Annotated in this window: 53 protein-coding genes, 1 tRNA gene and 1 pseudogene (2 of these 55 running past the window's edge); 20 read left to right on the plus strand and 35 right to left on the minus strand. The window is 62.1% G+C overall.

Annotation, left to right across the window (positions count from 1 at the left end):
• Positions 1-107: the 3' end of a Crp/Fnr family transcriptional regulator gene (locus tag LVY71_RS02960; protein WP_235098031.1), read on the plus strand. It extends 661 nt beyond the left edge of the window; only the last 107 of its 768 coding nucleotides appear in the window; the start codon falls outside the window, past its left edge; the stop codon is at positions 105-107.
• A gap of 43 nt (positions 108-150) precedes the next feature.
• Here LVY71_RS02960 and LVY71_RS23025 read toward each other — a convergent pair whose 3' ends face one another.
• From LVY71_RS23025 to LVY71_RS02980, 4 genes are all read right to left on the minus strand, one after another.
• Positions 151-324, minus strand: coding sequence for a hypothetical protein (locus tag LVY71_RS23025; protein ID WP_235100099.1), 174 nt, complete (start codon positions 322-324; stop codon positions 151-153).
• Positions 243-458, minus strand: coding sequence for a GDCCVxC domain-containing (seleno)protein (locus LVY71_RS22840; RefSeq protein ID WP_235098033.1), 216 nt, complete (start codon positions 456-458; stop codon positions 243-245). The genes LVY71_RS23025 and LVY71_RS22840 overlap by 82 nt, the downstream gene beginning before the upstream one ends.
• Positions 459-641: 183 nt before the next feature.
• Positions 642-1715 (minus strand): NAD(P)-dependent alcohol dehydrogenase, encoded by a 1074-nt coding sequence (locus LVY71_RS02975; RefSeq protein WP_235098035.1) that lies wholly within the window; start codon positions 1713-1715, stop codon positions 642-644.
• A gap of 158 nt (positions 1716-1873) precedes the next feature.
• Entirely contained in the window at positions 1874-2344 is a 471-nt protein-coding gene (locus LVY71_RS02980; protein WP_235098037.1) for a hypothetical protein, read from the minus strand.
• Between the two features lie 521 nt (positions 2345-2865).
• On the opposite strand from LVY71_RS02980, the gene LVY71_RS02985 reads away from it, so the two are divergent.
• Both LVY71_RS02985 and LVY71_RS02990 read left to right on the plus strand, forming a co-directional pair.
• Positions 2866-4098 (plus strand): class I SAM-dependent methyltransferase, encoded by a 1233-nt coding sequence (locus LVY71_RS02985; RefSeq protein ID WP_349629875.1) that lies wholly within the window; start codon positions 2866-2868, stop codon positions 4096-4098.
• 414 nt (positions 4099-4512) lie between these two features.
• A tRNA-Ser gene (locus LVY71_RS02990) sits at positions 4513-4579 on the plus strand.
• Between the two features lie 150 nt (positions 4580-4729).
• Here LVY71_RS02990 and LVY71_RS02995 read toward each other — a convergent pair.
• The gene (locus LVY71_RS02995; RefSeq protein WP_235098039.1) at positions 4730-5638 is read right to left on the minus strand and encodes a hypothetical protein; all 909 of its coding nucleotides are present in this window, start codon (positions 5636-5638) and stop codon (positions 4730-4732) included.
• Between the two features lie 642 nt (positions 5639-6280).
• Positions 6281-7258, minus strand: coding sequence for a Bug family tripartite tricarboxylate transporter substrate binding protein (locus LVY71_RS03000; protein WP_235098041.1), 978 nt, complete (start codon positions 7256-7258; stop codon positions 6281-6283).
• Positions 7259-7606: 348 nt separating this feature from the next.
• On the opposite strand from LVY71_RS03000, the gene LVY71_RS03005 reads away from it, so the two are divergent.
• From LVY71_RS03005 to LVY71_RS03020, 4 genes are all read left to right on the plus strand, one after another.
• On the plus strand, positions 7607-9838 hold the full coding sequence (locus LVY71_RS03005; protein ID WP_249788449.1) for a TonB-dependent receptor: 2232 nt from the start codon (positions 7607-7609) through the stop codon (positions 9836-9838).
• Positions 9839-9901: 63 nt separating this feature from the next.
• Positions 9902-10597: a sulfite exporter TauE/SafE family protein gene (locus LVY71_RS03010; protein WP_235098045.1), complete on the plus strand. Its 696-nt coding sequence runs from the start codon at positions 9902-9904 to the stop codon at positions 10595-10597.
• Between the two features lie 126 nt (positions 10598-10723).
• Positions 10724-11596 (plus strand): patatin-like phospholipase family protein, encoded by an 873-nt coding sequence (locus LVY71_RS03015; RefSeq protein WP_235098047.1) that lies wholly within the window; start codon positions 10724-10726, stop codon positions 11594-11596.
• 269 nt (positions 11597-11865) lie between these two features.
• Positions 11866-13533, plus strand: coding sequence for an FMN-binding glutamate synthase family protein (locus LVY71_RS03020; RefSeq protein WP_235098049.1), 1668 nt, complete (start codon positions 11866-11868; stop codon positions 13531-13533).
• A 2-nt stretch (positions 13534-13535) separates the two neighbouring features.
• Here LVY71_RS03020 and LVY71_RS03025 read toward each other — a convergent pair whose 3' ends face one another.
• The 3 genes from LVY71_RS03025 to LVY71_RS03035 all read right to left on the minus strand — a co-directional run bounded on the left by LVY71_RS03025 (position 13536) and on the right by LVY71_RS03035 (position 17087).
• Entirely contained in the window at positions 13536-15548 is a 2013-nt protein-coding gene (locus LVY71_RS03025; RefSeq protein ID WP_235098052.1) for a carbohydrate porin, read from the minus strand.
• Between the two features lie 313 nt (positions 15549-15861).
• Positions 15862-16131: a hypothetical protein gene (locus tag LVY71_RS03030; protein WP_235098054.1), complete on the minus strand. Its 270-nt coding sequence runs from the start codon at positions 16129-16131 to the stop codon at positions 15862-15864.
• 137 nt (positions 16132-16268) lie between these two features.
• Positions 16269-17087: a creatininase family protein gene (locus LVY71_RS03035; RefSeq protein ID WP_235098056.1), complete on the minus strand. Its 819-nt coding sequence runs from the start codon at positions 17085-17087 to the stop codon at positions 16269-16271.
• A 163-nt stretch (positions 17088-17250) separates the two neighbouring features.
• On the opposite strand from LVY71_RS03035, the gene LVY71_RS03040 reads away from it, so the two are divergent.
• The 5 genes from LVY71_RS03040 to LVY71_RS03060 are packed head-to-tail and all read left to right on the plus strand — an operon-like array spanning position 17251 to position 21611.
• Positions 17251-18279 (plus strand): ABC transporter substrate-binding protein, encoded by a 1029-nt coding sequence (locus LVY71_RS03040; protein WP_235098058.1) that lies wholly within the window; start codon positions 17251-17253, stop codon positions 18277-18279.
• A gap of 8 nt (positions 18280-18287) precedes the next feature.
• On the plus strand, positions 18288-19103 hold the full coding sequence (locus LVY71_RS03045; RefSeq protein WP_235098060.1) for an ABC transporter ATP-binding protein: 816 nt from the start codon (positions 18288-18290) through the stop codon (positions 19101-19103).
• Positions 19100-19897, plus strand: a complete 798-nt coding sequence (locus LVY71_RS03050; protein ID WP_235098062.1) for an ABC transporter permease — start codon at positions 19100-19102, stop codon at positions 19895-19897. Before LVY71_RS03045 ends, LVY71_RS03050 begins: the two co-directional genes overlap by 4 nt.
• Positions 19897-20880 (plus strand): 2-hydroxyacid dehydrogenase, encoded by a 984-nt coding sequence (locus LVY71_RS03055; RefSeq protein ID WP_235098064.1) that lies wholly within the window; start codon positions 19897-19899, stop codon positions 20878-20880. The genes LVY71_RS03050 and LVY71_RS03055 overlap by 1 nt, the downstream gene beginning before the upstream one ends.
• Before the next feature lie 2 nt (positions 20881-20882).
• Positions 20883-21611 carry an AprI/Inh family metalloprotease inhibitor gene (locus LVY71_RS03060; RefSeq protein WP_235098065.1) on the plus strand — a complete coding sequence of 243 codons (729 nt, stop codon included), beginning with the start codon at positions 20883-20885 and terminating at the stop codon, positions 21609-21611.
• 143 nt (positions 21612-21754) lie between these two features.
• On the opposite strand, the gene LVY71_RS03065 is transcribed toward LVY71_RS03060, so the two are convergent.
• The 5 genes from LVY71_RS03065 to LVY71_RS03085 form a co-directional block, all read right to left on the minus strand.
• Positions 21755-22030 (minus strand): hypothetical protein, encoded by a 276-nt coding sequence (locus LVY71_RS03065; protein ID WP_235098067.1) that lies wholly within the window; start codon positions 22028-22030, stop codon positions 21755-21757.
• A 141-nt stretch (positions 22031-22171) separates the two neighbouring features.
• Positions 22172-22885 carry a RadC family protein gene (radC, locus tag LVY71_RS03070; RefSeq protein ID WP_235098070.1) on the minus strand — a complete coding sequence of 238 codons (714 nt, stop codon included), beginning with the start codon at positions 22883-22885 and terminating at the stop codon, positions 22172-22174.
• A gap of 138 nt (positions 22886-23023) precedes the next feature.
• The gene (gene map, locus LVY71_RS03075) at positions 23024-23851 is read right to left on the minus strand and encodes a type I methionyl aminopeptidase (protein ID WP_235098072.1); all 828 of its coding nucleotides are present in this window, start codon (positions 23849-23851) and stop codon (positions 23024-23026) included.
• Positions 23852-23978: 127 nt separating this feature from the next.
• A complete protein-coding gene (gene sfsA, locus LVY71_RS03080; RefSeq protein ID WP_235098074.1) occupies positions 23979-24707 on the minus strand; it encodes a DNA/RNA nuclease SfsA in 729 nt (242 codons plus the stop codon).
• 6 nt (positions 24708-24713) lie between these two features.
• On the minus strand, positions 24714-26027 hold the full coding sequence (locus tag LVY71_RS03085) for a mechanosensitive ion channel family protein (protein WP_235098076.1): 1314 nt from the start codon (positions 26025-26027) through the stop codon (positions 24714-24716).
• A gap of 266 nt (positions 26028-26293) precedes the next feature.
• On the opposite strand from LVY71_RS03085, the gene LVY71_RS03090 reads away from it, so the two are divergent.
• Entirely contained in the window at positions 26294-28090 is a 1797-nt protein-coding gene (locus LVY71_RS03090; protein WP_235098079.1) for a potassium/proton antiporter, read from the plus strand.
• Positions 28091-28093: 3 nt separating this feature from the next.
• Here LVY71_RS03090 and LVY71_RS03095 read toward each other — a convergent pair whose 3' ends face one another.
• A complete protein-coding gene (locus tag LVY71_RS03095; RefSeq protein WP_235098081.1) occupies positions 28094-28879 on the minus strand; it encodes an ABC transporter ATP-binding protein in 786 nt (261 codons plus the stop codon).
• Positions 28876-29898, minus strand: coding sequence for a FecCD family ABC transporter permease (locus LVY71_RS03100; RefSeq protein WP_235100000.1), 1023 nt, complete (start codon positions 29896-29898; stop codon positions 28876-28878). Before LVY71_RS03100 ends, LVY71_RS03095 begins: the two co-directional genes overlap by 4 nt.
• 79 nt (positions 29899-29977) lie before the next feature.
• Between LVY71_RS03100 and LVY71_RS03105 the strand changes: the two genes are divergently transcribed.
• Positions 29978-30850, plus strand: a complete 873-nt coding sequence (locus LVY71_RS03105) for an ABC transporter substrate-binding protein (protein ID WP_235098083.1) — start codon at positions 29978-29980, stop codon at positions 30848-30850.
• A gap of 52 nt (positions 30851-30902) precedes the next feature.
• Here LVY71_RS03105 and modC read toward each other — a convergent pair whose 3' ends face one another.
• The 5 genes from modC to mepA all read right to left on the minus strand — a co-directional run bounded on the left by modC (position 30903) and on the right by mepA (position 34914).
• Positions 30903-31574 (minus strand): molybdenum ABC transporter ATP-binding protein, encoded by a 672-nt coding sequence (gene modC, locus LVY71_RS03110; RefSeq protein ID WP_235098085.1) that lies wholly within the window; start codon positions 31572-31574, stop codon positions 30903-30905.
• A 2-nt stretch (positions 31575-31576) separates the two neighbouring features.
• Positions 31577-32272 carry a molybdate ABC transporter permease subunit gene (modB, locus tag LVY71_RS03115; protein ID WP_235098087.1) on the minus strand — a complete coding sequence of 232 codons (696 nt, stop codon included), beginning with the start codon at positions 32270-32272 and terminating at the stop codon, positions 31577-31579.
• A gap of 12 nt (positions 32273-32284) precedes the next feature.
• On the minus strand, positions 32285-33109 hold the full coding sequence (modA, locus tag LVY71_RS03120; RefSeq protein ID WP_235098088.1) for a molybdate ABC transporter substrate-binding protein: 825 nt from the start codon (positions 33107-33109) through the stop codon (positions 32285-32287).
• Positions 33110-33280: 171 nt separating this feature from the next.
• A complete protein-coding gene (locus LVY71_RS03125) occupies positions 33281-33955 on the minus strand; it encodes a hypothetical protein (RefSeq protein WP_349629876.1) in 675 nt (224 codons plus the stop codon).
• 56 nt (positions 33956-34011) lie between these two features.
• Positions 34012-34914 carry a penicillin-insensitive murein endopeptidase gene (mepA, locus tag LVY71_RS03130; protein WP_235098090.1) on the minus strand — a complete coding sequence of 301 codons (903 nt, stop codon included), beginning with the start codon at positions 34912-34914 and terminating at the stop codon, positions 34012-34014.
• Between the two features lie 431 nt (positions 34915-35345).
• Here mepA and LVY71_RS03135 point away from each other — a divergent pair, with 431 nt between their 5' ends.
• Entirely contained in the window at positions 35346-37565 is a 2220-nt protein-coding gene (locus tag LVY71_RS03135) for a sensor domain-containing protein (RefSeq protein ID WP_235098092.1), read from the plus strand.
• Positions 37566-37702: 137 nt separating this feature from the next.
• On the opposite strand, the pseudogene LVY71_RS03140 reads toward LVY71_RS03135, so the two are convergent.
• Positions 37703-37885 (minus strand): annotated as a pseudogene (locus LVY71_RS03140) (YegP family protein); the annotation flags it as partial.
• A gap of 906 nt (positions 37886-38791) precedes the next feature.
• Here LVY71_RS03140 and LVY71_RS03145 point away from each other — a divergent pair.
• Positions 38792-40033, plus strand: coding sequence for an alpha/beta fold hydrolase (locus LVY71_RS03145; protein ID WP_235098094.1), 1242 nt, complete (start codon positions 38792-38794; stop codon positions 40031-40033).
• Positions 40034-40055: 22 nt separating this feature from the next.
• Here LVY71_RS03145 and lepA read toward each other — a convergent pair whose 3' ends face one another.
• Entirely contained in the window at positions 40056-41861 is a 1806-nt protein-coding gene (lepA, locus tag LVY71_RS03150; protein WP_235098096.1) for a translation elongation factor 4, read from the minus strand.
• A gap of 152 nt (positions 41862-42013) precedes the next feature.
• Here lepA and LVY71_RS03155 point away from each other — a divergent pair, with 152 nt between their 5' ends.
• Positions 42014-43726 carry a glycosyltransferase family 39 protein gene (locus LVY71_RS03155; protein ID WP_235098098.1) on the plus strand — a complete coding sequence of 571 codons (1713 nt, stop codon included), beginning with the start codon at positions 42014-42016 and terminating at the stop codon, positions 43724-43726.
• Between the two features lie 110 nt (positions 43727-43836).
• Here the strand turns inward: LVY71_RS03155 and LVY71_RS03160 are convergent, their stop codons facing one another.
• From LVY71_RS03160 to LVY71_RS03180, 5 genes are all read right to left on the minus strand, one after another.
• Positions 43837-44151, minus strand: a complete 315-nt coding sequence (locus tag LVY71_RS03160) for an HPr family phosphocarrier protein (protein WP_235098100.1) — start codon at positions 44149-44151, stop codon at positions 43837-43839.
• Positions 44148-44549 (minus strand): PTS sugar transporter subunit IIA, encoded by a 402-nt coding sequence (locus LVY71_RS03165; protein WP_006022367.1) that lies wholly within the window; start codon positions 44547-44549, stop codon positions 44148-44150. Before LVY71_RS03165 ends, LVY71_RS03160 begins: the two co-directional genes overlap by 4 nt.
• A gap of 206 nt (positions 44550-44755) precedes the next feature.
• Positions 44756-45262 (minus strand): HPr kinase/phosphorylase, encoded by a 507-nt coding sequence (locus LVY71_RS03170; RefSeq protein WP_235098102.1) that lies wholly within the window; start codon positions 45260-45262, stop codon positions 44756-44758.
• Entirely contained in the window at positions 45213-47039 is a 1827-nt protein-coding gene (locus LVY71_RS03175) for a sensor histidine kinase (protein WP_283842499.1), read from the minus strand. Before LVY71_RS03175 ends, LVY71_RS03170 begins: the two co-directional genes overlap by 50 nt.
• Positions 47040-47183: 144 nt before the next feature.
• A complete protein-coding gene (locus LVY71_RS03180; protein ID WP_006022364.1) occupies positions 47184-47885 on the minus strand; it encodes a response regulator transcription factor in 702 nt (233 codons plus the stop codon).
• 242 nt (positions 47886-48127) lie between these two features.
• On the opposite strand from LVY71_RS03180, the gene LVY71_RS03185 reads away from it, so the two are divergent.
• Positions 48128-48865, plus strand: coding sequence for a HugZ family pyridoxamine 5'-phosphate oxidase (locus tag LVY71_RS03185; protein WP_235098104.1), 738 nt, complete (start codon positions 48128-48130; stop codon positions 48863-48865).
• Positions 48866-49092: 227 nt separating this feature from the next.
• Positions 49093-50709 (plus strand): phosphoenolpyruvate carboxykinase, encoded by a 1617-nt coding sequence (locus LVY71_RS03190; RefSeq protein WP_235098105.1) that lies wholly within the window; start codon positions 49093-49095, stop codon positions 50707-50709.
• A gap of 81 nt (positions 50710-50790) precedes the next feature.
• Here LVY71_RS03190 and LVY71_RS03195 read toward each other — a convergent pair whose 3' ends face one another.
• From LVY71_RS03195 to LVY71_RS03205, 3 genes are all read right to left on the minus strand, one after another.
• A complete protein-coding gene (locus LVY71_RS03195) occupies positions 50791-51678 on the minus strand; it encodes a hypothetical protein (RefSeq protein WP_235098107.1) in 888 nt (295 codons plus the stop codon).
• A 189-nt stretch (positions 51679-51867) separates the two neighbouring features.
• Positions 51868-52701 (minus strand): acyl-CoA thioesterase, encoded by an 834-nt coding sequence (locus tag LVY71_RS03200; protein WP_235098109.1) that lies wholly within the window; start codon positions 52699-52701, stop codon positions 51868-51870.
• A 135-nt stretch (positions 52702-52836) separates the two neighbouring features.
• Positions 52837-53262: an OsmC family protein gene (locus LVY71_RS03205; RefSeq protein WP_235098111.1), complete on the minus strand. Its 426-nt coding sequence runs from the start codon at positions 53260-53262 to the stop codon at positions 52837-52839.
• 210 nt (positions 53263-53472) lie between these two features.
• On the opposite strand from LVY71_RS03205, the gene LVY71_RS03210 reads away from it, so the two are divergent.
• Positions 53473-53904, plus strand: a complete 432-nt coding sequence (locus LVY71_RS03210) for a hypothetical protein (protein ID WP_235098113.1) — start codon at positions 53473-53475, stop codon at positions 53902-53904.
• Here LVY71_RS03210 and LVY71_RS03215 read toward each other — a convergent pair whose 3' ends face one another.
• The 4 genes from LVY71_RS03215 to pyrE form a co-directional block, all read right to left on the minus strand.
• Positions 53905-54690, minus strand: a complete 786-nt coding sequence (locus tag LVY71_RS03215) for a DUF2865 domain-containing protein (RefSeq protein ID WP_235098116.1) — start codon at positions 54688-54690, stop codon at positions 53905-53907.
• A gap of 125 nt (positions 54691-54815) precedes the next feature.
• Complete coding sequence (locus tag LVY71_RS03220; RefSeq protein ID WP_235098118.1) at positions 54816-55745, minus strand: ketopantoate reductase family protein; 930 nt, start codon at positions 55743-55745, stop codon at positions 54816-54818.
• A gap of 27 nt (positions 55746-55772) precedes the next feature.
• Positions 55773-57242: a sodium:proton antiporter gene (locus LVY71_RS03225; protein ID WP_235098120.1), complete on the minus strand. Its 1470-nt coding sequence runs from the start codon at positions 57240-57242 to the stop codon at positions 55773-55775.
• Between the two features lie 100 nt (positions 57243-57342).
• Positions 57343-57671, minus strand: partial view of an orotate phosphoribosyltransferase gene (pyrE, locus tag LVY71_RS03230; protein WP_235098122.1) — the 3' portion only. Its footprint extends 235 nt past the window's final position; the window shows 329 of its 564 coding nt (coding positions 236-564); its start codon lies off the right edge, out of view; its stop codon occupies positions 57343-57345.

Below are 57671 nucleotides of genomic sequence, written 5' to 3' on the forward strand. Positions count from 1 at the left end.
TCCACTATCGACGACTCCGTATTCTGAATCCCGACAAGCTAGTGGATGTCGCTGGGATTGATCCCCAAACGGTCCTTTCATGGACAGGCCGACATCCGTCTGCCTAACATTGGTGTCCATGTATTGACGCTGTATGCGTGGCTCCGCGCTCTACTCGATATCGCCAGTCGTGATCCAGCCGATCATGACGGCAGGTCTTATGACGTCGGTCGAGCGCTTATCGGCTTTAGGGCTATGGGCATCTAAGTGGTCTTCCCCGTACAGCAGCTGGTGCTGCTCTGGATCGGTGGACACGGCACAGATCCAAAAGAACAGAATACGCAACAGTCGCCTGCTAGTGGTCTTAGTCTCGCTCCACAGCCTTTGCAGTGATAAAAGAACTGGCAGGCATCAGTCGGCATCGTCTCGATAGCCTGATAGTTGCACTTCGGACAGGTGAGGGTTGATTCCAGCCGCACGGATAGCTTCCTGCTTGTTGCTAACTATAACACATCTATGGTGGGCGTGCGGCCCCTTTCTGCTAGTTTATCTTCAAACTGAGACATTACCGAAACACGCAGCTGGATAAACTGACTAAGGAATCCGAGCGCATCAGTGCGCATATCACATGGTCAGCTCCGCCATAAGCGCTGCGTCCGATATCAGGGAGTAATCGCGACTTTCAGCACTCCGTCTCTCTGATGAGAGAAAAGATCATAGGCCTTCTCGATATCGTCGAGCTTGTAGCGGTGCGTGACCAACGATGTCAGATCGACCCGGCCTGAAGCGATCACACCCATAAGGCGCCGCATCCGCTCTTTTCCACCCGGACATAACGCCGTTACGATCTTATGATCGCCCAGTCCAGCTGCGAAGGCCCCGAGCGGGATGGTGAGGTCAGTCGAATACACACCAAGGCTCGACAGCGTGCCGCCCGGCCGGAGCACGCGTAGCGCTGCCTCGAAGGTCGATTGCGTACCCAGCGCCTCGATGGCAACATCGACCCCGCGACCGTCAGTGATCCTCATGATCTCCTCTACCGGATTCACTTTCTTGAAATCGATTGTGAAATCCGCTCCGAGCTTGCGCGATACTGCCAATCGTTCAGAGACCCCATCGACAGTGATGATCGTGGTGGCGCCTTTCAGCTTGGCGCCCGCCGTGGCGCAAAGCCCGATCGGTCCTTGAGCAAAGACCACGACACTGTCGCCGATGCGAATATCTCCGTTCTCTGCGCCGACGAAACCTGTCGACATGATGTCTGGGCACATCAGAACTTGCTCGTCGGTCAAAGCATCAGGTACAGGACTCAGATTAACCAAGGCGTCGGGAACACATACGAATTCGGCCTGGCAGCCATCGATGGTATTGCCGAACTTCCATCCGCCGATCGGCTTCCAGCCGTGCTTGGTGCCCGCGCCATCTTGCGAGTGGTAGCCACAAAGACACGCGTTGCTGTGGCCACTTGGCGTAATCGCGCCGGCAATGACGCGCTGGCCTTCGTGAAATCCCGTAACGGCGGAGCCGAGCTTTTCGATAACGCCTACTGGCTCGTGACCGATGGTCAGGCCTTTGGCCACCGGGTACTCGCCTTTGAGAATGTGCACGTCGGTTCCGCAAATCGTCGTGGTCGTGATCCTGATCAGCGCGTCGAGCGGACCGATATCCGGAATCGGCTTTTCGTCCAGAACGATCCGGCCAGGTTCGACAAAGACGGCAGCCTTCATCTTCGCCATGAGACGTCTCCTTTCACAAACGTGGTGACTGCCAAGGTGTCCATGGCCTCGGTAGGACCATTGTTCACTTCTACGCTTTCATCAGGCAGCCGTCTTAGATGACGATCAATGACTTCGGCCGGACGACATGCAACAGGTTTCAATACCCGCCATGTAAATTACTGCCGACGGTCCATCATGTTCTGATGCTGCATCATCTGTTCCATCATCATCTGCATCATTCCCATACGCTCTTCCATCATCCCCATGCGTCCGCGCATATCATGCGGTTCCCGCGTGGTTGACGACTTCTTACTGTCACCCCGCATCATCCCGACGCCAGGCATCATTCCCATGCTGGGGCCGCCCATCTTCATCATCGTCCCCATCGCCTCTTGCATGGTCGACATGTGCTCGGTCATCAGTTTCTGGCGCTCTACAGGATCGGACGTGGAATGTATCTTCGCCATCTGCTCCTGCATCTTCTTCATGGAAGGCTGCATGCCCTGCATACTGTTGCTCGTCATGGGGCCACTTGGCGATGTTTGAGGCAACGGCGTCGCCGGCGGTTCGCTGGGCATTTGCGCGTGGGCGAGGGCGCCAGAGCTAACGACGAGAAGTCCAGCGAGGAGTTTCGACGCGACTTTCATGAGATTCTCCATGATCCTGTAGTAGGAGCAAATCTCGCGCGGATGGCGGCTTTAATAGTATCCAAACGCTGAAATCTGCCTATATCGATGATGTTTCATCTTTCTGCGATCGAAACGTTAATCCACGTTAAACACAGCCCGGTCTGCTCGAACAGCTTCGGCAGAAGCAAGATTGATCAGAACAATTGACGGCATGACACGAGCAAGCTCGTCTCCAGATTATTTGGCGACGCCGCAGGGAGCCAGACGGTTTCGGCTGTTCGCCGAGGTCAATGGAGCGGGAAGGTTCGGGGCGCGTGCCGGATCGCGCTCGTAGTCGAGCGCGGTTGTTTAATCCGCATCAGAGAATTCAGCCGCGGCCGGTAGTTGACTGCCAATCGGTCGTCGTCGACAGGGACGGAGCTAAAAATGAGCGTTCAGTCTGACCGTTCCTCGATCTTTACGACCTCCAGCAGACTCCAACCGCTTGATGAAAATGAGATGAGGCGGTCAAACCCACGCCAGTCGCTCAAAATACTGGAGTGAACACCGGCGTGTTTCTACTGCGGGGACTGCTACAGCAGATTATCCGCAAGGGCGCATTGACCATGGTCGCGCCAGACGGCTGTTCGCACCGTATCGGCAACGGTTCACCATCTATAACCATTCGTATCGTTGATCCCGGCGTAATTCCTCGGTTGATTTTAAATCCCGATATGGCCTTTGGAGAGGCCTATATGGACGGCGCGCTCGTCGTTGAAGACGGCGATATCTACGATTTCCTCGCTCTCTGTTTTGCCAATATGGGCTGGGGCAGCGGGCATGGGCTACAGCGCCTTCGCGCCGTTATCAGGCGTCTTGTCCGACGCATCGCCCAACATAATCCCATTCCAGTCGCACGTGTGAATGTTGCGCACCATTACGATCTCTCCGACACACTTTATGAGATGTTTCTTGACGCCGATCGCCAATATTCCTGCGCCTATTTCGTCTCACCCGACGATACGTTGGAGCGCGCACAGGAACAGAAAAAGCGGCATCTCGCGGCAAAACTCTTGCTCCGCTCAGGCCAGCGGATCCTTGACATCGGATCGGGGTGGGGTGGGCTCGGTCTTTATCTTGCGCGGGTTGCCGACGTTGACGTTACAGGTCTGACGCTCTCGACCGAGCAACAAGCATATGCGCAACGACGCGCCTTCGAGATTGGTGCAGAAGATAGCGTAAGATTTTTCCTAAAGGACTATCGACAAGAAGTAGGCCAGTACGACCGCATCGTGTCGGTCGGCATGTTCGAACATGTCGGCGTCGGACATTACCGTGAATACTTCGAGAAGGTCAGGGACCTCCTCAACGAGGATGGTGTTGCATTGATCCATACGATTGGCCGTGCTGATGGTCCCGGCGCGGCCAATGCCTGGATCAACAAGTACATCTTCCCCGGTGGATACGTTCCCGCGCTTTCCGAGATTCTACCAGCCATCGAACAGGCCGGACTTTATGTGACAGACATCGAAGTGTTGCGTTTGCACTATGCGGAAACCTTGAAGGCATGGCGGCGCCGCTTCAATGTGAACCGGCAGAGCGTCGCCGAGATCTATGACGAGCGCTTCTGCCGCATGTGGGAATTCTATTTGGCTGGTTGCGAAGCAGGATTCCGCCACAGCGGTCTGCTGAATTTCCAAATTCAGGTGAGCAAACGCATCGACGCTGTACCGCTGACCCGAGATTATGTCCTTGACTGGGAGCGCTCGCACCTCGGCGACGTGACGCGTTGATTTAGCCCCTATAACTCGTCATTTTCTAGGTAACGACCGAGATTGAAATAGTTGAAACTGATGATCGGATGACGGTAGGAAGCGTAGCCATGCCGACGTGCCGCCGACCGTTTGTGAACTGGAGCAACTGGTGTGACGGCAGTGACAGAACGACCGTGATTAATAGGCACACTACGAGCGACATTCGCTCGCGATAGGCATTCGACTGTGGGATGGCCATTCAAGTCCGAGTGCTAAGCACTTGCAGCTTAACGCCGCAATGACAGACGTGGGCGTTCGTTGCGGGCAAAAAATGGACTCCGGGGAATGTCCGCCTTTGGCCGCGGTCATCGTGGTCAGCTAACTAGCGACTGGAAATTGGCTGTGGCCAGTCCCATTGCAACGTATCTGCAACACGACAGTCGTAAGTTATTGGAGTTGTTGAGGTGAAAACGGTTTCCTAAACCGCAGGTCGGAAGTTCGAGTCTTCCCGGGATCGCCAACTTATCGCGCCATCATCGCTCTGTATGCTTTTTGCGTGGCCCGGCTGGTTTGGCGGATCTTCAGATCTGAAGCCCGCACCCGGCCATGAAATGAAAAGCAAACCCCGGGATGTTGCCCCCGGGGTTTGCAGTCGCATGATGCGGGATGATCAGAAGTTGAAGTTGATGCCCCCGAAGCCGACGACGATGTCGCGCTTTGCATCGGCAAAGGTCGCGGCGACGCCGGTGTTGACCTGACCCTGCAACAGATAGTCGTTGATCAGGTGATAGTACTGGAAGCCGCCGCGCACCGACCAGTTTCCGAAGTTCTTCGGAATCCAGGTGATCGGAACGGTGGCGGTCAGACCGGTGGAGAACACGCCGGCGTTGTTGGTGCCGCATGGCGTAGCGATCGTTCCGCACACCGTTGTGGCGTCGGCAGTCCAGAATTCCTTCGGACCGACCGAGACCCATGTGGGAGCCGTGAAGACGACGCCATATCCTTTTTTGACGAGATCAAGAGTCAGAATCGAGCCGAACTCGGTATAGCCGCTGCCGACCTTACCGGTTGTCACGTTCGACGAGCCGGAGAACTGGTACCAGCCGCGAATGTAAGGCTTGAACTGGACCGGCAGCCCCCACGACGTATCGTCGTAGGACAGCGTGACCGACATGTTGCGCTCTGTGCGGAAGCCGTTCACCGGCGGGCTCAGAAACTCGATGTATTGACCGTCGATAGCCCAGTTATTCAGGAACGTAACCTTGCTGCCGACCCACCAGTCGAACTCGTTCCATGAACCGACGCGCGGATCATTCTGCTTGCTCCATAGATTGTTCCAGATGCCTGCGTACACAGTGATCAGGTTGATCGGGCCGGTTTTGTTTTTATAGAGATCGGCGGACAGGCCCATCGCGAGCTGCGAGGTCAGGCCGGTGTTGGTGACGTGCAGGCCGCGCGGGGTGATGTAGTCGCCGCCGAAACTTGCATCGAAGAAACCATGGATATCGAGAACCGGCGGAGGCGGCGGCGGCGCCTTGGTATAGACCGGCAAGTCAGCCGCCGTTGCCGCCGTGGTCAAGAAGGCCGCCGTAACAAAAGACGCAGCCAAAGCGAGACCGCGCTGTATCGATCTTGTAGTCGTAGTCATCTGACACCCCTAATCTGCTCAGAGCGAGGGCATTGCTCGCTCCGCTTGCGTTTCAGACTCACTCGCTTTGCGAGTGAGCCATCACGTCCGACTTGCAGACTGATTGCCTGCCGTCATTCGCGTCGCGCCCTGTCTCGCAATTCGTGTGCCAGTGGTGTGGCAGGAATGTCTCTATCGCTGTCGCGCTTAAACAAATGAAAGAAATGCCTGCGGCGCAGTCCTATTCTGCATGTCGATGGAAATGGTTGTTAAATTTCTGATCGCGACAGAGCGCAGGCATACGCAATTCAGCGTACGCGTCGTGTGTCAGCTTGATGAATGGAAACGCAATCGCTGCTGCTGCTTTTTGCAAAGCTTCTCAGCTTCCAAGAAAGAGGCAAGCCGCTGTTCTTAGACGAAGGAATGACGGTGATGAGTGCGAAGCGAAATGCATGGGCAGCTTGCAAAAAACATTGCCATCATTTTTTTGCCAACCGCGCCTTGATGTTTTGTTGTGCCGTGTGGCGTTTGCACAAAAGGGGTAGCGGCGCGATCTTCGCCGCTACCCGCGCGCACTCTTGCTTTGCAGTGCGTTCAGTCCAGCTTCACGCCAGCTTCGGTGACGACCTTCTGCCAGCGCACGGTTTCCGCCGACACCATGGTTGCGAAGGCTTTGCCCGTGACGTCGGGGACGTCGGAGCCGTTGCGCTCCCATGCGTCCTTGATCGCCTGCGTCTGCATGGCCTTCTGCAATTCCCTGGTCATGCGCTCCACGATGGCCGGTGGCGTGTTCTTCGGCGCGAATACGCCGTACCACGTCGAGACTTCGTAACCGGGGACGCCTGCTTCGGCGGCGGTGGGAATATCGGGAAATGCCGGCACGCGCTTTGGCGCGGCGACTGCCAGCGCACGCAACTTTCCATCCCTGATCTGCGCGGCCGATGAGCCGAGTCCGTCGAACACCAGCGGCACATGGCCCGCGACAAGATCCTGCATGGCAGGTCCGGCGCCACGGTATGGCACATGGACGATCCGGGTCTGGGTCAGGATCTTGAACAACTCGCCGGCGAGGTGATGCGTGGTGCCGCCGCCGGCGGAGCCGTAGTTCAGTTTGTCCGGGTTGGCTTTCAGATAGGCGACGAATTCCGCAAGTGTCTTTGCGGCGACCTTGTCGGGATTGACGACGATCACCTGCGGTGGCCGCGCAATCAGCGCCACCGGGATGAAGTCCCGCTCCAGATTGTAGTCGAGATTGGGATAGAGCGCAGGCGCGATGGCATGATGCGCCGCGCCGACGAAGAAGGTGTAGCCGTCGGGTGCGGCCTTGGATGCTTGCGAGGCGCCCACCGTGCCGCCCGCGCCCGCGCGGTTTTCGATCAGCACACGCGTTCCCAGCTGCATGTCGAGCTGTGCGGCGAGAGGCCGGGCGAAGGCATCGGTGCCTCCGCCTGCCGCGAACGGCACGACGAATGTGATCGGCTTCTCCGGCCACGTCTGGGCCTCGGCGTGGCTGGCGACGGCGGCGCCGCCTAGAAGCATGAACAGGGCGAACCAGTTGGATTTCAAATTCACGGCTTTTCCTCCCGAGGATATTTGATTGCGCCGCTTGTGCGGACGCGCTTGCCGGATAACTCCGGATCGATGACGAGCAGAACAGTTAGCATGATGCATTTAACGGTGCGAATGATCTGGTAACCCGGTCTCCCAGACAAGGGGGGCGTGTCGTCGCCGAGAGCGTCGCGAGGCGTATAAGTATGATGAATTATTGACAATATCATACTCTGCGTGCGAGCGTTGCTATGCCGGTTCGGGTTGTGCGGGGGCGTACCAATTTCACGATTGAGCTTGGGACATCACGCGACGTTGGCGATTTGCGGCGGCTCGCGACATCATGCGACTGCACGTTTCGGCACTTCGCTTCTGATCGGGGTTACTGCGGCAGCGGTGCTTGCAGTCGCATCGAGTGCATCGGCGCAAAGCAGCGCGCCGGCGGAGTCTGCGACCCTTCCCAACGTCGATGTCGTTGCGCCACGCGCGCGCCCGGCCCGCCGTGAAACATCGCGCGCAGCCCCGGTAACAGGGGCGACTGCTGCGGACACCGATCCTGATCAGGCACCGGTCGCGTCAGCCAGTGAGAAAAATGTGTCGGGCACTGAGGTCAACGCCCGGCCGTTCTCGCGGCCAGCCGAGGCGCTGGAGGTCGTACCGGGCCTTATCGTTACGCAGCACAGCGGCGACGGCAAAGCCAATCAGTATTTTCTGCGCGGCTTCAATCTCGATCACGGCACCGATCTGGCGATCTCGGTCGACGGCATGCCGGTGAACATGCGCACTCACGGCCACGGCCAAGGCTATGCCGATCTGAACTTCCTGATCCCGGAACTGATCGGTTCGATCAATGTGCGCAAGGGGCCGTACTTCGCCGATGAGGGCGATTTCTCGTCAGTCGGGGCGGTCCATATCGGACTGATCGACACCGTCCAGAAATCAATGGCGCTGGCGACGGTCGGCAGCTTCGGCTACAGACGCGGGCTTGGGATTACCTCGACCAAGGTCGGCGAGGGTAACCTGCTGATCGCCAGCGAGGCCAATACCTACAATGGCCCGTGGGACAATCCGGACAAGCTGCGAAGGCTGAACGCGGTCGTGCGCTATACCGAGGGCAACGCCGCCGACGGCTTTTCGCTGACCGGCATGGCCTATTCCAATCGCTGGAATTCGACCGACCAGATTCCACTGCGTGCCATCACCTCCGGTCAGGTCGGCTTGTACGGTGCGCTCGATCCGACCGACGGCGGCAACTCCGACCGGTTCTCCATTTCAGGAAAATGGGCGCAGACCGACAAGGACGGCACGTCGAAGATCAATTTCTATGCGATCAAAAGCTCGCTCGATCTCTACAACAACTTCACTTTCTTTCTCGACAACCCGGATCAGGGTGACCAGTTTCACCAGCGCGACGATCGCGTACTGGCCGGTGTGAATGCCTCGCACACGTTCAACACGATGTTTGCCGGATTGCCGATGCAGACCGAAATCGGCATCCAGAGCCGTTACGACGACATCAAGGTCGCGCTGTCGAATACTTACCAGCGGCAATACTTGGGGGGTACGCGCGACGACAAGGTGAAAGAGGGCAGCGTCGGACTCTTCATCCAGAATACCGTTCGCTGGACGGACTGGATGCGCACCGTCGTTGGCTATCGTGGCGACTTCTACACCACGAACGTCAATTCGCTTCTGACGCCGGCCAACTCCGGCAACGCCGCGGCGTCGATCGGCAGCCCGAAATTCAGTCTCGTGTTCGGGCCGTTCGCCAAAACAGAGTTCTTCGTCAACGCCGGTGAAGGATTCCACAGCAACGACGCGCGCGGCGTCACCATCAGGGAATCTCCGTCCAACGACGGAACACCGGTGGATTCATCGCCGTTCCTGGTCAGGACGCGCGGCGCCGAAGTCGGCGTCCGTACCAGGATTATTCCCGGCCTCGACAGTTCCCTTAGTCTGTTTGTGCTCGACTCCAACTCCGAGACCCTGTTTGTCGGCGATGCGGGTGACACCGAGCCGAGCCGGCCGAGCCGCCGTTATGGCGTGGAATGGAGCAATCACTACAAGCCCGTCTCGTGGCTTCAGCTTGACGGCGACATCGCGGTAACCCATGCGCGGTTTCGCGGCGACAATTCCGCTCAAGCTGCCGCTTACGCTGAACTGGCCGGCAATCCGGAAGCGCAGATCGGCAACGCGCCGGGTAATTTCATCCCGGGCGCGCCGAACATGATCGCCTCGGCGGGCATCAGGCTCGGTGAAAGAACCGGATGGTTTGGAGCGCTGCGCTATCGCTATTTCGGGCCGCGCCCGCTAACCGAAGACGGCGCGTTCATATCGCCCGCCACCGGTCTCCTGAACGGGCAGGTCGGTTTCAGGTTCGACAACGGCTGGCGTATCCAGCTCGATGCCTACAACCTGACAGACAGCAAGTCGGACCAGATCACCTATGCCTACGGATCGTTGCTGAAGACCGATGCGCTGTTTGCACAGTGTCATCCGGTACAGATCGCGCCACCTGCGGTGTGCCAGACCGGCGTGATGGACCGGGTCTTGCATCCTGTCGAGCCATTCGCCCTGCGCCTCACCATGGCCGGACAGTTTTGACAAAGGGCTTTGCAGGTCGTCGATATCGGTTATGGTCCACCGTCATATGAGAATGTAGCGCGGATGTTTGGAATTCTGGGTTTTGGCTTCCTGCTCGGAATGCAGCACGCGCTCGAGGCCGATCATATCGCAGCGGTCTCCAGCATCGCCGCGCGCCGTTCCAATGTCGGCGACATCGTCAGGCACGGGCTGACCTGGGGTTTGGGCCACACCTTGACCCTTTTCGTCTCCGCAGGCGCCGCGATCCTGCTCGGTCATGCCATTCCCGAACACGTCTCGCGCCCGCTGGAAACCGCCGTCGGTGTCATGCTGGTCGGGCTCGGTGCGCATGTGCTGTGGCGGCTATGGCGCGATCGCGTCCATTTCCATCAGCACCGGCATGGTGACGGCATCCAGCACTTTCATTTGCATAGCCACGCCGCCGACCCGGCTCCGCACCAGCGCAGCGCTCACGCGCATGGGCACGGGTTCCGGTGGCGAACTCTGCTGGTGGGCCTGATGCACGGCATGGCCGGTTCGGCTGCGTTGCTGGTGCTTGCAGTCACCCAGGCCGCCAGCCCGGAATATGGCCTGTTGTACGTGCTGTTGTTCGGAATGGGATCGATGCTCGGGATGGGGGCGTTGTCCACCGTCATTGCAGTTCCGCTCGTCATTTCCGCGCGCTGGCTGACCTGGGCCAATCGTGCACTTCAAGGGGTCGTGGCCATCGTAACCATCGCGATCGGATCCATCACGATCTATGCGACGGCGTTGACCTGAGGCCGTTTCCGCTACAGCCGAACAAGCAATCTTGATTGCTCTGTTTTGTCGCGCGTTGATATAGACTCCGCGAGTTCGCGGCGAACCTGCTGCGGATAGATAGTGCAGAGGTCATTGTCGCACGCGATGCACGGAAGAGACGGGCATACCGGAAAAAAGACGGCTTTCGTTTTCGCAGGCGGCGGAAGTTTCGGCGCGATCCAGGTCGGCATGATGCAGGCGCTTGCCGCTCATGGCGTGCAAGCTGATCTGATCGTGGGATCGAGCGTCGGTGCAATGAACGGTGCTTACTATGCCGGCGCGCCGACACTGGATGGCGTCAGAAAGCTGGCGGACATCTGGCGGGGCCTGACGCGGCAGGACGTCTTTCCGGTGTCGCTTCATTCGTTCCTGAACTTTTTGTGGCGCCGGGATTTCCTGATTTCGCACGAGGGTATTCGCAAGCTGATCGAGGATCATCTTCCGTACAAGAAACTCGAAGACGCCGTGGTTCCGGTTCACATCGTGACCACCGACATCGTGACCGGCGAGACGGTCGTTCTGTCGAAGGGCTCCGCCGCTGAGGCGATTGTGGCCAGCACGGCCATTCCCGGCGCATTCGCTCCGGTCAGATACAATGATCGTTATCTCGCCGATGGTGCGATATCGAGCAATACGCCAATCCGTGTCGCCATAGAAAAAGGCGCGCAGCGGCTCATCATCATGCCGACCGGATTTGCCTGCGCCGGTAGCGAGCCGCCGGTCGGAGCGGTCGCTACGGCGCTGCATGCGCTGACGCTGCTGATCTCGCGGCAGATGACCACCGAGCTGGAATATCTGGAGTCCACGATTGAATACTGCGTGGTGCCGCCGCTGTGCCCGCTGGTCGGCTCGCCCTACGATTTCACCCGCAGTGACGCGCACATCGTGCGGGCCATCAAGAGCACGGAGGCGTGGCTCGCGGATGGTGGACTCGAGAAAGGCGGCATCCCCGGCGAGATGCGTCCGCATAGCCACTGACCGTTCGGGGGGAAGTGAATGGAATAAACACCGGCAGAATTATTGCTTTGCAATAAATTCAAAGGCCGCCCAAAGCTCTACCTGCACGATATGACACAATGACGTCGGATCTCGGGCCGGCATTCAGTCCGGTGATGTTGAACCCTCCCGGTTTCGTGTATGATTTTCGTCTATCGCCGCTGTTCCGATTGGGCTATCGACCCGCGCGCTGAAACACGCCAACATGCAGATGTTGGGCGGTTTTGCCGAACCCGTTATCGAGGCCTTTCATGCAAACGTTCATGCTGCTCTTCTCCCCTCGATTCATCGTTCTGACCCTCTGCATTTTCATCACCGCGCTGCTGGTTTGTGGCGCAATCTACGACTTCGAAGACATCGTGCTGTTCACGATTCCGATTGTGATCTTCGGGGCACTCTCGGTTCTCGGCATTCATGATCTGCTGCAAAAGAATCATGCTGTTCTGCGCAACTACCCTATCTCCGCGCATATCCGGTTTCTGCTGGAGGAAATCCGGCCGGAAATGCGGCAGTATTTTTTCGAGAGCGAAAAGGATGGCAAGCCGTTCAGCCGCGACACCCGCGCCGTCGTTTATCAGCGGGCCAAGATGGTGCTCGACAAGCGACCGTTCGGTACACAGGAAGATGTCTACGCCGGTGGCTACGAGTGGATGAATCATTCGGTGTCGCCGAAGCCGCTGGCCGATGAGCACTTTCGCATCACCATCGGCGGTCCGGACTGCACGAAGCCGTATTCGGCATCGGTGTTCAATATTTCGGCCATGAGCTTCGGTGCGCTCAGTCCCAATGCGGTGCGCGCGCTTAACGCCGGCGCAAAGAAAGGAAACTTCGCCCATGACACCGGCGAGGGCGGCGTCAGTCCGTATCATCGCGAAAACGGCGGCGACCTGATCTGGGAAATCGGATCGGGATATTTTGGCTGCCGCAATCCGGATGGGACGTTCAACCCTGAACTGTTCGCGAAGGTCGCGAGCGATGACCAGATCAAGATGATCGAGTTGAAAGTCAGCCAGGGCGCGAAGCCCGGCCATGGCGGCGTGCTCCCGGCCGCAAAAGTATCCGAAGAGATTTCACGCATTCGCGGCGTGGCGATGGGCGAGGATTGCATTTCGCCGGCCTATCATCGGGCTTTCTCGACGCCCATCGAGATGATGCAGTTCATCGGCGAGATGCGGCGCTTGTCGGGCGGCAAGCCGACGGGTTTCAAACTCTGCATTGGACACCGCTGGGAGTTTCTCGCGATCTGCAAGGCGATGGTGAAAACGGGAATCTATCCGGACTTCATCGTTGTCGATGGCAAGGAAGGCGGCACCGGCGCGGCACCCGCCGAGTTCATGGATCATCTCGGCATGCCGATGCGCGAAGGCGTCAGCTTCGTCCACAATGCCCTGATCGGAATCAATGCACGCGACCGCATTCGCATTGGGGCGGCGGGCAAGATCGCCACAGGTTTCGATCTCGCACGCGCCATGGCGCTCGGGGCGGACTGGTGCAATTCCGCGCGCGGCTTCATGTTCGCTCTCGGCTGCATCCAGTCGCTGAGCTGCCACACCGACCGCTGTCCGACGGGAGTCACGACTCAGGATCCGACCCGCAATCGCGCGCTGGTGGTGCCGGACAAGACCATGCGGGTCTACAACTATCATCGTGCGACCTTGCATGCGCTGGCGGAGCTTATCGCAGCCGCGGGGCTCAGCCATCCGCAGGAGATTCGTCCGATCCACTTCTCGCATCGCATCTCGGGAACAGAGGTGCTGTCGTTCGCGCGGCTCTATCCGCAACTTCATCCCGGTGAATTGCTGGAAGGCAAAGTTGAAAACCCGCGCTTCCATGCATGGGCCTTCGCGCAGGCGGAGTCGTTTGCACCTCTTCCCGCCGCACCGGTTTCCGCTTTTGCGCCGGTTGCCGTGCGGGGCTGACGTCAGAACTCGCCGTGCAACCGGCCTGAGAAGATCGAAACCGGTCCGCGGTCCGCATTGTAGGCGGGGTTTACGATCAGCTGATAATCCGCCGTGAAGGTGAAGGCCTTGCTGAGGGCCACGGCGTAATAGGTCTCGAGAATTCGCTCGTTGCCGTAGTTCAACCGGCCATCGCCGATCAGGAGACCCTTGCCGCCCGCCGCCAGAAAATCGCGGTGTGCGTTCGACAGGCCGTTGACGGCTCCGCCCAATGCGAAGGTGTCGGCGGGCCGGCCCCAATAGCTGCCCTTGATGGAAACGCCGCCAGACACGCTGCGGTCGATGTCCGTAAACGACAGGATCTCGCTCTGACCGTCGTTCCAGCTTGCGCGCGCGAAGATGCCGACGTCGGTGGCGACCTGCTGTTCCGCGTTGACGTAGAAGCCGTATTTCGATCGTTCGCGCCGCTCGCCGATGACAATATCGTTGATGTCGAGGCCGGGATTCGCAGAACTGATCCCGAGGACATCCCGATAGTTGCCGGTGTTGCCCCGGTTGGCGAACACGCCGACGCGGAGCTTGCCCGGCTGGCTGAAAATCGCATGGCGTTCTTCAAATTCGACCACCGCACCGCCGGTCTTGAAAGTGAGAACGTCGCTGTTGGGTTGCGACGGCACCTGGAACAGGCCGGCTCTGACCGCCCAGTCCTTGCGATTGAGTTCAACGACAGCGCCGCGCGTGAAGCCCGGCAGATCTGCCGGGAAATCGTAAGCAGCGGAAGACCACATCGCCCAGTTCATGAAATCGGCGCGCGGGTCTTTCGCGTATGCATTGCCGTCGAAGTAATCGCCGACCGCAAACCGTCCAACGGTGACGGTGATGCGGTCGATATCACGCTTGCCCGGCAATTGGTTGGCGGCGTCGGCAACGTCTTCCTGCTCGCCGCCGAGACCGAATGTCTGGCGGAAGAAATAGCGCTGCGCACGAAATTTCGGATATTCCGCGCCGCCTTTCTGCGCTTCGCCGTTCGAGAACCCCGCAAGACCCAGCGTGCTGCCGATGCCGAAGCCCTGCGCCAGTTCAGGGTTGAAATAAAACTCTCCGCCTTCCCACAATCGCCATCCGAGAAAGGCGCCGACGGTCCAGGTTTCCCGTGTGCGGCCGGCGCCGGGAAGGCTGTTCATACCCTGATACGGCGAGCGAAAACTCGGATAGCCCTGCGTAATGAGCGTGGTCTGGCCGTGGACGTTCCAGTCGGTCGATTCCGGAAGTTTTGGCGGCTTGATTGTGGAGCCGGAGGTCCAGGGCGGCGAATCCCAGAGCCGGTAGTTCAGTCCCAGCTTGACCGCGTGAACCTTGGCACTCGCCGTCACGTCGGCCAGCGGTACATCGCCAAGTCCGTAAGTCCGCGGGCCGAGATCGATGTAGTTGTATTCGACCTTGCCGCTCCAGCCGCCTCCCAGCGCGAATTCGAGGCCAGTGCCCGCGACCCAGCCGAGATGCATGCGGGCTTTCGTATCGATGGTGTTGCCAGCCGCGTCATTGAGGTCGATGTGCGTCCGGCCCCACGCGACGCCGCCGGTCACGTAAGGCAGCCAGGTTCCGAAGGCATATCCGACACGGCCCCGCGCCGTTGCGAAATAATCGAACGTTGTGTTGAACGGCGCTGCTACCAGCTTCGGGCGATCCAGCGGACTCGTAAACGAGATGTCGGCCTCAACGCCGATCAGCCAGTTGGCCGGCAGTTGCAGATTGTAACCGGCCTGATAGCCGCCGATCAGGCCGGTGATGCTGTGCGGGAAAAACACGCCCTGCTGGGGGAGTGAATTTGTGCCGGGTCCAAGGCTGCCACCGCCATAGCCGGCGTGCCCGCCGATATAGAGACCGCTCCAGTCGAAAGCGTGATCGGCGCGCGCCGCCTTGAGCGGCAACGCACCCGGTACGTCAGCGCCGAGCGCGGGTGCCCATGCGCCGCCAAGCAGAATCCCGGCAAGGATCCCTGTGAGCAGTCCAGAAGAATGAGGCGGTTGTGTCATGCCGGGCCGAATCGGAGGACGTCATCGTTGTATCGCAGGGCATCAGAAACGATCCTTGCTTCCAAGCATTAAGCCTTCACTGCAAATGCTTCGCAACAGCGGCGCCGTTGGCATCAATCGGTTCGATGGACGAGCAGGTGGCCGCCCGGTCAGCCGAGCCATGACACCGGCCCATGACAATTGCGCGACATCGCGCACAGGTGCCGGAGCTGCCGGGCCGCGGGCAAATAAAATGACCCGCCCGGGGGGACAACCGGGCGGGTCCTTGGGTCGACGCGGCGTGGATGAGGCGTCGCGCCGAACTCAACCTTGATCAGTAGCAGCTACGAACGCGGCCGATGTAGTTGCCGTAGGCGTCGAACTGGCGAACCCAGCCGCAGCGGCGATAGCCGTAATCATTGGCGTAGGCGTTGCTGGCGGCAGCGGCGAACAGCGCGCCGGCGGCGAGGCCGACACCGATGCCAACGCCATGGTGATGATGATGGAATTTGCCGGCCTGGGCTTCCTGGGTGGTGGCGGCAATGCCACCGGTCAGTGCAACAGCGGCAACTGCGAGGGCGGCAATCCTGGTCTTGATCGACATGAAACTCTCCATCCTTGTTTGGGGCGGACCGTGTGGACCGCATGCCAATTGGTGGAGCGCTGACGGATTTCGGTTCGAACGCCGGCGTGAAAAATCTACGGCGCTATAAGTAAAGCAATATCAATGCCTTGTTTAGTTTAAGATCGTGATTGAGGCTGGTTGGTGAGCCTGGCCAGATCGAATGTCTTCACATCGGTCAGCAATTCGACGAAGGCGCGCGCGCCATGCTCGATCAGCGCCTTGCCCTTCTCGGCCGTGGCCGCGGTTGCATCGCCGACCGCGCCCGCGGGATTGAGATCCTGCATCGCCCACGCAAACGGCGCGGGGCGTCCTGCCGATAGCCAGCGGAATTCCGTCGTCATTTTCTTTTCCGTGGATTCAAAATTCGCGATCCGCTCCTTCCGAACCGACTCGGGAAACGCCGCGAGCATGATCGATGTCTCAACCGCGCCGCCATGAATGCCGAAGCGCAGCTCTTCCGCGGAGAACAGTCCCTCCGGTGCGCCGAACCGGCTCCAGCTTGTGGTCACCGCCAGCATATCGTGCTTCGCGCGCAGATCCTGCGCGATCAGCGCCATCGCAGCGCTGTTGCCGCCGTGGCTTGTGATGATGACGAGCTTTTTCACGCCGATGCGCGCGATGCCATCGCAGAGCGCCATCCATTTTTTCAGCGCGACATCCGTCGCAAGCGTCTGCGTGCCGGGATAAGCGAGGTGCTCGGTTGAAATGCCCACCGGCTCGATCGGCAGGAATGTCACCGGCAGATTTTTCGGGACGATTTCGCGGACGCGCGCAAGATAGGCCTGCCCGATCATCGTGTCGGTCTCGAACGGCAGATGCGGGCCGTGCTGTTCCGTCGCCGCAAGCGGCAGCACCGCGATCCAGTCGCGCGCGGCCACTGGGTCCACTTCGGATAGGCGAATCTCCGACCAGTCTTGCGGGGGTATCGTGGTCATCGCGTGGGGGTTTCTTTGCACAGACGTTGATTTGACAATTTGCAGGATAGCCTTTGCAGAGTACCTTGGACGAGCAGCCTTGCGCCGCAAGAGCATCTGTCAAATAGCGGGTCCAGACGCCCTTGTCGCCCATCATGGGCAAAACGATCCATGGAGTCCAATGATGCCCCCCAGCCGTTTGCTGCGAGCGTTCACCGCCGGGATAGCGCTCTGGGCTTCGGCCGATATGCCGGTTCGCGCGCAGACAGCGGCCGATCTGGACAAGGTCTCGTTTGGCACCAACTGGGTGGCGCAGGCCGAGCATGGCGGGTTTTATCAGGCCGTCGCGGACGGTACCTACAAAAGCTACGGTCTTGACGTCACGATCGTTCCGGGCGGCCCCAACGTCAACAACCGCATCCAGTTGATTGCCGGCAAGCTCGATTTCTTCATGAGCGCCAACACCCTGCAATCGTTCGACGCGGTCGCGAACAACGTGCCGGTCGTGGCGGTCGCAGCGATCTTTCAGAAAGATCCGCAGGTCTTTCTCGCGCATCCTGAATCCAAGGTGACCAAGCTCGAAGATCTCAAGCCGCTGACGCTGTTCGTTTCCAAGGAAGGCATGCCGACCTACTTCCAGTGGCTGAAGTCGGAGTATGGTTTCAGCGAAGAGAACGTGAAGCCCTACACGTTCAATGCCCAGCCCTTCATCGCCGACAAGTCCAGCGCGATGCAGGGGTATGTTACGTCCGAGCCTTATGCGGTCGAGAAGCGCGCGAAATTCAAGCCCACGGTTATTCTGCTGGCTGACTACGGTTTCAACAGTTATTCGACTCTGATCGAAACGCGGACCGCGTTCGCGGAGAAGAAAGCCGATCTGGTGCAGCGCTTCGTCGATGCCTCCGTGACCGGCTGGTACAACTATCTCTACGGCGACAATCGCGCCGCGAATGCGCTGATCAGGAAATCCAATCCCGACATGACCGACGATCTGCTGGCCTACTCCGTGGACAGGATGAAGCAATATGGCATCGTCGATTCCGGGGATGCGCTGGACAACGGCATCGGCGCCATGAACGACGAGCGCATGGCAGCTTTCTTCGCCAAGATGGTTCGTGCCGGAGTGGCCCGGCGCGACATTGATTATCGCAAATCCTACACCCTGCGCTTCGTCAACAAGGCTGTGGGTGTCAACCTGCGAGCGCGGAACTGACAGCCCCGATGTCCATTCTCGAGGCTGATGATACAGGCGGGGGGCTGCCGGGCGGAATCGCGGTCTCGCTGCGCGATGTTACCAAGGTCTACGGCAATGGCATCGCGGCGCTCGGGCCGCTTGATTTGAATATTCGTCCCGGTGAATTCGTCTCGTTGCTCGGTCCGTCCGGCTGCGGCAAGTCGACCGCGCTACGCATCATTGCCGGTCTGAATGAACAAACTACGGGCAGCGTTCACGTGGCAGCGCGGGGCGCGCGGGATCGTTCGCGCCATGATGTTGGCTTCGTCTTTCAGGAGCCGACACTGATGCCGTGGGCGACGGTGCGGGCCAACGTCCAGCTTCCGCTCGATCTGGCGCATATGGCGCACGGCGATGCAAGGGCGCGTGTCAATCAGGCGCTGGCGCAGGTGGGTCTTGTGGAGTTCGCCGACGTCTATCCGCGCGAACTGTCCGGCGGCATGAAAATGCGTGTGTCGCTGGCGCGGGCGCTGGTGACCGATCCCGACATTCTCCTGATGGACGAGCCGTTCGCGGCGCTCGACGAAATCACGCGCTTCAGACTGAACAACGATCTGCTGGTGCTGTGGCGCAAGCTGCGTAAGACCGTAGTGTTCGTGACGCACTCGGTGTTCGAATCGGTCTATCTGTCGCAGCGCGTGGTGATCATGACCTCGCGACCCGGCCGCATCGCCCGTGAGTTTCACATCGGTGCCACCGAACCGCGCGGCGAGGATTTCCGTACCTCTGCCGAATACGCAAGCTATTGCCGCGACGTCTCGGCGGCGCTCGCCCAAGCCAGCACCAGCGAGGCCGTGCGATGACGGCGCGCGATACATCGGGGCAGGCCCTGAAATTTCTGTTGCCGCTGCTGGCGCTCGCGGCCGGTGTCGCGATCTGGGAAGCCGTCGTCCGCATCAACGATATTCCGGTCTATGTGCTGCCCGCGCCGAGCGTGGTGTTCACGAAGCTGGTTCAGGATTGGCCGATCCTGTTCGGTTCGCTGCTGACCACGCTCCTGACCACGATTCAGGGTTTTGTCGCGGCGGCGGTCGGGGGCATCGCGCTCGCGGTTCTGTTCAGCCGCTCGAAATGGCTGGAATATGCTCTGCTGCCTTATGCGGTGATCCTGCAGGTCACGCCGGTGATCGCGATTGCGCCGCTCTTGCTGATCTACCTTCCACAGCATCTCGCCGTCGTCGTCTGCGCCTGGATCGTGGCGTTCTTCCCGGTGCTCTCCAACACCACGCTCGGCCTCAATTCGGTCGACCGCAATCTGCTCGGCCTGTTCGATCTGTACGGCGCCTCGCGCGCGCAGACGCTGCGCTACCTGCAACTGCCTTCGGCGCTGCCGCATATTCTCGGCGGCTTGCGGATCGCGGGCGGACTGTCGCTGATCGGGGCGGTGGTGGCTGAAATCGCCGCAGGCTCCGCCGGTGCCGGTTCCGGACTGGCTTACCGGATCGCGGAGGCTGGTTACCGGCTTAATATTCCCCGGATGTTCGCGGCGCTGTTGCTGCTGTCCATCGCCGGAATTGTCATCTATTTGGGCCTCTCGCTGACCTCGTATCTTGTGCTACGACGCTGGCACGAAAGCGCGCTTGGAAAGGAACAATAATGGCCGCGAATGCTGCTCAAGACAAAATCGATGTGCTGATCTACGGCCCCTCAAAGCCGGTCATCGATGGAGGATTTCCCGCGAATTTCGTGCTGCACAAATTCGAGAACCAGCGCGATCTCGGGCGGCTGGCGCCTGATGTGGCAGCCCGCATTCGCGGCGTCGCAGTCACCGGTCTGGTGCAGGCCGATGCGGCGATGCTGGCGCGTTTTCCCAAGACTGAAATCGTCTCGAGCTTCGGGGTCGGTTACGATCATATCGATTCCAAGTATGCCGCCGGCCACAACATCGTCGTCACCAACACGCCTGACGTGCTGACGGAAGAAGTCGCCGACACCGCGCTCGGTCTTCTGATCGCGACGGTCCGCGAATTCATCAAGGCGGATCGCTATCTGCGCGCGGGACACTGGACCACGCAGAGTTTTCCGCTGAGCCCCGGCTCGCTGCGCGACCGCAAGGTCGGTATGGTTGGCATGGGTCGCATCGGCCAGGCTATTGCGCGCCGCCTCGATGCGTCGCTGGTGCCGGTGGTCTATCACTCGCGCAACCCGGCCAAGGGCGTGACCCACAAGCACTATCCGAATCTGATCGAAATGGCGAAAGACGTCGACACGCTGATCGCCATCACGCCGGGCGGCCCGTCAACCGCGAAGCTGATCAACGCCGATGTGCTCAAGGCGCTCGGACCGCGCGGCGTTCTGATCAACGTCGCACGGGGGTCAGTGGTCGATGAGGAGGCCCTGATCGCCGCGCTCAAGGACGGCTCCATCATGGCGGCCGGCCTCGATGTGTTCGCCAACGAGCCGCAGGTGCCGGATGCATTGAAGGCGATGCAGAACGTCGTGCTGCTGCCGCACATCGCATCGGCCTCGGTGACCACGCGCAACGCCATGGATCAGCTGGTGGTGGACAATCTCAAGGAATGGTTTGCCGGCAAACCGCCGATCACGCCGATCCCTGAGACGCCGGTGAAGGGCCGCTGATCGTGTCGCGCGCCGCGCTGTCCGGTTTCATTCGAGGTCGGCTGGGCAAGCAGGTTTGCCTGCTTGCCTTGACTGTCATCGTTTTGGGTTCGCAGAACGCCGCGGCGCAAGACACGCGGTCGCTGACCTCCGATATGGTCGGGCAATGGGAATTGTCCACGGCGGGCCGTGACAAGACCTGCGTCGTCACGTTGAAGAACGAGACGTCGCCGCAGGGCCTGAAGCTTGAACTGGAGAAAGGTTGCAGCGAGGCGCTGCCTTTCACCAAGGCTATCGCGGCTTGGAGCGTGAAGGGTCTCGACATCGTTCGCCTGCAGGATGTCAGGGGCGAATCGGTCATCGACGTGACCGAAGTCGAAAGCGGCATCTTCGAGGGCCGGCGGGAAGGCGAGGGCATCTACCTGCTTCAGAACCTCGCTGCCGCCCGCGCCCTGTCGAAATCGACCGACCAGTTGATCGGCGACTGGGCGATGATGCGCGAAAGCGGCAAGTCGATCTGCGGACTGACTCTGACCAACACCGAAACCTCGCCGGAAAACTTCGCGGTCTTTTTGAAGCCGCGTTGCGATCCGCTGGTCGCGGGTTTTGCGCCGACCACGTGGCGCATCGAGCGCGGCGAATTGTTGCTTCGATCGGCCAAAGGCGAGATCTGGCGTTTCGAAGCCGACGACAATGCGCAGTGGCGGCGCGTTCCCGACAGCGCGGACCCGCTGATCCTGATGCGGCAGTAGCCGCTGCGGCCGGGCGACGCTTGACCTGCGGGGCTGCACCGCATCGATATCGCCGGGACTGGCATCGTGGCCAGTCCCGATCGTTGGCAACCCGGCAATGCGTCTGCGAATGAGGATGTGAGGTTCGCGGAAAATATCCGCCGCTATTCCGCGGCTTGCGCTGACAAAGCCGGCGGCGAAATCACCTCGAAAATCTTGCACGGAATACGGAAGAAGCCGCGGCCTCCCGCAAGGACCTGGTAATAATCCGATGCTCCGGCAAGCAGACGGTCCAGCCATTCCCTCGGCGTCAGATGAGCGGGCAACGCATCGATGAAGAAAATCTCCGCGCTCGGCGTGTAACGCACATGGATCAATACATCGCTTGCTTTTGTTTCAGCCTCTTCGGATGGAACGGCAAGCCTTACAAGTGCGGTCATCAATAGTCTCCTTTGATCGATTCCAAACGGATCCGCGCGCGGCGCTACAATCCAAAAAGAATTTCCGAACGTCAGAGAAGCTTCATTGATCTACCTCAATTGGCTGGCGCCTAACGGTGCAGCGTCTTGCGCTGCCCAATTTTACATCAGCCGCAGGCCCTTCAGACTGGCGTGGCCGTTCTTGCCGACAATGATGTGATCGTGCACCGAGATGCCCAGCGGATCTGAGATCGTCATGATCGACTTCGTCATTTGCACATCGGCGGTCGATGGCGTGGGATCGCCGGACGGATGATTGTGCACCAGAATGATCGCGGTGGCCGACAATTCAAGCGCACGCTTCACAACCTCGCGCGGATAGACCGGCGTGTGGTCGATGGTGCCGACCTGCTGCAGTTCGTCCGCGATCAACTGGTTGCGTTTGTCGAGAAACAGGATGCGGAATTGCTCCTTGTCCGCAAATGCCATTGCGGCGCGGCAATACTCGATCACCGATGACCATGACGACAGCACGGTCTTCTGTTTGTTGATCTGGCCCCTTGCAACACGGCTCGCGGTTGCCGCGATCAGCTTGATCTCGGTGATCGCGGAGTCCCCCAGGCCGCTGACTTCCTTCAGGCGTAACTCCGGCGCGTGAACCACTTCCGCAAACGATCCGAATTTCGCAATCAGCGATTTCGCCAGCGGTTTGACATCGCGACGTGGCAATGCGCGAAACAGCACCATTTCAAGCAATTCGTAATCGCTGAGCGCATCCGCTCCGGCGTCACGAAAGCGCTCGCGCAGCCGTTCGCGATGGCCGTGATAGTGCGGCGCTTCGGAAAATCCGGACGGATCGTCGGGTTTGGCGGACATGGCGCAATGCGTACTCAGTATGCTGTGAGCATCGCCGTGCGCGGCGGCATTTGCAACCGGCATTTATGCCGCTTCAGGCGGCGGCTTGCCGGCTCCAATATTCCGTGGCGGAAGTTCGGATGAGAAGATGCTTCTGCGTTACGCCGTCTTGTAAGGCGGCTTGTCCAGCTTGCCGGGCGACAGGGTGAAGATTTCGACGCCGTCCTGGGTCACGCCCACCGAATGTTCGAACTGTGCCGACAGCGAGCGGTCGCGGGTCACCGCGGTCCAGCCGTCGGAGAGCACCTTCACGTGCGGCTTGCCGAGATTGATCATCGGCTCGATGGTAAAGAACATGCCGGGCCGCAGCACGACGCCTTCGCCGGGGCGGCCGATGTGGATGATGTTCGGCTCGTCGTGGAACATCCGTCCAAGGCCGTGGCCGCAGAAGTCGCGCACCACGCTCATCTGCTGCGGCTCGACGAAACTCTGGATGGCGTGGCCGATGTCGCCGGTGGTGGCGCCGGGTTTCACGGCGGCGATGCCGCGCATCATCGCCTCATAGGTGACGTCGATCAGCCGCTCTGCGCGGCGCGAAATCTCGCCGACGGCATACATGCGGCTGGAATCGCCGTACCAGCCGTCCACGATGTACGTCACGTCCACGTTGACGATGTCGCCTTCCTTGAGCTGGCGGTCGCCGGGCATGCCGTGGCACACGACATGGTTGATCGAGGTGCAGGTCGAGTAGCGGTAGCCGCGATACATCAAGGTCGCGGGATAGGAGTTGTTGTCGAAAGCGAACTTGCGGACGAAATCGTCGATCTGCGACGTGAAGATGCCGGGGCGGACGATGGCGGCCAGTTCGTCGAGGCATCGTGCCACCAGCGCTCCGGCCTTGCGCATGCCGGCAAACGCGCCGGGGCCGTGCAGCTTGATCTGTCCGGTCTTGCGCAGCGAGGTGTCGGTGGCTTCGATATAGGTCATGAGCGAGTCTGGCTTCAAATCGAGGAAATTGCTGAATTCTTGTTCAATTTAATGGATGCAGCCCCCAGCGCAAGCGTCGCTGGATGCCGGGCTGCCAAGCCTTGTTTTCAGGGCTTATTTTGTCGTTTCAGGGTTCGATTGGAACAGGACGCCCCAGCCTGATCTCGTGGCGGGTGAGATCGCAGGTCCAGGCCAAGGCTTCGACGCCGGCGGTCCGGGCTTTGTCGAAGGCGCGGGCATAGGCGGGATCGATGTCCCGGGCCAGCGTGAACGCATTGGCCGAGCCGATCTGGATCACGAACAGCATCACCGCGCGGGCGCCGGAGACGACCATTTCCGCCAGTTCGTCGAGATGCTTTGCGCCGCGCGCGGTCACCGAATCCGGGAATTCGGCGATCCCTGCGCGGCGCATCAGATGCACGTTCTTGACTTCGACGTAGCAGGGCGGCCGCGCGGCATCCTCCAGCAGGAAATCGACCCGCGAACCCTTGCCGTTGAGGATGCGGCCGTACTTCACCTCACGGCGGATGCTCGCATATCCCGCAAGTTCGGGAATTGTGCCGGCGGCCAGCGCCTCGCCGACGATCGGGTTGGGGTGCATGGTGTTGACACCGACGAGTTCCTGGGCAGTGCCGAAGTCCACCTCTATGAGTTCCCATGAATAAGGCAGCTTGCGCGCAAGGCTCGCAGATTTGGAGAGCCAGACCCGCGCGCCCTCGGCCTGCAAGCCGGTCATGGCACCGGGATTGGCGACATGGGCGGTGATGAGCGTGCCGTCGGCAAGCGCGACGTCCGCAAGAAAGCGCTTGTAGCGGCGGATCAGGGTCGCCGGGACCAGTTCGCTGGCAAAGCGCATGTCGCGTCAGTTCTGCACGTCGATCACGGTCTCGACCGGCAGCGCGCCTCCGCGCACCCGGATTTCGCGCACCGGGTAAGGCACGCGGATGTTCTCGCGCTTGAAGGCGTCCCACAGCTTGAGCATCACTTCGCTGCGGACATTGTCGGGGCCGACATCAAGATCGGCGACCCAGAATGTCAGCGTGAACCGCATGCAGGTTTCCGCGAACTCCACCAGCAGGCAGTTCGGCGGCTTGAAACTGGCGACGCTTGACGTCTGGCCGGCAATATCGACGGCGAGCTTGCAGACGACGTTAGGATCGGCCTCGTAATTGGTCGCGAAGTTGACCTTCACCAGCATGTTCTTGTCGGTGTAGGTCCAATTGACGACCTTCTGCGTCACGAGGTCTTCGTTGGGGATCAGGATCTCGCGGCCGTCGCCCGCTGCCACGGAAATATAACGGGTGTTCATCGCGCTGATGCGGCCGGAACTGTCGCCAATGGTGACCAGATCGCCTGGCTTCACCGACTTGTCCGCCAGCAGAATGACCCCGCTGATGAAGTTGGCCACGATTTTCTGCAAACCGAAACCGAGGCCGACGCCGATGGCGCCGGAGAAAATCGCGAAAACGGAAAGGTCGATGCCTGCCGCGCTCATCACGACGGCGAATGCCGCCACCATCAACGCCAGCCGCATCATCTTGATCAGCAGCACCTGAACCGACGGGGTGAGATCCCGCGAGCGCGAAATCCGTGTTTCGAGGAAATTGCCGAGCAGGCCGACGAGCCACAGGGCAATGCCCATGGAGACGGCGACCTTCAAGATCAGCAGCGGGGTCACGCGCAACGCGCCAAGAGGGATGGATATCGAATCCAGCGCCGCCGACACTTCGTCCAGTTTGCCGATGATGCTCAGCGCCGCCACGATCCATGCCGTCACGGAGACCGCGCGCACCACGAACTCGTTCCGGATCAGGCTCGTCGCCAGCCGGATGACGACCCAGGCGGTGGCCAGGCTGGCTGCGGTGGAGAGCAGGTAGCCGTGTCTCAGGATTTCGGTCTTCACGACGATGGCGCGGGCGATGGTGGCCAGCAGCGCGAAGATAATTGTGCCGGCGCGATTTATCAGGACGCGGACCAGCATGCGCAGCGGTGCGGGCAGGCCCATCGCCAGCGACGCGGGATCGATCCTGCTGCGCAGGAAGCTGGCGAATGCAAGCGAGACGCCGGCCGCCACGAGGATGATGCCGACCTGCACATAGAACCATGGCGATACGAGATAGGCCTCCGCGGCCCGGATGGTGGCTTGCAACGCCTGCCGGATATCGTCCCACTCCATGGGCCATTCACCTTCAAAGAAGCAGACCGGTTCGGCGGCCTCGAATTTTATCTGACCTTAAAACCGCTGACGCGATTCGGTTATTTCGCGAGATTCACACATTCCGTCGCGACAGGCGCGGGAATCTGCCGCGCGGGGGACTTAACACCAGCAAATCCGGCACAATCGTGATCGCGGCGATAAATGGGTTGGCGTGGAGGCGCTCCGACGATATTCATGCAAGTGCAAGTATTTGAGATCGTGGCAGACGGAGACAGACCCAGCTAATGGCATCCCTCGACTCGGTCAGCATTGCCATTCTGCTCGGCTCCGTCCTCGTTATGGCGGGCATTCTTTCCAGCCTGCTCGCGTTGCGCTTCGGTGCGCCACTGCTGCTGGTCTTCCTGTTCGTCGGTATGGCCGCCGGCGAAAACGGGCCGGGCGGCCTCCGGTTCGACGACGTGCGGACCACCTATCTGGTCGGCTCGCTGGCTTTGGCGCTGATCCTGTTTGACGGCGGACTGAAAACGCGTTTCCAGTCCATCCGCACCGTGCTGGCGCCATCCATCGTGTTGGCGACGGTCGGTGTGCTGCTGACGGCGCTTATTACGGCGCCGGTCGCCAAATACGGTCTGAACATCGGCTGGCCCGAAGCCCTGCTGGTCGGCGCAGTCGTGGCGTCCACCGACGCCGCCGCTGTGTTCCTGCTGGTTCACACCCAGGGTCTTCGGCTGCGGCCGCGCGTCGGCGCGACGCTGGAAGTCGAATCCGGCACCAACGATCCGTTTGCGATCTTTCTCACGCTGGTGCTGGTGGAATTGCTGTCCATCGGCCAGAGCAGTTCGCTTCACGTCGCCGTACAATTCGCGCGCGAGGTTTTTCTCGGCGGACTGATCGGCGTTACCGGTGCATGGCTGGTGGTGCTGGCGCTCAACCGCGTCTCTTTGCCACAGGGATTGCATGCGCCGTTCGTCACCACGGCGGCGCTGGTGATCTTCGGCATCGCGCAGATCTGCCATTCCTCGGGGTTTCTTGCGGTCTATGTCGCCGGCATGCTGATCGGCAACCGGCCGACGCGTGCGCATAACTCCGTCGTTGCCTTTCTCGATGCCGCGACGTGGCTGGCCCAGATCGTCATGTTCGTGATGCTCGGCCTGCTGGTGTCGCCCAGCCGGACGCTGGAGACGGTGATTCCGGCGATTGGCGTGGCGCTGGTGCTGATGCTGGTGGCGCGGCCTGTCGCAGTCTTTCTTTGCCTTGCGCCGTTCCGGTTCAACTGGCGGGAACGAACTTTCATCGCCTGGGTCGGGCTGCGCGGCGCGGTCGCGATCTTTCTGGCTTCCATCCCGATGCTGGTCGGATTGCCGAATGCGCAGGTCTATTTCGATGTCGCCTTCGTCGTCGTCATCATCTCGCTGTTGCTTCAAGGCTGGACGCTGGCCTCGGCGGCGCGCTGGCTCCATGTGGCGCTGCCCAGAGCGGATCGCGGCCCGCGGCGCGTCGAACTCGATCTGCCCGGACAACTCGAACAGCAACTGGTCGGCTATCCGGTCCGCGCCAACAGCCTGTTCCTGAAACGCGGGCTGATCCCGTCATGGTCGAAGCCGACGCTGGTGATCCGCGACGAAAAGATTCTCTCGCCCGTCGAGGCCGAACCGGTGGTGAAGGGCGACTATCTCTACCTGCTGGCGCCGCCGGAGAAGGCCGAAGCGCTGGATCGGTTCTTCGTCGACATGCATCTGGTACCCGCGCCGGACCCGCATCTGCTTGGCGACTTCATGATGCCGGGCGATGTCACGCTGCGGGATGTCGCCGACACCTACGGTATCAACGTCCCGCCCAGCGACGCGCATCTGACCCTTGCGGATTATTTCGACATTCATCTCGATCACGCGCCGCGCGTGGGCGCGACCCTCCCGCTCGATTCCATTGTGCTGGTGGCGCGCCATATCGGCGGCGCACGCGTGAGTGTTGTCGGCCTTCGCCTGCCGGAAGACGAAGACGTGTCTGCTCCTCCTCCGTCACGGCGCGCCGTTGCCAAGCGCAAGCTGGCGCGGGCCTGGAGCTGGCTGATCGGAGCCTAGAAGTTACAGAGCGCGGGACGGCAGCAGCAGCGGTCCATCCGGCGTCTCGACCCGATTGACCGAAATGCCGAATACCTCTGCGATGCGGTCAGGCGTCAGCGCCAGAGACGGCACATCGTTGGCAACGATGTGGCCCTCGTTCATCACCACAACGCGATCCGCGAACCGCATCGCCAGCGCGAGATCGTGGATGATCGCGAGCACCGCCGTCCCCTGGTGGGCGATCCGCTGCAACAGGTCCATGACGATAAGCTGATGCCGCTCATCAAGCGAGGCCGTCGGCTCATCCGCGATCAGCACCGACGCCTCGGTGGCAAGCGCCCGTGCTATGGCGACGCGCGCCCGTTCGCCGCCCGACAGCGTTGTGATCAGCCGCGATGAGAAATCCCGAACGGCGGTCGCGTCCATGGCGCGTTCGATGGCGATGCGGTCTTTCGCTGATGTCTGCGAGAACGGATCGGCATGCGGCTCGCGTCCAAGCGCAACGATACCATCCACTCGCATCGGCCAGTGAAACTCATGTCCTTGCGGCAGATAGGAAATGGCGCGGGCGCGCGCGCGGGGCGCCAGTTCGAGCAGGCTGCTGCTATCGAATGTCACGGAGCCTTCCGCCGCGATCAGCCCGGCCATGGCGCGCGCCAGCGTGGTTTTGCCGGCGCCGTTGGGCCCGGCGAGGATTGTAAGTTCTCCGGCATTCAGCGTCAGATCGGCATTGTCCACGATCGGGCCCGAGCCACGCGTGACGGTGATTCCGGTTGCAACGAGACGCGGTGCGGCGTTCGGCTTCATTGCGTGCCATCCTCCAGCGCGCGGCGCTCGTGGAAGATCATCGCCAGGAAGAACGGCACGCCGATCAGCGCCGTCACCACGCCGATCTTGATCTCGATGACCGCCGGGATCAGCCGCACGGCGATATCGGCGGCCATCAGCAGCGCTGCACCTGCCAGCGAGGCCGGCAGCAGCACGCGCGCAGGATCGGACCCGTAGAAGCGGCGCACCAGGTGCGGTGCGACCAGACCGACGAATGAAATCGCGCCCGCGACCGAGACAGCGGCACCAACCCCGAGGGCGACGCCGATCACCACCAGCACGCGGGTGCGCTCGACATTGACGCCGAGCGACGCCGCCGCGTCCTCACCGAGCGTCAATGCGCGGAACGCGCTGGCGTTAATGGCCAGCACGAGCCAGCTTGTGACCATGAAGGGCGCGGCCAGCCAGACATGTTCCATGCTGCGGTCGCGCAGCGAGCCGAGTAGCCAGAACGCGATCTCCAGCGCGATGTAGGGATTGGGCGCGAGATTGAGAATGAGGGCGATGGCCGCCCCCGCAAGGCTTGCGAGTGCAAGGCCGGCCAGGAGAGTCACGGTCAGCGACGCGCGGCGTCCGGCGATGGCGACCAGCGCGCCGACCGACAGCAATGCGCCTGCGATGCCGCCGAGCGGCACCGCCAGCGACAGCGCATTCGCCAGACCGAAGGCCATGATCGCTGCCGCCGCCGCAGCAGCGGCCTGCGGCGCCCCGAACAGCGACGGCTCGGCGAGCGGATTGCGCAGCAGGCCCTGCAACGATGCGCCAGCTAAACCAAACGTCGCGCCGATCAGCAGCGCCAGCAGGGTGCGCGGCAGGCGAATATCGCGCACGATGATCGAGGCGACGCCCTGATCGGAAAACAGCGCCGCGACGACGGTGCGCGGCGAGAACTGCGCAGGACCGGTCATGAGCGACAGCACGAACAGCACCGCCACCAGCACGGCCAGCATCGCGGTCAGCAGGGTGCCCTGAAGATGTTCCTGGCGATCGCTGGTCATTCCGTTCCGATATTCCGGCGTATCTTCACGGCCGAACAGCCGCTGACGCAACACAATGGACGTGGCATAACAGGCCATCATGATCAAGAAAACCATCTTTGCGGCCGCGCTTGTTTTGGCCATGTTTGCGGCGCTTGGCAGCAACGCGCAGGACGCGCGCGCGGACGGCTTGCCCAGGCGGATCGTGTCGTTCAACCTCTGCGCCGACCAGTTGCTGCTTGCGCTGGCCGATCCGGGGCAGATCGCCGGGCTGTCGCCCTACGCAGTCAATCCGGTTCTCTCGGTCATGACCGGCAAGGCCGCGTCGTTTCCCCGTTTGGATTGGGATGCGGAATCGGTGGTGAACCTCGCGCCGGATCTGGTGCTCGGCGGTCCCAGCCATCGCCCGATCCATGCCATGCTGAGCGCGATGGGCATCCGCGTGGTGGATGTCGATCTCATCCGCAATCTCGCGGATGCGCGGCGGCAGGCGCGCGAGCTCGGAGCGCTGATCGGTCATCCCGAACGCGGCGAGGCGCTGGCCCGTCAGCTTGAACAGGCCGAGGCAAGACTGGCCGCTGTGGCGATGAAGCCGCCGCTGACGGCGCTGGTCATTCAGCGCGAAGGATACCGCGAAGGTCCGGCCAGTCTGGCCTCGGGCATGTTGTCGATCGCCGGACTGCGTGCGCCCGATCGTGGATCGTCGGGAGCCGGCGGCTTCATGTCTGCCGAGCAGGGCGGCTTCGTGTCGCTCGAACATTTGCTGACCGACGGGCCGGACGTGCTGGTGTTGCAGGACCCGCCATCCGAGGCGCGCGATCAGGGCGCGCTGTTCATCACGCATCCGGCGCTGCTGGCGCGCTATGGCGCGAACCGGCGGATCGATCTTCCCGAACGGTATACGCTGTGCGGCGGCCCGCCGTTGGTGCAGGGCCTGGATTATCTCGCGACCGCGATCAAGGCGCTGAAGTAGCGCGTGATCCCGAAAAGTGTGAAGCGGTTTTCGGGTCAGACCATGCGCACCCTTAAAGGGCAACCGGCAGGACCTCGACGCCGCCGAAGGCCGCGACCTTGCCGCCTTTCAGGATTGCGACATTGGTCGCCAGTTGCCGCACCTCGTTGGCATCATGGCTGACCAGAACCATCGGCACGCTGGCCTCGTCGCGCAGCCGCACGAAATACGGCATGATCTCCGCCTTGCGCTCGTCATCGAGCGCGCCGAGTGGCTCGTCGAGCAGCAGCAGCTTCGGCTTTGCCAGCAGCGCACGGCCAAGCGCAACGCGCTGGCGCTCGCCGCCCGAAAGTTGCGCGGGACGGCGATCGAGCAGATGGCCGATGTCGAGCAGATCGACGGTGTGTTTCTCGGCGGCGGCATCGGGATCGAGTCCGTTCATGCGCCGTCCGTAATCGAGATTCTGCCGGACGCTGAAATGCGGAAACAACCGGGCGTCCTGAAACACATAACCCATGCGCCGCTTGTGCGGAGGAATATGCAGGCCGGTTGCCGTGTCGTCGAGGATGTCTCCGTCGAGCGACATCCGGCCCCGGTCGGGCGTGATGAGCCCTGCGATCAGGTTGATGATCGAGGTCTTGCCGGTGCCGGAATTGCCGAACAGGCCCGTCACCAGCCCGTCGCTTGTGAACGACACGCTGAGCCGGAATTCGCCAAGCTGCTTTTCGATATCGACCAGCAGCATTTTCAATAGCCGTGCAGGCGTTGCGTGGCGCGGCGCGCCAGGACTTCGGAGGCGATCAGCGCGATCATAGCGATCGCAATCGATACCATCACAAGGCGTAGCGCGGCGGCGTCGCCATTGGGCGTCTGGGTCAGTGAATAGATCGCCGCCGAAATCGTCTGGGTCTCGCCGGGAATGTTGGAGACGAAGGTAATCGTCGCGCCGAATTCCCCGATGGCCTTGGCGAAGCCGAGCACCATGCCGGCGACGATTCCCGGCAGGGCCAGAGGCAGCGTGACGGTGAGGAAGACGCGCCAGGGCGCCGCACCGAGCGTGCTCGCCGCCTGTTCCAGTTTGCGATCCACCGCTTCGATGGAGAGGCGGATCGGCCGCACCAGCAGCGGGAACGACATCACGCCGCAGGCCAGCGCCGCGCCGGTCCAGCGGAACGCGAACACGATGCCGAGGTGATCGGCAAGCCAGCCGCCGACCAGGCCCTTGCGGCCGAATGTCAGCAGCAGCAGATAGCCCGTCACGACCGGAGGCAGCACCAGTGGCAGATAGATCAACGCGTCAAGCGCAGCCTTGCCCCAGAAATTATGCCGCGCCAGCAGCCACGCCACGGCGATGCCGAGCGGCGTGGCGACCAGCGTGGCAATGGAGGCGACCCGCAACGAGAGCAGGATCGCCGTCCATTCTTCAGCGGAAATTTCGGACACGTCGGTGCGTTATCAGGCTGTCGGCTTGATCAGGAACGTAAAGCCGTACTTTTCGAAAATCGCCTTCGCCGCCGCCGAGCGCAGGAATGCGAGATAAGGCGTCGCGTCCGGCTTCGCGCTTGTGGTCGCCGCGACCGGATAGATGATCGCCGGATGCGAATCCGCCGGGAAGGCGCCGATGATCTTCACGCCGGGTTCGACCTTGGCGTCGGTCTCGTAGACGATACCGAGCGGCGCTTCACCGCGCGCCACCAGCGCCAGCGCGGCACGGACGCTCTCGGCCATCGCGAATTTCGATTCCGCCGCCTGCCACGAACCGAGCTTTTCCAGCGCCGCCTTGGCGTATTTGCCGACCGGCACGGACTTCACGTCGCCGGTTGCGATCCTGCCGTCGCCCGCGAGCTTGGCGAGATCGAAGCCCTGTCCGATCATGACGCTCGCAACGTGGGAATCCTTCGGCGCGATCAGCACGATCTTGTTGCCGAGCAGGTTGACGCGGGTCGGATCGCTGACGGTCTTCTTGCCGGCGGAATAATCCATCCAGTCGGTGTCGGCGGAGATGAAGATGTCCGCCGGCGCGCCCTGTTCGAGCTGCTTGGCCAGTGCGGAGCTGGCGGCATAGCTTGCGACCACCTTGATGCCGGTTTTCGCGGTGTAGGCGGCATTGGCTTCGTCGAGCGCGTTCTTCATGGATGCCGCGGCGAACACGGTAATGGTCTTGTCCTGGACGACTGTCGGCGGCGCACCGGCAGGCTTGGCGTCCTGAGCATGGGTAATGGAAAAAAGTGGCGCGCAGACAAGCGCGGTCATAACAAGAAGTCGGGACATAAAGGTCATTTGGCGCTCCATAGCGGCTCGCGCGCAGCGAGCGCACGTCGACCGGCTTCGATCATTTCATCTGACGACAAGCGGAAGCGCCGTTCCGGCAGCCCCGGCAGCGCGCAGCGTGCCGGAGTATCGTTCTTGGGGACAATATCAGTCGTGGGTCCTGCGTAAAGTCCTCGTTCGCTACTCAATTACAGGCGCGATGGCCATTTTAATGGCAGTCTCCGAGACGCCGCTGATCTGGATAATCGCCGGACCGGCAATGAGATCGAATTTGATGGTCTTGCGGATGCCGTCGCAGCCGGTGACGCCGCTGAAGACCTTCGGCTTGAGGAAGCTGCCGTTCTGGAGAACGTCGACCCAAGCGGATCCGGACAGGCTGATCGAATAGACGCCATTCGCGGGGATGTTTTTCACCGTGCTGAAGCCGGCGAATGTATCCGGCTTCGGCGCGCGTTCGGGCGGCGAGGGCAGCTTCGCCTCCGCCGCAGGCTTGAGGTCGAGGATGACGGTCTGCGGCAATGCCCCGGTCAGATCGCTGCCGGAGGCGAGCTTGGGAACGTTGGTCTGCGAGAGCGCCGCGCGTTCTCGTGTCACATCCCATCTGAACTTGTCGCAGCCGACGGGCTCCTGAGCCCAAGCGTATGACGATCCCAGCAGGACTGAGACGGCGGCGAGGACGGCAAAGGTCTGTCGCGTCATGTTCAATCCAACGGTGATCATGACATCGGAGGACTTGATCACGGCAGTCACCGCATCGCCGGTGTTGCGTCCCGGTTCGTCAACAGCTTCGATGATGGTGGGGTGGGTCATGATCTGGCTGGCTCCGGTATCGATGCACGCATACGCGATAGTCACGGCATTTTTTTGACGCCGCTGTTGTGACAGCCGGTCCTGCTTGCCGGGATCAGACTCTACGGCGCGAGCAGAACCTGCCGGCATTCGGCAGGCAGATCCGCCAGCGTCATTGGCGGCTTCGGCTTCGGCGGCGTCACCGGCGACTTGGGATGCAGCACGGCGTCGCTGAACCAGTAGGCGAGATCGCCGGCGCTGCATCCTTCGCTCTCGTTTGGCGGCGGCTGCGCTTCGCAATTGGTGCTGCCTGGCGGACATTTCATGCGGACATGAAAATGATAATCGTGTCCGTACATCGGGCGCACCTTGGACAGCCAGCTTCGATCGCCCTTGGCTTCCCGGCACAGCGCCTTCTTGATGGCGGCGTTGACGAAGATGCGCTCCACCTGCGGCTCCTGCGCCGCGGCGCGGATGACCGGAAGATGCGACGGCGTCCATGTCTGGGGATCGATGTCGAGGCGATCCTTCCGCACCATCATCACCGCGGATGTTTCCTCGCGTTCCTCGCGCGAGAGCTGCCGGTTCGGCATCGGCGTCAGCCAGATATCGGCGTCCAGTCCCACCTGATGGCTGGCATGGCCGGTGAGCATCGGCCCGCCGCGCGGTTGCGACATGTCGCCCACCAGCAATCCCGGCCATCCCGCGGTCTTCTGGGCCTTCACCGCCAGCCGCTCGAGCAGCGCGATCAGGTCCGGATGTCCCCAGTTGCGGTTACGCGAGAGCCGCATCACCTGCCATGCCGATCCGTTGATCGGCAGCGCGACGGCGCCGGCGATGCAGCCCTTGGCGTAGAAACCGATCGATCTTACCGCGAGGGACGCGGGCAGCGGTTTGCGGCCGAACAATTCCTTGGCCGCAAGAGTCGGATCATTGGGATTGGTGAGCGGCGGCAGCGGCTTCGGATTGACGCTGCCTTTGTCCTGCGCCCGCGCCGGACCTGCCGTCAGTGTGACAGCAGACATCGCGAACGTCGTCGCCAGGGTGATCGCGAGAATCGGACGGCACGGCATCATGGCGCGCGTTATAGCGTAACGCCGGTCCGGCGACGAGACCGCTCGGCCTCTTTAACCAGCCGTTAGCCATGGCGAAGACTGGCGGAAAATGGTGCGAGCAGCATTCACCGCATATTTGCGCCGGTTCGCGGCCCATTTGTTGTGCAAGCGGGACATCAATGTCGCGTGACTGCGGTGATCATTCCCGAATGCAACAGCAGTATGCTGCATCTTACGCCGAAAAGACCGGGCACGATGTTGGAGCAGCCCGCCGAATAGGCAACCGCGATTCACGCTTTGCAAACCTTGTGTGCCGAGCACGCAGCCGTCCCGGGAAAGGAACCTTTTTTTCAGATACTTGTACCAAGACTACCCGCGCAGAATGCGGGAATGGCGGGGCAATGCCGACACATCGGCCAAAAGCAAGAAACAGGATCGTCAAGGCGAAGCTGGCGCGGGGGAAGTTGGCGGTTCGCCGGCCGAAAGCCGCGCCGAAATTGCTGACCAGACGGCGCAAGGTTTCCGAAATCAGCGAGATCGTGCGCACGCGCGCCGAAGCCGAGGCGGCGATCGCGGACGCCCAGAAGTCGGACGCGCGGCTGCGCGAAGCCATCGATATCCTTCCGCAGGGCATCGTGTTTCTCGATGCCGACGGCCGCTACATCCTCTGGAACAAGAAGTACGCGGAGATCTATTCAAAGAGCGCGGATCTGTTCAAGCATGGCGCGAAGCTGCGCGACACGCTGAAAGTCGGCGTCGCCCGCGGCGATTATCCCGAAGCCATCGGCCACGAAGAGGAGTGGATCAACGAGCGCCTGGATAAAATGTATCATCCGGGCCACGCCCATGAGCAAGTCTTGGCCGACGGCCGCTGCATCCTGATTGATGAACGCCTGACCAGCGACGGCGGCGTGATCGGCCTGCGCGTCGACATCACCGATCTGAAGGAGCGCGAAGCCTCGTTCCGGCTGCTGTTCGACGGCAATCCGGTCCCGATGATCGTCTGCGCCCAGGACAGCGAGCGGATCATCGGCGTCAACGATGCCGCCATCGCGCACTACGGTTACGCGCGCGAGCATTTCGAGAAGCTGAAGATTTCGGACGTTCAGGCGTTCGATCAGGAAACGCCGTGGACCGGCGACCAGAGCACCGAGGAGCGCGCCGCGCGGACCTGGAAACACGTCAAGGCCGACGGCTCGCTGATCGATGTCGCGATCTATTCCCGCCTGCTGGTGTTCGAAGGCAAGCCCTCGGTCCTGCTGGCACTGATGGACATCACCGAGCGCAAGCGCGCCGAGGCGCGGCTCGCCTTCATGGCGCAGCACGACGGCCTCACCGGATTGCCGAACCGCATCCTGCTGCGGCAGCGGCTCGACGAATTGCTGGCGCACACCCGGCGCAGCGGCGACAAGGTCGCGGTGCTGTTCCTCGACCTCGACAACTTCAAGGCCATCAACGATACGCTGGGCCACGCGATCGGCGACAAGCTCTTGAAGGGCGTGACCAAACGGCTGCGCTCGTCGCTGCGCGAGGAGGACGCCATCGCGCGTCTCGGCTCCGATGAATTCGCCGTGGTGCAGGCCGGAGTCACGCGGCCGGAAGAGGTCGCCATGCTGGCGCGCCGGCTGATCGCGGCGATCAGCGAGCCCTATCTGTTCGACGGCCATACCATCGTCAGCGGCGCCAGCATCGGCATCGCCATCGCGCCCGGCGACGGCGATGACGCCGAGAAACTGCTCAAGAACGCCGACATGGCGCTGTCGCGGGCCAAGAGCGAAGGGCTCGGCACCTTCAGCTTCTTCGAGGCGGAAATGGACGCCCGCGCCCAGGCGCGCCGGCGCATCGAAATCGATCTGCGCGCCGCCATCGAGAACAGCGTGCTGCAGCCGCATTACCAGCCGCTGGTCGATCTCAAGAGCGGACAGATCACGGGCTTCGAGGCGCTGGTGCGCTGGCCGCACGCCGAGCGCGGCATGATTTCGCCGGCGGAGTTCATTCCGGTCGCCGAAGAAACCGGCCTCATCAACGCGGTCGGCGGCCTGATGCTGCGGCGCGCCTGCATGGACGCGGCGCAGTGGCCGGATGACGTGCGCGTCGCGGTCAACCTGTCGCCGCTGCAATTCCGCGTCGGCAACCTCTTGTCCGTGGTGATGGACGCGCTGAAAGCATCGGGCCTGTCGCCGAAACGGCTTGAACTGGAGATCACCGAAACCCTGCTGCTCGACAAGAGCGACCAGGTGCTGGCGACGCTGCACGCGCTGCGCGCGCTCGGGGTGCGGATTTCGATGGACGATTTCGGCACCGGCTATTCGTCGCTGAGCTACCTGCGCAGCTTCCCGTTCGACAAGATCAAGATCGACCAGTCGTTCGTGCGCGACCTCGGCTCCAACCAGGATGCGCAGGCCATCGTCCGCTCGATCATCAGCCTCGGCATGGGACTTGGCGTGACCATCACGGCGGAAGGCGTCGAGACCGAAGCCGAGCTGAGCTGCCTGCGCGCGGAAGGCTGTCACGAAGGTCAGGGTTTTCTGTTCAGCCGGGCGCGGCCGAACGCCGAGATCACCCAGCTTTTGCTGGCGCAACGCAACGCACGCGAAGAGCGGGCGACGATGGTGGCCTGACAGGGTCACCGGCGCGCGCCTCGCGTCACCATCAATGAAATACCCCGGCTCGCGCCGGGGTTTTTTATTCGCCTAAATCACTTCTTCGATTTCTTCTTCTTCGCCTTCTTGGTTTTCTTCGCGGTCTTGGCCTTCACGGCCTTCGAGACGTCGTCGATCTCGGCCTTGCCGACGTGCTTCACGATCGACTTGATCGTGCTCTTGGCGGATGCCTTGCTCTTGTACCCTTCCGAGGCGAACACTTTTTCGCCGTTCGATGCTTTGAAGCGGAAACGGAATTCTCCGGCCTTGTCTTTGTAGATCTCAAACTTGTAGGCCATCACTCTCTCCGATGGTTGGAAATTTTGCAGGCGAGCCAGACTCGGAGGATGCGCGCGAAGAGTCAAGCAAAGCCCGCGCGTTTCCTCACGCGCGCATCGAGCAGATTCGGCTTGAACGCAGGATGAACGGCAGCCTGCGGCGACATCATCGCGATGAGGCGTCGCCGTGATGATGTTGTCCGCGCGATTATTTCGCAGGGATTGCAAGAGTCTATAGCGATACAAGATCGTGCTGCCTCGTCGTTGCGAGGAGCGCTTGCGACGAAGCAATCCAGTTGTTCCTTCGCTAGCGCTTTGAAATTGATTTTGAGATCGGAAAAATATGGATTGCTTCGCGGAGCCTGTCATCGGGCGGCGCCATGGCGCGTCATAGACGCGCGTAAATGCACTTTCGGCGCCGACCGTTGGCTCGCAATGACGTCGTAAATACATTGCCCCGTTCATTCAGGACGCCAAACGCGCCGATGCATCCGCTTTATCGAGGGCGCGGACAGCCCGGTCCTGTTTTCCGTCTCTCGTTGAAGAGAGAATGGAGCGCCGGGAGGCGCCAGAGTGCTTGCGAGGCACCCTTCGACGAACCCTGGCGAGGGGTCCGTCCGCGTGCCTGACGAGAGCGGGTTGCGAGTCCGTCTCGCGAGGCGCGCGCGTTCTGGAGCGAAAGGTTTGCGAGGCCTTCCGCCCGAACGCTGCGCCTCCCGGCGCTCCACCTTGCCAGCGCCCCGACGTGATGGGGTGGCGGCTGTGAAGTTCATCCTTCCGCGTCATGAGCGCAAAAGGGTGAATAGGAATATAGTCTTTTTACTCGCGTGCGTCAAGAGCCCACCGCGATGAGGCAGGCGGCCTTTACGCAATCTTCAGGTGCCAGCCGCTATCGACGGACAGGACTCAAGAAGGGAAGCGGGCTGAATGACCATCGCGCGTCGGATTGCTGTTGCGACTGCAAGCATCGCCTTTTTTCATATGGCGCTGGCCGCCGCGACGGCGGCGTCCATTCCCGCCGGGCCTGCGGGCGATGCGTTCTACACCCCGCCGTCGCCGCTGCCGAACGGGCCGCGCGGTTCGGTGATCTGGTCGCGTCCGCTCGACGGCACCATGGCATTGCCGAGCGCGAAGAAGAACACGCTGGTTCTCTATCGTTCGGCGGGCGCGAAGGGCGGCAGCGTCGCCGTCTCGGGCACCCTGTCGATTCCGCAGGGAGAAGCGCCGCGAGGCGGCTGGCCGGTGATCGTCTGGACCCATGGGACGATCGGGCTTGCGCCCATCTGCGCGCCGTCACGCGATACCGACAGCGGCCCGGAACACGACTATGTCGCCGTCATGCGCACGCTGCTTGATGGCTTCGTGAAGCAAGGTTACGCGATCGTCGCTACCGACTACGAAGGCCTCGGCACGCCGGGCGACCAGCCGTATCTGCAGGGCGTGCCGACCGCCCGCAACGCCCTCGACATGCTGGAAGCCGTGCGCGTGATCGAGCCGAAGATCGGCAAGCGCTATGCGGTGGCGGGCCACTCGCAGGGCGGGCAGGTCGATCTGTTCGCGGCGGCCATCGGGCCCTCTTATGTTCCGAAGTTCAAACTGGTCGGCAATGTCGCCTTCGCGCCCGGCTCGCATATTGCGGACCGTGTAAAGCTGGTGATGACGTCGGCGAAGACCGAGCTGTCGTTGCCTTACGTTCTCTACGTGCTCCGGTCCTATGCGCAAGCCGATCCGAAGATCGATCTCAAGCGCATTCTCACGCCTGAGGCGCTGTCGCATCTGCCGGACCTGTTCCAGGGCTGCATGACGCAATCGCTGACGAAGGGATACTGGTCGACCGCCATCGCGAAGGACCAGTTCGTCGCCAAGCCGGATCTGCGCGCGTTTCTCAAGATGACGCGGCAGAACGAGCCGGGCCATCTGCGCATCAAGGCGCCGACCATGATCATGCAGGGGACGGCCGACATCACTGTGCCGCCGACGGATACCGACAGTCTGGCGCGCCAGCTCTGCGCGGGCGGCAACAGGCTCGAGTACCGGCCGGTCGCCGGCGTAGACCACGACGGTTCGATGGTGAAGGGCGGAGCCGACGCGGTGGCTTATGTCGATGCCCGGTTCAGGGGCGAGAGGGCGGCGAGCAATTGCCGCGCGCTGCCAAAGGCGGGGAAGTAGGGCGGATGCTGGCCGGAGACGCTCAGCTATCCACCTTCAGCGCGGCAATGAACGCTTCCTGCGGGATGTCGACCTTGCCGAACTGCCGCATCTTCTTCTTGCCTTCCTTCTGCTTCTCCAGAAGTTTGCGCTTGCGGCTGATGTCGCCGCCGTAGCACTTCGCGGTGACGTCCTTGCGCAGTGCGCGCACTGTTTCGCGGGCGATGATCTTGCCGCCGATCGCCGCCTGGATCGGAATCACGAACATATGCGGCGGGATCAGCTCCTTCATCTTCTCGACCATGGCGCGGCCGCGGCCTTCGGCGCGAGTCCGGTGCACCAGCATCGAGAGCGCGTCCACCGGCTCGTTGTTGACGAGGATCTGCATCTTCACCAGATCGGCTGGCTTGTAGTCGGTGAGGTGATAGTCGAACGAGGCGTAGCCCTTTGAAACCGACTTCAGCCGATCGTAGAAGTCGAACACCACTTCGTTGAGCGGCAGCGCGTATTTCACCATGGCGCGGGCGCCGACATAGGTCAGCTCGATCTGGTTGCCGCGGCGCTCCTGACACAGCTTCAGCACGCTGCCGAGATAGTCGTCCGGGGTGAGGATGGTGGCCTCGATCCACGGCTCGTGAATCTCGGCGATCTTCACCACGTCCGGCATGTCGATCGGATTGTGAATCTCGATCTCCTGCCCGTCGGTGAGGTGCATCTTGTAAATGACCGACGGCGCGGTGGCGATCAGGTTGAGATTGAACTCGCGGGAGAGCCGCTCCTGGATGATTTCCAGATGCAAGAGGCCGAGGAAGCCGCAGCGGAAGCCAAAACCTAATGCAGCGCTGGTCTCCATCTCGAATGAGAAGCTTGCGTCGTTCAGGCGCAGTTTGCCCATCGCCGCGCGCAGCGTCTCGAAGTCGTCGGCATCGACAGGAAAAAGTCCGCAGAACACCACCGGCACCGCGGGCTTGAAGCCCGGCAGCATCTCGGTGACCGGCTTGCGGTCGTCGGTGATGGTGTCGCCGACGCGGGTATCGGCAACTTCCTTGATCGCCGCGGTGATGAAGCCGATTTCGCCGGGGCCGAGTTCGTCGACCTGCGTCATCTTCGGCGTGAAAAAGCCGACGCGCTCGACGTCGTAGGCCGCGCCGGTGCCCATCATGCGGATGCGGGAATTCTTTTTCATCACGCCGTCGACGACGCGGATGAGAACCACGACGCCGAGATAGACGTCGTACCAGCTATCGACCAGCAGTGCCTTCAGCGTCGCGTCGCGGTCGCCCTTCGGCGGCGGCAGGCGGGTGACGATGGCTTCCAGCACGTCGGGAATCCCGAGACCCGTCTTCGCCGAGATCATCACCGCCTCGGAGGCGTCGATGCCGATCACGTCTTCGATCTGCTGCTTGACCTGCTCGGGTTCGGCGGCGGGCAGGTCGATCTTGTTGAGCACTGGCACGATCTCGTGACCGGCGTCGAGCGCGTGATAAACGTTGGCAAGCGTCTGGGCTTCCACGCCCTGCGACGCGTCCACCACCAGCAGCGAGCCTTCGCAGGCCGCCAGCGAGCGCGAGACTTCGTAGGCGAAGTCGACGTGGCCCGGCGTGTCCATCAGGTTGAAGATGTAGCTCTTGCCGTCCTTCGCCTTGTAATTGAGGCGGACGGTCTGCGCCTTGATGGTGATGCCGCGCTCGCGCTCGATGTCCATCGAATCGAGCACCTGTTCCTTCATCTCGCGCGCCTCCAGCCCGCCGGTGGTCTGGATCAGGCGGTCGGCCAGCGTCGATTTGCCATGGTCGATATGGGCGACGATGGAGAAGTTGCGGATGTTGGAAATAGGGGCAGTTGTCATGGGCGCGGGATAGCATTGACGCTTCCAAGCGGCAACAAAATTGGGCTGTTCCGGGGCTGACTTCCGCAGAAATCGCAATGATTTGCTGTTGCCGTCGCAGGCTCCGCGCTGCTAGCAACCATCAGCAATCACAGCCGACACGGGTCACTGGAATGTCAGAGGTTTCATCGACGCAGACCGGGCGCCGAACCGGAAAAAATCCCGGCCCGCGCACCGGATTGCGCTCCCGGCAGAAGGCGCGGCTGCGCCATGTCCCCGTCACCCGCCGCGTGGCGGCGTGGATCGCAGCGGCGGCGCACGATCCGAGCACCTCGCTCAAATTCGTCATCGGTTTCGCCGTCGCCCATACGCTGCTCTGGACCATCATCCTCACCGCGCTGAAGAGCGCGCAGGACATCCACATGGATGTCGCCGAGGCCTACGCCTGGGGCCAGAAATTCCTGCTCGGCTACGGCAAGCATCCGCCGCTGGCCGGCTGGGTCGCGGGCGTCTGGTTCAGAATCTTCCCCGTCACCGACTGGGCCACTTATGCGCTGGCGATGACGGTGACGGGCATCGGGCTGGTGATCTGCTGGCTGATCGCGGTGCGCGTGGTCGATCACCGCCGGGCGATGTTTTCGGTGGCGATGCTGGCGCTCTATCCGGTCTTCACCTTCAAGGGCTTCAAGTACAATCCCGACCTGCTGCAGCTCGTCACGCTGCCCCTGTTCGTGCTGGCCTATCTGAACGCGTTCGAGAAACGCGACGTGCGCTCCGGCATCTGGCTCGGCCTCGCGGCGGCACTGGCGCTGATGACGAAATACTGGGTGCTGACCATGATCGGCGCGGTCGGTCTCGCGGCGCTGATTCATCCGGACCGGATGCGATTCCTGCGCTCGCCCGCGCCATGGGTGGCATTCGTGGCATGCTTCGTCGGGATGCTGCCGCATCTGTGGTGGCTGAAGCAGGCGGATTTCCTGCCGCTGATCTATGCCGACGATGTCTATGGCGGGCGGACCTTTGGCACCACGCTGCGGCTGGCGTCGGTCTATCTGGCGCACAACATCGGGTTGCTGCTGATCCCTGTCGCCTTCGCGGCGATCGGGCTGGCGTGGAAGCTGCAATGGTGGAAATCCATCCGCCGCAAGGGCCTTGCCCGCGAGTTCATGGACTCGGTGAAACGTCCGTGGATGCGCGGACCGAATCCCGGCGTGTATCTGACGCAGGCCCGCAACATCTGGATCATCCAGATCATTGTCGGTCTGCTGCCGCCGATCGCCGCGGTGGTGTTCGGCATCTACATGAAGACCGACTGGGGCATTTCGCTGTTCTTCCTGGTGCCGCTGGCGCTGGTCGCGATCCCCGCGCTGCGCGTGACGCAGATGGCGCTGATCCGGCTGATGGTGATGTGGCTGGGCTTCACGCTGATCATGCTGCTGGTCTCGCCGATCATCGCGGCGCAGACGGTGCGGCGCGACGGGGACGCCGGAGTGCCGTTCACGCCGAAGTCGGAATTCGCGCTGCAACTGACCGAAGCCTGGCGCGCGCGCTTCAACACCCGCTGGGCCGTGGTCGCAGGCACCACCGAAATCGGCGAGCCGCTGACGTTCTACAGTCCCGACCATCCTGCGCCGTTCACGCCGCGCGAGATCTGGGCCTCGGGCCTGACCAGCCTCGAGGAGGCGATGCGGCTGGGCTTCATCGGCATCTGCGATTCGAGGGACAACCTGATTCACGTGTGCGAGAAGTGGATGAACGACACCGTGCCGAACGCGGAGCGCGTCGATCTCACCTCGCGGCGCTATTTCCACGGCAAGGCAGGACCGGCGGTGAAATGGAAGATCTGGATCAAGGGTCCGGAAAAGCCGGACGATGACGAGAAGTGAGATTGTCCTCATGGTGAGGAGGCGCTCTTGCGCCCTCTCGAACCATGAGATTCAGCGCATCCTCATCCCTCGAGACGCGGCCAAAAAAAGCCGCTCCTCAGGATGAGGATTCAGCCCGCTTCTTCTTCGCCGAATTTATTGGCGAGCAGTTCGGTGATGGCGTCGATCGCGGCTTTGGCTTCGCGGCCGCTCGCGGTCACAGTGATCGAGGTGCCTATACCGGCGGAGAGCATCATCAGCCCCATGATTGAGGTGCCGCCGACGGTCTCGCCGTTTCGCGTCACGGTCAGTTCGGCGTCGAACTTTTCCGCCATCTGTACGAACTTCGCAGAGGCGCGCGCATGAAGGCCGCGTTTATTGATGATGGGAAGTTCACGGACGATAACGCCGGGCTGCGCTGTCTGCTCGTCCGGCGCTGAGCTCATTTTCCGGCGAGCACCCGGCTGGCGATCGTCACGTACTTGCGGCCGGCTTCCTGCGCGGCGGCGATCGCGTCCGGCAGCGGCTTGTCGTCGCGCACCTTGGCGAGCTTAACCAGCATCGGCAGATTGATGCCGGCGAGCACTTCGACCTTGGGCCGGCTCATGCAGGAGATCGCAAGGTTCGACGGTGTGCCGCCGAACATGTCGGTGAGAATCGCGACGCCGTCGCCGCTGTCCACGCGCTTGACGGCTTCAATGATATCGCTGCGACACAGATCGGCATCGTCTTCGGCGCCAATCGTGATCGATTCGATTTGTTTTTGCGGACCCATGACATGCTCGAGCGCCGCCTTGAACTCGTCGGCAAGACGCCCGTGGGTCACCAGTACTAGACCAATCATTCAAAACTCCTCGCGGGCGCTTTTTGATGCACCGCACGAAAGGGCCACATGTTGACCATCCAGAGCCCCGGCGCAAGGGGGGATGTTGCCACGCACCCCCTTAAGAGGCAGTTCGCTGGCTGTCGTCAGTGGCGAAGGTTCGGCTTATATGGCGAGTGGCCACCGGAGAGCAATCATCCGATGGTCAGAAGTTCAGTTTTGAAACCTTAAGTTGTTGTAAGGAATGCCAGCACCAGGGGCAGGGCGGCATGGCCGGGCGCGACCGGGATGCGAGGCACTTTCACCCCGGAAATCGTGGTTATCAGCGCCCAGGGGGGTGGAAGACGCTCGGCATCGGCTGCGTCAAGATCGACCACCAGCCCGACGTCGCCTTCTGGGGCAAAGCCGACAGTCCGGATCCCGAGCCCGCGAAGCTCGATTTTACCCGCCAGTTCCTCGACGCTCCGCACGGTCAGCCTGCCGTCGCGAACCATCAGGCGAACACGATCGTCGCCGATCAGGGTGGTGGCGGGAAGCTGCCCTGCGCGGCCGGCCAGAATGAGATCGAACGCCAGCCGCGATTTGCCCGCGCCGGAGGGGCCGCGAATCAGCACGGCCTGATATCCCGCCAGCACCGCCGAGGCATGGACGCTAGGGTTGTCGTTCGGCGTCACGAGCGCGGTCTCATATTGCCGGGAGCCGGACCACGAAGCGCGCGCCGGCGATGCGGGCATCGCCTTCGGCGTCGAGCGGACCGGCGCGGTTCTCGGCCCAGATGCGTCCGCCATGGGCCTCGATGATCTGCTTGGAGATCGATAGTCCGAGACCCGAGTTCTGTCCGAAGCCCTGATGGGGCCGGTCGGTGTAGAAGCGCTCGAAGATTTTCTCCAGCGCGCCGGGGCGAATACCGGCGCCGTCGTCGTCCACCGTGATCTCGATCTCGGACTTGAGGCGGCGGCAGGTGATGCGCACCTTGCTGCCGGGCTGCGAGAACGATTGCGCGTTGCTGAGCAGATTGGAAATCACCTGTCCCAGCCGCGAGTCATGGCCCGGCACCGAGAACGTGTCGTTCACGCGGCCCTCGAAGCGGCATTCGACGGTGACTTCGGTGCCGTGCTGGGTCTCGTTGGCGACGGTGGTCAGCGTGTTGAGCAGGCGGCGGATGTCCACCGGCTCCACATCCTGCCGCTGCAATTCGGCATCGAGGCGGCTGGCGTCGGAAATGTCGGAGATCAGCCGGTCGAGCCTGCGCACGTCGTGCTCGATCACGGCGAGCAGCCGCGAGCGGCTGTCGTCGGACTTCGCCAGCGGCAGGGTTTCGACCGCCGAACGCATCGAGGTCAACGGGTTCTTCAATTCATGCGCGACGTCGGCGGCGAACCGCTCGATGCCCTCGATGCGGTTGTAGAGCGCGTCGGTCATGCCGCGTAGCGCGCGCGACAGATGGCCGATCTCGTCGCCGCGCGAGGAGAAGTCCGGAATTTCCACACGGGTCTGGATGCGGCGGCGGACGCGCTCGGCGCTGTCGGCGAGGCGGCGCATTGGACCGGCGATGGTCGAGGCCAGCAGCAGCGACAGCACGATCATCACCACGGCGGCGATGCCGAACACTTTCAGGATCGCGAGCCGCTCGGCGGTGACCATCTGGTCGATGTCGTCGCCCTGCGTGGACAGCATCAGCGCGCCATGCACGGCGCGGAAACGCTGTACCGGCACCGACACCGAGACGATCACCTCGCCGCGGTCGTTGATCCGCACCATGCTGGCCTTGCGGCCATCGAGCGCCTGCTGCACTTCCTGATAGCCGTTGCCGTTCTCCGGTCCAAGCTCGCGATACAGCGGCAGGTCGCCGCGATTGAGCCAGGTGCGGATCGCGATCATGGTCTTTTCGGCGAAGCCGGGCTTTTCGCTCGACGGCGGAGGCAATTCGAAACGCAGCACGTCGCCGCGGCCGTAAAGATTGCGGCTGTCGAGCACCAGCACCCCGTCGCGGTCATAGATGCGCGCGCGGGTCTTGGTCGGCGAGATCAGCCGCCGCAGCACCGGCGCGACGCGCTCCGGGTTGATCGGGAAGTCAATGCTGGTGAGGGTTTCGTCGTTCGGGCCGTAGGTTTCGCCGGGTTTAAGATCGAGCAACCGCTCCGGGTCGACGGTGATGGCGTTGGTCTCGACGGTGGCGGAGGCGGCGATCGCGCCCGCGATGATTTCGGCCTGCACCAGCAGACTTTGCGCGCGGGCGTCGATCAGTCCGGCGCGGAATTGCGACAGATACAGGATGCCCGCGAGCATCGCGATCAGGCCGATCAGATTGAGCGATACGATGCGGCGGGTGAGGCTTGAGAAGGTGAGGGCGACGAAGTAGCGCCCCGCGCGCCGGATCAGGTCGAGCGGACTGCGCCAGCCCCGGCCCGTTTCCTCGTCCGGTGCAGCGCGCTCGTCCGACACCGGCGCGAGCGGCGGCGCGCCGAGTTCGGCATCGTCGTCGCGATCATGCTGCGTTCGATCAAGCAAGCGCTGAACCGTTCGTTGTTTCGCTCTCGATGAACACTATACCACCAACGGACCGGCGAGAGCCTCCCGCTTTCGTCGTGGACGGGAGGCCGATGGCGGAGGCTTTCCCCGCTCCACGGCCCCGCCATGACGGGCGTTGAGCGATCAGGTTTCCTTGAAGCGGTAACCGACGCCGTACAGCGTCTCGATCATCTCGAAGTCGTCGTCGGCCGCCTTGAACTTCTTGCGCAGGCGCTTGATGTGGCTGTCGATGGTGCGGTCGTCGACATAGACCTGGTCGTCATAGGCGGCGTCCATCAGCGCGTTACGGCTTTTCACCACGCCGGGCCGGGTCGCGAGCGCCTGAAGGATCAGGAATTCGGTGACGGTCAGCGTCACCGGCTCGTTTTTCCAGGTGCAGGTGTGACGCTCGGGGTCCATGCGCAGCAGGCCGCGCTCCAGCGCCTTGGCGTCCATTTCCTTCTGGGTGGCGGCGGGGTCCTTCGGCACCGCGCGGCGCAGCACCGCCTTGACGCGCTCCACCAGCAGGCGCTGGGAGAATGGTTTGCGGATAAAATCGTCGGCGCCCATCTTGAGGCCGAACAGTTCGTCGATTTCCTCATCCTTGGAGGTGAGGAAGATCACCGGCAGGTCGGACTTCTGGCGCAGGCGGCGCAACGTTTCCATGCCGTCCATGCGCGGCATCTTGATGTCGAGGATGGCGAGGTCCGGCGGCGACGTCTTGAACCCGTCGAGGGCGGACGCGCCATCCGTATAGGTCATGATGCGATAGCCTTCGGCTTCCAGCGCGATCGAGACCGATGTGAGAATGTTGCGGTCGTCATCGACCAGGGCGATTGTGGGCATGAGCCTGCTTTCCAAATCGATAGTTTCGGGCGTGGCGACTGTGTACTGACCGGCTGAGCCGGGATGCCGTGAAATAAGGCGTTCGCTTATCTTCAACGAGCAATGCAAGCTGGGCTGAAATGTGACCGAGTTCCTGAACCCTGCGAATACGGGAACCTGACGCTTATATAGGTCCATTGTTCCCGGATATAACCCCTTTTGGCCGCAAAAAAGCCCGTTAACCTTTGAATTCAGGCCCGTAAATGGACCCTTCCACTCCTGTCAAACCGGCCCGCCTCACGCGCTCGCTGCTGGCGCGCTCCCGCCAGGGCGCGCTCGCGACGTTGATGCCGGGATCGGGCGATCCCTACTGCTCACTGGTGAATGTTGCATCAACGCCGGACGGATCGCCGATCCTGCTGATCTCGCGGCTTGCGATCCACACCAAAAATATTCTGCATGATCCGCGCGTGTCGCTGATGCTGGACGAACGCGCGCCGGGTGATCCACTGGAAGGCGCGCGCATCATGCTGGCGGGCACGGCGGAAGAAGCGCAGGGCGACGATACCGCGCTGCTGAAGCGGCGCTATCTCGCGGCCCATCCGTCGGCTGAAGAGTTTGCGGGCTTCCGCGATTTCTCGTTTTTCCGGGTCAGGCCGAGCGGCGTGCATCTGGTCGCCGGCTTCGGCCGCATCGTCGATCTCGCGACGAAGGATTTCCTCACCGATCTGACGGGCGCGGAAGCACTGATCGAAGCCGAGCCGGACATTGTCGCGCACATGAATGCCGACCATGCGGAGGCGATGAATTTGTATGCGACAAATCTTCTCGGCGCCGCGGATGGCGCGTGGCGCTGCACCGGCTGCGATCCGGACGGTCTCGATATGCAGGACGGATCGCGCACGCTCCGGCTGGAATTTCCACAGCGGCTCGCTACGCCTGCCGCACTGCGGCAAACGCTCAAAACGCTCGCAGGGCAGGCCCGCAGCGCACAAATCTGATGAAGAATCAGACGTCTGTGATGTGTGAAACATAAACGGGCAGGTTGCGTTGGAACGATTCCGCGGCCTCGTCAACCAAAACGCCGGGACCCGCTTGGCAATCTGCGCGTTGGCCACTAATAACTCGCTGGATCGAGGCCCGGGATCTATCATCCCCGGCATCCGCGACGGGGCGTTTGGCGACAGGCGCGCGAAACGATACGCGGTCTTTGTGGGAGATTCTGAAAGTGCAAGAGACGGGTGTACGCAACGGGGCCTTCGGCGCCGACAAATTCGGCTTAAAAAAACTTGGAGCGGTGTACTGGAACCTCGGCACCGCGCCGCTTTACGAACATGCGCTGCGCGCCAATGAGGCCGTGCTGACCGCCGAGGGCGCGCTCTGCGCCGAGACCGGCGTGTTTACCGGCCGCAGCCCGAAGGACAAGTTCACCGTCCGCGACGCCACCACCGACACGACCATGTGGTGGGGCGGCAACCAGTCGATCACCTCCGAACAGTTCCAGGCGCTGCACGACGACGTCATCAAGCACTGCGAAGGCAAGACGCTGTTTGCGCAGGATCTCTACGGCGGCGCCGATCCCAAGTTCAGCATCAAGACCCGCGTTTATACCGAACTCGCGTGGCACTCGCTGTTCATCCGCACGCTGCTCATTCGTCCGCAGGCTGGCGATATCGCGAGCTTCGTGCCCGAACTGACCATCATCGATCTGCCGAGTTTCCGCTGCGATCCGAAGCGTCACGGCGGCAAGTCGGAGAACATGGTCGCGATCGATTTTACCCGCAAGATCGTCATCATCTGCGGCAGCCAGTATGCCGGCGAGATGAAGAAGTCGGTGTTCACCACGCTCAATTTCTTCCTGCCCGCGCAGGGCGTGATGCCGATGCACTGCTCGGCCAATGTCGGACCGAACGGCGACTCGGCGATCTTCTTCGGCCTGTCCGGCACCGGCAAGACCACGCTCTCCGCCGATCCGAACCGCACGCTGATCGGCGACGACGAGACCGGCTGGGGTCCGGACGGCATCTTCAATTTCGAAGGCGGCTGCTACGCCAAGACCATCAAGCTGTCGCGCGAGGCGGAGCCGGCGATTTTCGACGCCAGCATCAAGTTCGGCGCGGTGCTTGAGAACGTGGTGCTCGATCCGCTGACCCGCGTGCCGGATTTCGACGACGGTTCGAAGACCGAGAACACGCGTTCCGCGTATCCGCTAGAATCGATTCCGAATGCGTCGCGCACCGGCCGCGCCGGTCATCCGAAGAATCTGGTGATGCTCGCCGCCGACGCGTTCGGCGTGATGCCGCCGATCGCCAAGCTGACGCCGGCGCAGGCGATGTATCACTTCCTCTCGGGCTACACCGCGAAGGTGGCCGGCACCGAGCGCGGTCTCGGCAACGAGCCGCAGCCGGAATTCTCGGCCTGCTTCGGCTCGCCGTTCCTGCCCCGCGATCCCGCCGAATACGGCCAGTTGCTGAAAGAGCTGATCGCCAAGCACAACGTCGATTGCTGGGTGGTCAACACCGGATGGACCGGCGGCAAGTACGGCACCGGCTCGCGCATGCCGATCAAGGTCACCCGCGCGCTGCTGACTGCGGCGCTGAACGGTTCGCTGCGCAACGTCCAGTTCCGCACCGACAAGTATTTCGGCTTCGCGGTGCCGACCGCGCTGGACGGCGTGCCGAGCGAGATCCTCGATCCGGTCAACACCTGGAAGGACAAGGCCGAGTTCGACAAGACCGCGCGCGCGCTGGTCGGCATGTTCCAGAAGAACTTCGAGAAGTTCGAGAAGCATGTCGACGCGGAAGTCCGCGCCGCCGCCCCCGAGGTCAAGCTCGCGGCGGAGTGAGCGCTTCGGCGAAAATTCTGAATGCGAAAGGGCGGCTCATCGAGCCGCCCTTTTTTTGCGGAGAATGTGCGACGTCTGACCTCAGCGCGCCGTGGCCGTCGTGGTGCCGGTGGTCTTGCCGGTGGCGACGTTCAGGATCGAACCGTTCTGAAGATCGATCCGGTAGACTTCGCGCAGCACGTTTCCGGCGAAGCCGAGCTCGACGATCGAAATGGTCTTGAACGAGACCGGGATGCCGTCGGGCAGGATCTGGTTGAACTCGGTTGCCGCCTGATCCATGGTCTTCTGCAGTTCAGGCGAGAACTTCACGTTGCTGTAGACAAGGGTGTTGTGCGGATTGTGCGAGCGCAGCTCCTTGCCGTCCTTCACAACGTTGACGCCGCTGACGCCGACCGTCTTCACCAGTTCCTTCGCGGCATCGCTCATGGCGGCGTAGACCGGCCCCGTGCAGCGCGGCAGCGGGCCGTCGCGCAGCGGCGTGAGCGCGGCAGTGGCGCTGGTGTTGAACGCCATCATGGTTTCGAAGTCCGCGCCTTCCTTGACGATGCCGAGATCCAGCCACCAGGGCTGTCCTGCGCCCTTGGCCGCTTCGGTGGTGTAGAACTTCTTGAGGGTGACGTTGAGGACGCCCGGCAGCTTCGGCAACGCCTTCAGCATCTTGTCGGGCGTGGTTGCATCCGCGTTATGAATGTGCACGACGGTGACGTGCGGAATGTTGAAGCGCTGCGCCTCGTCTTCCAGCTTTGCATCGAGCAGCTTTTCGCGGAGCATGCCGCGGGTGGTGAGGTCGAGCGTGTCGTTGACCTCTTTCGGCAGCGTGTAGACCAGACCGAAGGTCCGGACATGCTGACGGAAGCCGGGGGCGGACAGCGAGCTGTTGTCGATTTCCGCATGCGCGCTGAATGCGAACACGGATGCTGCGGCGGCGACGGCAACGGTCGCGACGCGATGGGATAATTTCTGAATCATGGAGAACTCCAGGTTGGCTGTTGGCCGCACTCGTCAACCCGGAAATGGCGGCGGGAGCCGCGGTAACAGGTGCCGGATCATGAGCAGGTCGGCGGACCATGGACCGAGAATATGACAGCTGGATTGGGCGTTGACGCCGCGCGCTGCGACAATTCGCCCATCATCGATGGGGCATGGCGCGCCGGTGGTTCAGGCCTTGAAATAAACCACCTGCGACGTCGTCGCCAGCAGGCGGCCGGCCGGCGACCACAGCTCGCCGGTCTGGTCGCTGAAACTCTTGTGAAAAATGCTGGCGTCGGCGGTACCGAGCACCGCCGTGATATCCGCTGCGGCCAGCTCCTTGGCGTCGGCATGAAACACCGTGGTCAGGGATACGGTGCCGATCGGCACGATCTCGCCGCGGGCGTGAAAGATGCGCGCGAAGAATGTGTCCGACATCGACAGCAGCGACAGGAAATCGATGCGCCGGGGCGTGGCGTCGCTGAGCCACATTTTTGAATAGGCGCTGGCGGGAACGTCGAGCGGTGCCGCGCCGTAGCGCGGCGCGCCTTCCACGAAGCGGAATTGATATTGCCGCACCCAGTTGGCGATGCCGCTGTCGGGGATCGGTTTGACCTGATCGAACGGCGGCGCGGACGGCATCGTCGCCGGCTGATGCGACCATGACGGGCGGCGCACCGCGAACACGGCGGTCGCGAATGCCGCGACGTCGCCGTTCTGGGAGAGTTCGACCATCCAGTGCTGCGTCGAGCGGGTCGCCTTGATGAGGCGCACATCCAGCGCGAAGGATCCCTTCGCGACCGGCGCGCAGAGATTCACGGTGACGGACAGCGGATCTCCGATGCGGTCCGGCTGTTCCATGATCGCACGCAGCAGCGTTGCGGCGGTGGCGCCGCCGAACGGACCGACGAAGGCGAAATAATCGTCGCTGGCCGTGCCGCGCGGCTTGCCGTCCACCGTTGTGATCTGGGTGGCGCGGTCGAATGGATGGAGGGCGGCGGTGTCGGCTGTCTTCTCAAGCATCGGGCGCTCCGTGGGCTGCGATGAGTTTTCGCAGGATCGCCGCCGGATTCAATGACGTGCGAAGTCATGATGGTCATGCGCGAGCGCCACCAAGCCGGCCTTGAAACCGGGGGCTAGCGGGCTCGCGATGACGCCTCAACCTTCCAGCTTTGCGTCCAGCGTGATGTTCGCCTTCAGTAGCTTGGACACCGGACAGCCGGCCTTCGCCATGCCGGTGAGCTTTTCGAACTGCTCCTGCGTCGCGCCCGGAATTTTCGCTTTCAGGGTGAGATGCACGGCGGTGATGGAAAAGCCGTCGCCGTCCTTGTCGAGCGAGACTTCGGCTGTGGTTTCCATCTTCTCGGCGGTGAGCTTCGCTTCGCCGAGGATCAGTGACAGTGCCATGGTGAAGCAGCCGGCGTGGGCTGCGCCGATCAGCTCTTCGGGATTGGTGCCGGGCTTGCCCTCGAAGCGCGAGGCGAAGCCATAAGGATAATTCGTCAGCGCACCGCTCTTGGTCGAGATCGCGCCCTTGCCGTCCTTGATGCCGCCGCTCCAGACGGCCGATCCTTGAGTCTTCATGGTGTCGCGCTCCGTGTTTGGGGAATTGCTTGCTGGATGGGCGCCCGGAGGGCGCGGGCGGCAGGCTAGCAGATATGAGGCGACGGTTTTGTGCACAGAATATTGATTTCAGAACAAATTAAGAACACTTTAGTAAGTCATTGATATATCATTGTGATTCGGCCACTTCGGCCACCATATCTTGGGTCTGTGAATGATCTCGGGGACTATATGTCCACTATCGCCTTCGACAACACGGCGCTGACGCGCATCGCGGACTTCGCCCGCACGCTGTCCCGCCTCCATGCCGCCGCCCGCACCCGTGTGGTGGACGACGATCAGATCGACCGCGAGTTCAACGCGGTCTGCATGTCGGTGTGGGGCTACACCACCGATGATTTCAGCGATGACCTGTTCTCGCTGAAGGACCACGAATTTCTCGACACGCTGGACGAGGCGCGGGCGCGCATCTTCGCCGCCGAACACGGCTACGATCTGGTGGATGATGGCGGCATTCTCGCCGACTGGTGGGGCTATTGCTGGATGATCCTCGCCGAACATCGCGGCCTGCTGACGCCGGAAATCAGGGCCAGGGCGCGCATGGCGATGGAGGAGAAATATCTCGCCGCGCCCAATGTGATCGGCGTCATCGTCGGGCGATAGTTACAGCGCCCGCCTGGCTTTCGGCGCGGCGATCTGCGGCAGGGATGCGTCCGGCGCCATCGGCTGGGCGAATTTCGGCTCGGGCAGCGCGCTTGTGATGTCCTGCGACGAGTAGGTGTCTTCGGGAATGTCCGCTGTCACCGGCGCAACTTTCATTTCGCCAAGCCGGGCGCGCAACTCGGCGGTCAGGCCCGGATAGCTGTTCACCGGTGTGAATTCCGCGGTCTGGCCGTTCGCGCCCTTGGTGCCGGAATAGGCGACCAGCCCGTTCGAGGTGGCGACGATGTCGCCCGGACGCAGCGTGGTGTCGAGCGATAGATCGACCGGCGCGAGGCCCGCGGGGTCGCGGCCATTGCAGGTGCAGTCCGCTTTCAGCGCCTTGCGATAGGCGAAGGCATTCGGCGTATCGACATAGCGCTCGCCCATATTGCCGACGGCATAGTCGATGCTGTTGCCGGAAAACACCTTGGTTGCGCTCGCCGGGCAGAACGACTGGCACATCTGCGCCGGGGTGCCGCCGCCGCGCGCGGTCAATGGGAAATAGCGACCGTCGCAGGATCGGACGCAATAGGTGGTGAAGCGGCCGCCCGGCGTGGCCGCCGGAGCAGGCGCGGGATTTGGATTCGACAGGCCGAAAGGATCGGCGAAGGCATTGCTTGGCTGCTGCGCGGCAGGCACGCGCGCAGGCTGATCGTTGCCGAACAGAAAATCGAAAATGCCGGCGGAGGCCGCACGCGGCGCAAGCGAAACGGGCATCGCCAGCACGACAGCGAGAACAAGCGTCATGCGGCGCCGCACACGCGAAATACGCAACTGACTACGCAACACCTGAAGCACCCACGCAACGCTCACGCCCGCGGCAGCGATTGCCGCAGCGTCAATGACCTTAACGCGTGATGGTAAACGCGAGGTTAGGAGTGTGGAGGCGGCCGCTGCTTGCTGTCGTACAGCGCGTTGTGCGCCTCGCGCAATTTCACCATGACCTGCAAAGCCCGATTGGTCGGCGTCGAAATCCCGAGCGCCGCGCCCTTCCGCACCACATAGCCGTTCAGATAGTCGATCTCGGTCGGCTTGCCGCGCGCCAGATCCTGCGCGGTTGAGGAGTATTGTTGCGGCATGGTGCCGGCCAGCGCGAGCACGGTCTCATTGATGTCGGCGGGAATCGAAATGCCGAGCGCCCGCGCCACGGCGAGACATTCCGCGATCGCGCTTTCCATGATGCCGGTGACGCCCTCCACCTTGAGCAGAGGTCCGTAGGGAAGCTCCGCCACCGCCGACAGGGCGTTGTAGGCGCAGTTGGTGATGAGCTTGATCCACAGCTCGCCGATCACGTTGTCCGACACGGCGGTGGGAATTCCCGCATCGCTGAATTGCCGCGCGATCTCCGCGCTGTCGGGTGACGCGCCGATAATGAGATCGCCGCGCCCCTTGTGCCGCACATGCCCCGGACCGGCCATTTCCACCGCGACATAGACCGCGGCGGGGATCGCTGCCCGTCCGATGCTGGCCTGCAGCCGCTCGGCATTGTCGACGCCGTTCTGAAGACACAGCACCGCCGTCTCGCGCGCCAGAAAGGGAGTGATCGATTGCCCGGCGGATTCGGTGTCGGTCGATTTGACGCTGAACAGCACGATGTCTGCGCCCGCAACGCCCGACGGCTCGTTGGTAGCCTGCACCGGAACGTTGCCGTGAAAGTTGCGGCTCTCCAGCACGAGGCCATGCTGCCGGATGGCGTGGACATGCTGCGGCCGCGCGATCAGGGTGACATCGTGGCCCGCCCGCGCCAGCATTGCGCCGATGTAGCTGCCGACGGCGCCGGCACCCATGACCGCGATCTTCATGGCGATGGACTCTCCGTTCGGCCCGGCTCAGAAAAACACGTATGTCGCCAGCACGAAGGTGGGAATCAGCACCAGCGCCGACCAGACCATGTAGCCGAAGAAGCTCGGCATCTTGACGCCGGCCTGCCGCGCGATGGCGTAGACCATGAAGTTCGGCGCGTTGCCGATATAGGTGTTGGCGCCCATGTAGACCGCGCCAGACGAGATGGCCGCCAGCGTCGCAGCTTTCGCCACCATCAGCACCTGCGGATCGCCGCCCGCGAGCTGGAAGAACACCAGATAGGTCGGCGCGTTGTCGAGGAACGACGACAGGCCTCCGGCGAGCCAGAAATAGGCGGCGGCGTTGTTGCTGCCGTCCGCATTGGTGACAAGGCCGAGCAGGGCGGCGAACGGCCCCTGCGCGCCCGCCTGCAACATCGCCATCACCGGCACAATGCAGATGAAGATGCCGGCAAACAGAATGGCGACTTCCCTGATCGGTCCCCATGAAAAACCGTTCGCTTCGCGGTCCTGCTTGCGCGTCATCGCCAGCGACCAGATCGTCACCAGCACGAAGATCACATCGCGCGCCAGATCCTGAAGCTGAAGCTCGGCACCCGCGACGGTGAATGCGATGCCGGGTTTCCACTGCGCGCTCATCAGGATGGCGGCGATGATGACGGCGATCAGCAGCAGGTTGATCTTGCCGTGCAGCCTGAGCGGCGAGTCGGGCGTCGGGTCTTTCGGATGGCCATGGATGCGGTCGAGGCGATGGCAGTAGAGATCGACCGCCATGAAGACCGCCAGCACGATGCCGCCGACGAACAGGGTCTCCTGCCAGAGATGCACAGTGGTCCAGAAGAAATCGACGCCTTTCAGGAAGCCGATGAACAGCGGCGGATCGCCGAGCGGCGACAGCGCGCCACCGATATTGGCGACGAGAAATATAAAGAACACCACGACATGCGCGTTGTGGCGGCGGTCGTCGTTGGCGCGGATCAGCGGGCGGATCAGGATCATCGCAGCGCCGGTGGTGCCGACGATGCTGGCCATCACTGCGCCGACGGCGAGCAGCACGGTGTTGGTGAACATGCTGTCATGCATGTTGCCTTCGAGATAGATGCCGCCCGCGGTCACGAACAGCGCCAGCAACAGCAGGATGAAGGGCATGTATTCGAGGAACGCGGTGTGCGCGAGCGTCGCCGTGACCGTGTGGGCATCCGTCGTCAGCAACAGCGGGATGACCACCAGCGCGGCGAGGACCGCGGTGAACTTGGCATAGTGATGTTCCCAGACATGCGGATAGAACACCGGGCCCGTGGCGATGCACAGCAGGATGCCGACGAATGGCAGCGCCCACAGCACCGACAGCTTCGCGCCGTCCAGTCCTTCCGCGGCGAATGCGGGGGCGGGAAGAAGGAGAAACAAAAGACAAGCGAGGACATATTTCGCGGTCGCCCCGGCGAAGGCTGGGATCCGTACCCGCTGAATTCGGCTGAGGCATCGAAATAACTGCATTCTATCCGCATTCCGTTGTTATGGATTCCGGCCTGCGTTCGCTACGCTCATCTGCCCGGAACGACCGAATAACTGTCTGCCCGCAGGAGGAGTGCCGGCATCAGCCCTTTAGAAACTCGCCCGCCTTGTAGAGCGCGCGGAACGGAATGCCGGCTTCGGTGAACGCTTCCGTCGCGCCCTCGTCGCGGTCGACCATGGTGAACACCAGCACGACCTCGCCGCCGGCATCCTTCACCGCATCGACCGCCTTGATTGCCGAGCCGCCGGTGGTAGTGACGTCTTCGACGATGACGATGCGCTTGCCCGCGAGGCTTTCGCCCTTGGCGAGGCCTTCGACCGCAAGCCGCGCGCCGTGTTCCTTCGGCTTCTTGCGCACGAAGAACGCCGCGATCGGATGGCCTTTCAGCCAAGACAGTTGGGCGATCGCGC

Origin of the sequence: Bradyrhizobium sp. G127 (assembly GCF_021502575.1) — a bacterium.
GTDB lineage: Bacteria > Pseudomonadota > Alphaproteobacteria > Rhizobiales > Xanthobacteraceae > Afipia.

What these genes read in the sequence shown, in the direction of transcription:
- LVY71_RS02975 (WP_235098035.1), bottom strand. Translation starts at nt 1,715, where the DNA reads ATGGCGAAGATGAAGGCTGCCGTCTTTGTCGAACCTGGCCGGATCGTT.
- LVY71_RS02980 (WP_235098037.1), bottom strand. Translation starts at nt 2,344, where the DNA reads ATGAAAGTCGCGTCGAAACTCCTCGCTGGACTTCTCGTCGTTAGCTCT.
- LVY71_RS03010 (WP_235098045.1), top strand. Translation starts at nt 9,902, where the DNA reads ATGTTTGGAATTCTGGGTTTTGGCTTCCTGCTCGGAATGCAGCACGCG.
- LVY71_RS03015 (WP_235098047.1), top strand. Translation starts at nt 10,724, where the DNA reads ATGCACGGAAGAGACGGGCATACCGGAAAAAAGACGGCTTTCGTTTTC.
- LVY71_RS03020 (WP_235098049.1), top strand. Translation starts at nt 11,866, where the DNA reads ATGCAAACGTTCATGCTGCTCTTCTCCCCTCGATTCATCGTTCTGACC.
- LVY71_RS03025 (WP_235098052.1), bottom strand. Translation starts at nt 15,548, where the DNA reads ATGACACAACCGCCTCATTCTTCTGGACTGCTCACAGGGATCCTTGCC.
- LVY71_RS03030 (WP_235098054.1), bottom strand. Translation starts at nt 16,131, where the DNA reads ATGTCGATCAAGACCAGGATTGCCGCCCTCGCAGTTGCCGCTGTTGCA.
- LVY71_RS03035 (WP_235098056.1), bottom strand. Translation starts at nt 17,087, where the DNA reads ATGACCACGATACCCCCGCAAGACTGGTCGGAGATTCGCCTATCCGAA.
- LVY71_RS03040 (WP_235098058.1), top strand. Translation starts at nt 17,251, where the DNA reads ATGCCCCCCAGCCGTTTGCTGCGAGCGTTCACCGCCGGGATAGCGCTC.
- LVY71_RS03045 (WP_235098060.1), top strand. Translation starts at nt 18,288, where the DNA reads ATGTCCATTCTCGAGGCTGATGATACAGGCGGGGGGCTGCCGGGCGGA.
- LVY71_RS03050 (WP_235098062.1), top strand. Translation starts at nt 19,100, where the DNA reads ATGACGGCGCGCGATACATCGGGGCAGGCCCTGAAATTTCTGTTGCCG.
- LVY71_RS03055 (WP_235098064.1), top strand. Translation starts at nt 19,897, where the DNA reads ATGGCCGCGAATGCTGCTCAAGACAAAATCGATGTGCTGATCTACGGC.
- LVY71_RS03065 (WP_235098067.1), bottom strand. Translation starts at nt 22,030, where the DNA reads ATGACCGCACTTGTAAGGCTTGCCGTTCCATCCGAAGAGGCTGAAACA.
- radC (WP_235098070.1), bottom strand. Translation starts at nt 22,885, where the DNA reads ATGTCCGCCAAACCCGACGATCCGTCCGGATTTTCCGAAGCGCCGCAC.
- map (WP_235098072.1), bottom strand. Translation starts at nt 23,851, where the DNA reads ATGACCTATATCGAAGCCACCGACACCTCGCTGCGCAAGACCGGACAG.
- sfsA (WP_235098074.1), bottom strand. Translation starts at nt 24,707, where the DNA reads ATGCGCTTTGCCAGCGAACTGGTCCCGGCGACCCTGATCCGCCGCTAC.
- LVY71_RS03085 (WP_235098076.1), bottom strand. Translation starts at nt 26,027, where the DNA reads ATGGAGTGGGACGATATCCGGCAGGCGTTGCAAGCCACCATCCGGGCC.
- LVY71_RS03090 (WP_235098079.1), top strand. Translation starts at nt 26,294, where the DNA reads ATGGCATCCCTCGACTCGGTCAGCATTGCCATTCTGCTCGGCTCCGTC.
- LVY71_RS03095 (WP_235098081.1), bottom strand. Translation starts at nt 28,879, where the DNA reads ATGAAGCCGAACGCCGCACCGCGTCTCGTTGCAACCGGAATCACCGTC.
- LVY71_RS03100 (WP_235100000.1), bottom strand. Translation starts at nt 29,898, where the DNA reads ATGACCAGCGATCGCCAGGAACATCTTCAGGGCACCCTGCTGACCGCG.
- LVY71_RS03105 (WP_235098083.1), top strand. Translation starts at nt 29,978, where the DNA reads ATGATCAAGAAAACCATCTTTGCGGCCGCGCTTGTTTTGGCCATGTTT.
- modC (WP_235098085.1), bottom strand. Translation starts at nt 31,574, where the DNA reads ATGCTGCTGGTCGATATCGAAAAGCAGCTTGGCGAATTCCGGCTCAGC.
- modA (WP_235098088.1), bottom strand. Translation starts at nt 33,109, where the DNA reads ATGACCTTTATGTCCCGACTTCTTGTTATGACCGCGCTTGTCTGCGCG.
- mepA (WP_235098090.1), bottom strand. Translation starts at nt 34,914, where the DNA reads ATGTCTGCTGTCACACTGACGGCAGGTCCGGCGCGGGCGCAGGACAAA.
- LVY71_RS03135 (WP_235098092.1), top strand. Translation starts at nt 35,346, where the DNA reads ATGCCGACACATCGGCCAAAAGCAAGAAACAGGATCGTCAAGGCGAAG.
- LVY71_RS03145 (WP_235098094.1), top strand. Translation starts at nt 38,792, where the DNA reads ATGACCATCGCGCGTCGGATTGCTGTTGCGACTGCAAGCATCGCCTTT.
- lepA (WP_235098096.1), bottom strand. Translation starts at nt 41,861, where the DNA reads ATGACAACTGCCCCTATTTCCAACATCCGCAACTTCTCCATCGTCGCC.
- LVY71_RS03155 (WP_235098098.1), top strand. Translation starts at nt 42,014, where the DNA reads ATGTCAGAGGTTTCATCGACGCAGACCGGGCGCCGAACCGGAAAAAAT.
- LVY71_RS03160 (WP_235098100.1), bottom strand. Translation starts at nt 44,151, where the DNA reads ATGAGCTCAGCGCCGGACGAGCAGACAGCGCAGCCCGGCGTTATCGTC.
- LVY71_RS03165 (WP_006022367.1), bottom strand. Translation starts at nt 44,549, where the DNA reads ATGATTGGTCTAGTACTGGTGACCCACGGGCGTCTTGCCGACGAGTTC.
- LVY71_RS03170 (WP_235098102.1), bottom strand. Translation starts at nt 45,262, where the DNA reads ATGCCCGCATCGCCGGCGCGCGCTTCGTGGTCCGGCTCCCGGCAATAT.
- LVY71_RS03180 (WP_006022364.1), bottom strand. Translation starts at nt 47,885, where the DNA reads ATGCCCACAATCGCCCTGGTCGATGACGACCGCAACATTCTCACATCG.
- LVY71_RS03185 (WP_235098104.1), top strand. Translation starts at nt 48,128, where the DNA reads ATGGACCCTTCCACTCCTGTCAAACCGGCCCGCCTCACGCGCTCGCTG.
- LVY71_RS03195 (WP_235098107.1), bottom strand. Translation starts at nt 51,678, where the DNA reads ATGATTCAGAAATTATCCCATCGCGTCGCGACCGTTGCCGTCGCCGCC.
- LVY71_RS03200 (WP_235098109.1), bottom strand. Translation starts at nt 52,701, where the DNA reads ATGCTTGAGAAGACAGCCGACACCGCCGCCCTCCATCCATTCGACCGC.
- LVY71_RS03205 (WP_235098111.1), bottom strand. Translation starts at nt 53,262, where the DNA reads ATGAAGACTCAAGGATCGGCCGTCTGGAGCGGCGGCATCAAGGACGGC.
- LVY71_RS03210 (WP_235098113.1), top strand. Translation starts at nt 53,473, where the DNA reads ATGTCCACTATCGCCTTCGACAACACGGCGCTGACGCGCATCGCGGAC.
- LVY71_RS03215 (WP_235098116.1), bottom strand. Translation starts at nt 54,690, where the DNA reads ATGACGCTTGTTCTCGCTGTCGTGCTGGCGATGCCCGTTTCGCTTGCG.
- LVY71_RS03220 (WP_235098118.1), bottom strand. Translation starts at nt 55,745, where the DNA reads ATGAAGATCGCGGTCATGGGTGCCGGCGCCGTCGGCAGCTACATCGGC.
- LVY71_RS03225 (WP_235098120.1), bottom strand. Translation starts at nt 57,242, where the DNA reads ATGCAGTTATTTCGATGCCTCAGCCGAATTCAGCGGGTACGGATCCCA.